This is a genomic window from Azospirillum sp. P4_B5 (genome assembly GCF_056402275.1).
In genome coordinates this window covers 55,933-111,997 of the sequence record NZ_JBFUHT010000038.1, presented here as the reverse complement: position 1 = coordinate 111,997, position 56,065 = coordinate 55,933, and the positions used below count along the sequence as shown (strand labels likewise).

Genomic DNA, 56,065 nt, shown 5'->3' with positions numbered 1-56,065 from the left:
GGCTGGCCGCCTCGTCGATCAGGTCGATCGCCTTGTCGGGCAGGAAGCGGTCGGTGATGTAGCGGTTCGACAGGGTCGCCGCCGACACGATGGCCGCGTCGGTGATGCGCACGCCGTGGTGAACCTCGTAGCGCTCCTTCAGGCCGCGCAGGATGGAGATGGTGTCCTCCACCGTCGGCTCGGGCACGAAGACGGGCTGGAAGCGCCGGGCCAGCGCCGCGTCCTTCTCGATGTGCTTGCGGTACTCGTCCAGCGTGGTCGCGCCGACGCAGTGCAGCTCGCCGCGCGCCAGCGCCGGCTTCAGCATGTTGGAGGCGTCCATGGCGCCGTCCGCCTTGCCGGCACCGACCAGCGTGTGCAGCTCGTCGATGAAGACGATGATCTCGCCCGCCGCCGCCTGGATCTCCTGGAGCACGGCCTTCAGCCGCTCCTCGAACTCGCCGCGGTATTTGGCGCCGGCCACCATACCGGCGAGGTCGAGCGACAGCAGCTTCTTGTTCTTCAGCCCTTCCGGCACGTCGCCCTTGACGATGCGCTGGGCGAGGCCCTCGACGATGGCGGTCTTGCCGACGCCGGGCTCGCCGATCAGGACGGGGTTGTTCTTGGTGCGCCGCGCCAGCACCTGGATGGTGCGGCGGATTTCCTCGTCGCGCCCGATGACCGGGTCGAGCTTGCCCTCGCGCGCCGACTCGGTCAGGTCGCGGGCGTATTTCTTCAGCGCGTCGTAGCCCTGCTCGGCGCTGGCGGTGTCGGCGGTGCGGCCCTTGCGCACCTCGTTGATCGCGGTGTTCAGCGCCTGTGGGGTGACGCCCGCGCGCTTCAGCACGGCGGCGGACGGCGTGCCGTCGGCCATGGCGAGCGCCAGCAGGATGCGCTCCGCCGTGACGTAGCTGTCGCCGGCCTTCTTGGCGACTGTCTCGGCCTGCTCGAACACGCGGGAGAGTTCCGGCGTCAGATACACCTGACCGGCGCCCGCGCCTTCCACCTTGGGCTGCTTGTCCAACTCGGCGTCCACACCCGACAGCGCCAGGGCGGGGTCGCCGCCGGCCGCCCGGATCAGGTTGGAGGCCAGGCCTTCCTTGTCGTCCAGAAGGGTCTTCAGCAGATGTTCCGGCGTCAGCCGCTGATGGCCGCGCCGCAGGGCCAGGGTCTGCGCCGCCTGCACAAAGCCACGGCTGCGCTCGGTGTATTTTTCGAAGTCCATGATGTGCTCCCTTCATCGCCGACCGTCCGCGAGGCAGCCCGGTCAGTCCGATCCACGTTACCAGTGCGATCCGCAAGGATGCATGCGTCGCCGTAGATGTGGGAGAGTCCCATGCGTATGCAAGACCCCCCGGCATGCGTGGTTATTGCTTTTGTCGGACCCGCGCCGAAAGGGTGGCTTTCCGCGGCCCGTGGGAAAAGGCTAGGGTTTTCGCCCAATGCCACGGACTCCCGCCTTCATGACGGCCACGCCCACCAGCACCCCGCGCGACCCTTCGCCCAAGGCCCTGCGACCCGGCCTGACCTCCCCCCTGCTGCGGCTGGCTTGGCACGGCCGCAACATGTGGCATTGGGTGGCGCGCCCGCTGACCATGGGGGTGCGGGGAATCATCCTGGACGACTCGGGCACCGGAGAGGGCGCCGGCGGCGGCACGGCCTCGGTCCTGCTGATCCGCCACAGCTATGTCGGCGGCTGGCATTTTCCGGGCGGCGGAGTCGGAAAAGGCGAGACGCTGGTCGAGGCCATGCGCCGCGAGGTGCGGGAGGAGGTCGGGTTGACCGTGGAGAGCGGCCCGCAGCCCTTCGGCGTCTACGCCCGCTTCCGGCACGGAGCGAGCGACCATGTGGCGGTCTTCGTCGCGCGCGGATGGTCGGGAACGCTCCAGGCCGACGGGGTGGAGATCCTTGAGGCACGCTTCTTCCCGTTGGACCGGCTGCCGGAGGACACCTCCCCCGCGACGCGGCGGCGAATCGCCGAGTTCCAGGGTCGGGAGCCTTTGGCCGAGCGCTGGTGACGGTTTTCGATTGCGACGGTTGACAGAAGCGAACCGGTCCCACCATTGTGCGATGCAATGCCCGCGACCGTCGCCACCATACGCCGCTACCCCGTGAAGGGGTTGAGCGGCCAGGATCTTCCCGCCGTTGACCTCGTCACCGGCCAACCCCTCCCCTTTGACCGGCGCTTCGGCCTGCTGCACGGCCCGGCGGCGCTGACCCCGGATGTCGAGGGCTGGCGCCCCAACGAGGATTTCTTCACGCTCGACCGGAACGAGAAGCTGGCGCTGCTCGACACCGAATTCGACGAGGCCACCCAGTCGCTGATCATCCGGCGCGGCGGCAAGCCGGTGTCGCGTGGGCGCCTGGACCAGCCGATGGGCCGGATGCTGGTGGAGCAGTTCTTCGCCGCCTATCTGGCGGGGGCGGCTCCCGGCCTGCCCAAGCTGGCCGAGGCCAGGAACCCGGCGCAGGGCGGTGGTTTTTCCTTCACCGACCGGGAAGAGGCCGCGGTCTCCATCCTCAATCTCGCCAGCGTGCGCGATCTGGAGGAGCGGGTGGCCAAACAGCCGGTCGATCCGCGGCGCTTCCGAGCCAACCTGATGATCGACGGGCTGGAGCCCTGGGTGGAACGCCAGTGGATCGGCGCGCTGTTGACCGTCGGCGACGTCACCCTGCGCATCTGCGACCACAAGGATTGCCGGCCCTCCAGCGAGGTCAACCCGGCGACCGGCGCGCGCGACCTCAACACGCTTCCCATTCTGGAGCGCGGTTACGACCACACGCAGTGCGGCGTCTATGCCCGGGTGGTGCATGGGGGGCGGATCGCGGTGGACGACCCGGTGGCGTTGGCCGAAGACCTGCCGTCCTGAAAATTCGCCGGGCCTGAAGCCGGCCAGCCCTGAAGCCGGCCAGCCCTGAAACCGGGAGTCGCCGGCCTCAGGACTGACGGGCATCGGACAGTCGTATCAGGCGCTCATCGGGGTCCGTTCGTCGGCGGCGGTGTCGGACTCGTCGCCCATCTCGCCGTCGTCCTCGTCCTCCGCCGAATTGCCCACGCTGGGCTGCGGGCCGAGGCCAGCGGCGCCGACGTTGCCGCGCTGGCGGTTTTCGGATTCCTGGATCTGGTTGATGATGCGGAAGTAATGCTCCGCATGCTGAAGGTAGTTTTCCGCCTGGACGCGGTCGCCGGACGAGGAGGCGTCGCGGGCCAGCGCCAGATACTTTTCATGGACCTGCCACGCGTTGCCGCGAATGCGCACGTCCGGACCATTGCTGTCGAAGGTCTGGTGACGCAGCGGAACGTTCTGCCGACGGCTGCCACCGCCGCCACCACCGCCGCCGCCACCTCCGCCACCACCGCCGCCGTTGCCACGACCGCGCGAGCGCCTGGAGTTCGGTCCTTGTCTCATTTGGCTCTTATGGCCCCATGTAAGAGAAGTGCAATCCCGCGAACGCCCTGGCTGACCATCCGGTCGCCGGGCCCGCCGCGGAACCAACCGCGGATGGGTCGCAGGGATCAAATCGACGCGCCCAACCGATCAACCGGTCTGCCTTCTCGGACGTCCGCCCAACCGCGCGGGGTTCCCGGAGGTCATGGGTACGCCCTGGGATGATCGTCCCTGGGCCATCGTCGTCCTTGCACCCTACTGGGGACCGCGCGTCAATCCAACCTTTTTTTGGGGGGATGGGGCGAAATCACGCGCTCTTCCACCCCAGGACGCAGCGGTCCACGCCGCCCAGATCCCGGAAGACGCCCGCCGGCTCCAGTCCCGCGGCGACCAGCAGCCCCGCCACGTCCGCCGCCTGCCCCTGCCCGACCTCCAACCCGGCCAGACCGCCCGGCTGGAGCAGGTCCGGCGTCTGAGCGGCGATGATCCGGTAGGCGTCCAGCCCATCGGCGCCGCCGTCCAGCGCGCGCAGCGGGTCGTGTTGCCGCACCTCCGGATCGAGCGCGGCGATGTCGGCGCTGGGGATGTAGGGCGGGTTGGAGACGACGACGGCGAACCGCTCGGCCAGCCCGGCGCCCCAGTTCCCGGTCTGGAAGCGCGCCCGCTCCGCCAGCCCGTTGCGCGCCGCGTTATCCGTGGCGGCGGCCACCGCGCCGGGACTGAGATCGACGCCGAGGCCGCTGGCGTTGGGCAGCTCCGCCAGCAGAGCCAGCAGGATGCAGCCGGTTCCGGTGCCGAGGTCGAGCAGCCGCAGGGGGGCGTTGCGGTCGGGCAGAGCCTTCAGCACGGCTTCGACCAGCGTCTCGGTGTCGGGCCGGGGTTCGAGGGTGTCGGGGTTGAGGGCGAGGTCGATCGTCCAGAACTCGCGATGGCCGAGGATGCGCCCCACCGGCTCCCGCGCCGCCCGCCGCTCGATCAGGGCGAGGAGACGCGCGGCGTCAGGTTCGGGGACGGGGTCGTTGGCCCGGGTGAACAGGTCGTGGCGGGTGAGGCCCAGCGCGTGTTCGACGAGCAGGCGCGCGTCTAGGTCTGGCGTGTCCACCCTGGCCTCGCGCAGGCGGGCCTCAGCGGTGCGGCGGAGTTGGTGAAGCGTGATGGTCATGGCTTGCCCCCACCCTCCCCATGCGCTGCATGGGTCCCCTCCCTCCCCCGCTGCGCAGGGGAGGGCGATCGATGCGACGTCCTGTTCCCTCCCCTGCGCAGCGGGGGAGGGTTAGGGTGGGGGCCTGTGTTGCCACACGAGCGCCTATGCGGAACTCCAAGCTGAAATACCGCGCTCGCGATCTGCGCACTCAGCCCACCGACGCCGAACGGGCGCTCTGGCGCCAACTGCGCAGCGAACAGCTCAGCGGATGGAAGTTTCGCCGTCAGCACCCCATTCCCCCCTACATCGCCGATTTCGCCTGCATCCAGGCCAAGCTGGTCATCGAAGTCGACGGCGGCCAGCACGCCGACTCCGCCTACGACTCCGCCCGGGACGAGCATTTGCGGCAACATGGCTGGCGAATCCTGCGCTTCTGGAACAACGACGTGCTGAACAACCCGGAGGGTGTGGCGGCGACGATCCTCGCCGCCATCGGCGGGCCGAAACTCCCGGAAGGCGGCTGACGAAACCCGCCCTACTGCAGTTCCGACAGCCGGGCGGCCTCGTCCTCGGCCGTCAGCGCGTCGATCAGCTCGTCCAGCGCCTCGCCGGCCATCACCTTCTCGATCTTGTAGAGCGTCAGGTTGATGCGGTGGTCGGTCACCCGGCCCTGCGGGAAGTTGTAGGTGCGGATCCGCTCGGACCGGTCGCCGGAGCCCACCTGGCTCTTGCGGTCGGCGGCGCGGGCCTTGTCCTTCTCGGCGCGCTCCCGCTCGTAGAGGCGGGCGCGCAGCACCTTCAGGGCCTTGGCCTTGTTCTTGTGCTGGCTCTTCTCGTCCTGCTGGCTGACGACGAGGCCGGTCGGCAGGTGGGTGATGCGCACCGCGCTGTCCGTCGTGTTCACCGACTGGCCGCCGGGACCGCTGGAGCGGAACACGTCGATGCGCAGGTCCTTCTCGTCGATGTGGATGTCCACCTCCTCCGCCTCGGGCAGCACCGCGACGGTGGCGGCGGAGGTGTGGATGCGCCCCTGCGTCTCGGTCGCCGGCACCCGCTGCACGCGGTGGACGCCCGATTCGAACTTCAGCCGGGCGAAGACGTTGCGGCCGGTGATGTTGGCGATGGCCTCCTTGTAGCCGCCGATGCCGGTCTCGCTGACCTCCATCGTCTCGAAGCGCCAGCCCTGGAGCCCGGCGTAGCGGCGGTACATCTCGAACAGCTCCGCGGCGAACAGGGCCGCCTCGTCGCCGCCGGTGCCGGCGCGCACCTCCAGGATGGCGTTCTTCTCGTCCGCCTCGTCCTTGGGCAGCAGGGAAATCTGCACGCGGCGCTCCAGGGCAGGGATGCGGCGGGTGAGATCGCCGAACTCCTCCTCGGCCAGCGCCTTCATGTCGGCGTCGCCCGCCGGGTCGGCGATCATGCCGGCGAGGTCGGCGGCCTCGGCCTTCGCCTTCTTCAGCTCTCCGATGGCCTCTGCCACCGGGGTCAGGTCGGCGTATTCCTTCGACAGCCGGGCGAAGTCCGCCGGGTCCACCGTCCCCGCCGCCATCGCGTCCCGCAGCTCGTCATGGCGGGCCACGACCCTATTGAACTTCTCGTCCAGGCTCACGTCGCTCGTCCTTATCCAAATCGCCTCCGGCGCTTGATCCGGTGCCGGCGGGCTCGTCCTCGGCCAGCCGGAACAGCCGGAACAGCAGCCGTTCCGCCGCCGCCCGCTCCGCCAGCCCGGCCCCGTCCGGGTCCGCCGCCATGGCGCGCAACGCCTCCGACGGGCCGTGCAGCAGCCGGTTGACCAGAAGCCGCGTCGCCGACGCCGCGTCCAGCCCCCGCTGTTCGTCCAGCAGGCGCCGCCGCTCCGTCTCGAAATGCGTCCGCAGCGCCGCCACGGCGGGCACCGCGGCACGCTCGGCCCGGTGGCGGGCGAAGGCCGCCAGGGCCTCGTCCACGATGCTCCAGGCCGCCTGGGTCGCCGCCTCGCGCCCCACCCGTCCCTGCAGCGCCACGCGCTCCAGGTCGGCGAGGTCGTAGACGAAGGCCTCGTCCAGCCCGGCGACGTCCGGATCGACGTCGGCGGGGATCGCGGCGTCCACCACGAACACCGGGCGCCGACGGCGGCGCTTCAACGCCGCCCCCAACTGCGGTGCGGAAAGGATATAGCGCCCCAGACCCGCCGCGGTCACCACGATATCCGCGCTGGTCAGCGCCGAATCGAGATCGGCCCAGGGCGTGAAGTGGCTGTCCAGCCGTCGCGCCGCCGCTTCGGCCCGGCGGTCCACCGGGGCGGCGACGGTCAGCCGGCCGAGTCCGGCCTCGCGCAGCCCCTCCAGCACCAGGGCGCCCATGTCGCCCAGCCCCATCAGCAGGCCGGTGCAGCGCTTCAGGTCGCCGTGCAGGTCGCGCGCCACCTGGACCGCCGCGGCGACCAGCGAGGTGGCGCCCTCGGCGATGGGCGTCTCGCGGCGCACCCGCTTGGCGGCGCCGTAGGCGGCCTGGAGAAGCCCTTCCAGCTCCGGCCCGGTCAGCCCGGCGGCGGCGGCGTGGCGGTGGGCGGCCTTGACCTGCCCCAGGATGTGCGGCTCACCAATGATCTGGCTGTCGAGCGAACAGGCGACGGCGAAAACATGGCGCACCGCCGCCGGCCCGGTCAGGGTGTAGAGCTGCCCGGCGAGGTCGGGCTCGCCCAGCCCCACCCGCTCCGCCATGATCCCGGCGATGGTCAGCGCCGCCTCGTTCGGGCGCTCGTGGACCGCCTGGACCTCGACCCGATCGCAGGTGCTGAGCCACATCGCCTGGGTGATGCCGGCGGCGTTCAGCCGCTCCAGCATCGCAGGCACCTCCGCCTCCTCCGTCGTCAGACGGTCGCGGATCGCGCCGGAGCAGGACCGGTGGCTGGCGCCGATGACGAAGTAGGAAGCGGTCACTCTGACTCTGGCCCAGGCCGCGGCACGGCCCACAAGGATGACAGGATTGCCGCGGATTTAAGCACGGATGGCACGGAGCGTCCTTAACTCAATTTCCGCCCGCGCCGCTTCCGTCACTCGGCGGCGTTTTCCGCCGCTTTCTCCGCCGCCTTGGCGGCCTCGATCTCGGCGGCCTTCTTCTCGACCAGCCCGACGAGATGGTCGACGATGTTCTGGTCCTTCAGCCGATGGTCGGTGACCCCGGACAGATAGACCTGATGGGTGTTGTTGCCGCCGCCGGTCAGGCCGATGTCGGTCTCGCGCGCCTCGCCGGGGCCGTTGACCACACAGCCGATGACCGACAGGGTCAGCGGCGTGGTGATGTGGGCCAGCCGCGCCTCCAGCGTCTCCACCGTCTTGATGACGTTGAAGTTCTGCCGCGCGCAGCTCGGGCAGGAGATGACCGTGACGCCGCGCCGCCGCAGGCCCAGCGACTTCAGCATCTCGTAGCCGACCTGGACCTCCTCCGCCGGCTCGGCCGACAGGGACACGCGGATGGTGTCGCCGATGCCCGACCACAGGAGCATGCCCAGCCCGATCGACGACTTCACCGTCCCGGCGCGCAGGCCGCCGGCCTCGGTGATGCCGATGTGCAGCGGATAGTCGCAGGCCTCGGCCAGCCCCTGGTAGGCGGCCACCGCCAGGAACACGTCGGACGCCTTCACCGAGATCTTGAACTCGGTGAAGTCATGGTCCTCCAGGATCTTGGCGTGGTTGAGCGCGCTCTCGACCAGCGCCTCCGGGCAGGGCTCGCCGTACTTCTCCAGCAGGTCCTGCTCCAGCGAGCCGGCGTTGACGCCGATGCGCATGGAACAGCCGTAGTCCTTGGCCGCCTTCACCACCTCGCGCACCCGCTCCGCCGAGCCGATGTTGCCGGGGTTGATGCGCAGGCAGGCCGCCCCGCTCTGCGCCGCCTCGATGGCGCGCTTGTAGTGGAAATGGATGTCCGCGACGATCGGCACCGACACCTGCGGCACGATCTGCTTCAGCGCCAGCGCCGATTCCTGGTCGGGGCAGGAGACGCGCACGATGTCGGCGCCCACCCGCTCCGCCGCCTGGATCTGCGCCACCGTCGCCGCGACGTCGGCGGTCGGCGTGTTGGTCATCGTCTGCACCGAGATCGGCGCGTCGCCGCCGACGAGCACGTTGCCCACCCGGATCTGGCGGGACTTGCGGCGAAGGATCTGGCGGTAGGCGCGCACGCTGCTCATGGGCTGTGGCCTCGGGGCATGAATCGGGTCCGGCGCGTCTTATAGCGCAGCCGGCGTCACGCCTGAAGTGCGGTCCGCCGCGCCGGATTCAAGGGAAAAAGCCGTCGGCAGGCCCGTCCTTAATGGGCGGGAGCGGCGCCGCGCAGGGTCGGGGCGTGCTGGTCCAGCGACACGTCGCGCAGCACCTGCCCGACCGCCCCCATCGGTGCGCCGTCCACCCCGTCGGTGACCACCACCAGCCCGCCGGCGTTGCCGGTGCGGACGCGGATGCCGGAGCGGTCGGGCACGCGGTAGACGTCGCCCGGCTTCAGCACGCGGGTGAAGATGATCTCGCCGCTGTTGTCGCGCACCTGGATCCAGCTGTCCTGCGTGGCGCGGAGCTGGATGCGCGAGGCCGCGTTCTGCGTGCCGTAGACCTTCGACGGCAGCGCCCCGTCCGCGGCGGGCGGAGGCGCCGCGGGGGCGGCGGGCGGCAGGCTGGCGATGGCCGGAGCGGCGGGGGTGAGCGGGGTCGGCTCCTGCGCGGCGCCTTCGGACTCGTCGTCCTCGGCCGGGGGCGGCGGGACGTTCACCATGGCCGACGGCGCGGCGGCCGGAGCGGGAGCCGGGGCCGCCGTGGGAGCGTTCGGCTTGGCGGGAGCGGCCGGCGCCGGCTGGGCGACCACCGCCGCAGGGGCCGGGGCGGGCTTTGCCGGAGCCGAAGAGGCGGGAGCCGGGGCGGTCGGGGCCGGAGCGGCGGGAGCCGGGGCTACCGGAGCAGGCACCGCCGTGGACGCTCCACCGGCCGCAGGCGGGGCGGCCACCGGAGGAGCGGACGGAGCCTCCGCCATCACGGTCGGGACGGACGCCGGAGCGGCGGGCGACTCGACCGGCACCGACGCGGTTTGCCCGCCGCCATTCTGGCTGGCGTTGAAGGGCAGCGTGTCGAGCAGCGAGACCAGCCGGTCGGGCAGGGTCGGGACCAGATCGACCATCGACCGGTCGGTCGCCGACAGATAGTACCAGCCGCCATAGACGATCCCCGCCAGCACCATCGTGCCGAGCAGGACCGTGCCGCCGGGAATGCGGCCTTCCGGCGCCGGGGTCGGAAAATAGAGTTGCTGGCTGCGCGTGCGGCCCGCCGCCTCGTCCTTGTAGCGGGTGAGGATGGTGTCCGGGTCGAGTCCCAGGCATTCCGCGTAGGAGCGCAGGAAGCCGGCGGCGTAGGTGGTGCCCGGCAGGTCCTCGAACCGGCCCGCCTCGATGGCCTGCAGGTAGGGATAGCGGATGCGCAGCATCGTCGCGACCTCGCGCAGGTCGTAGCCGAGGCTCTCGCGCGTCTCGCGCAGGGTGTCGGACACGCTGGGGCCGGTCTGCGCCGGGCCGTCCTGCGCGGGGTCGTAGGAACCGAAAACCTTGCGCTTGCCCATCATCTCAACCGTACCGTCGCCTCGGATGACTTATGGTCGCACCCCCGGCATGGGTACGCCAGCCGCGGGGTCGGCGCAACCGGGAACGACCGTGATCCTGCCATCTTGTATACGCCCTTCGTCCGGACCGCTGTAACAAAACGCCGATACCGGGGATGATTCCGGAACGGTCGGCGCGGCCTCAGATGATGACGCCGTGGTCCTTGGCGAAGCTGCGCAGCTTGTCGCGCAGACTGTGGTCACCGCGCAGATACAGCCCGTTCATGTACTGGCGCAGCGCCGCCACGTCGAGCGAGCGCAGCATCGTCTTCACCGGCCCGACCGAGGGCGGCGACATCGACAGGGTGCGGAAGCCGATGCCGATCAGCGCCATGGCGTCGAGCGGCCGGCCGGCCATCTCGCCGCAGATGCTGACCGGGACGCCGGCGTCGCCGCAGGCCTCGACCAGCCGCCGCAGCAGGCTGAGCATGGCCGGAGACAGCGGGTCGTAGCGGCCGGAGGTGCGCGGGTTGCCGCGGTCGCTGGCGAAGATGTACTGGGTCAGGTCGTTGGAGCCGACCGACAGGAAATCCACCCGCGGCAGCAGGGCCGGCAACTGCCAGAGCAGCGCCGGCACCTCGATCATCGTGCCGACGCGCACGCGGCTGGGCGGCTTGCCGCCCTGGCCCTCCAGCCGGTTGATCTCCAGGTCGAGCAGGCGGCGGGCGGCGTCGAACTCCGCCACCTCGGCGATCATCGGGAACATCACCGACAGCGGGCGCCCGGCGGACGCCCGCAGCAGGGCGCGCAGCTGCTGACGCAGCAGCGACGGGTGGTCCAGCCCGATGCGGATGGCCCGCCAGCCGAGCGCCGGATTCTCCTCCCCCTCGCTGGCCGCGATGTAGGGCAGCATCTTGTCGCCGCCGACGTCGAGCGTGCGGAAGACCACCGGCTTGTCGTCGGTCTGGTCGAGAATGCGGGAATAGAGGTCGGTCTGCGCGTGGACGTCCGGGTAGGTGGAGCGCACCATGAAGGGGATTTCGGTGCGGTAGAGCCCGATGCCCTCCGCCCCGCTGGCCTTCAGATGCGGCAGGTCGATCAGCAGGCCGCAGTTCAGCTGGATGGAGATCGGCACGCCGTCCCGGGTGACGGAGGGCTGCGCACGAATCTTCTCGTACATCTCCTCCTTGCGGGCGCGGAGCGCCACCGCCTCCACGAAGGCCATCTGGATGTCTTCCGCCGGGCGGACGAAGGCCTGCCCATGGTCGCCGTCGACGATCACCGGGTCCAGCGGCTCGATCCGGTTCAGCGCGTCCGGCGCCTGCACCACCGGGATGTTCAGCGCGCGGGCCACGATGCAGACGTGGCTGGACGGCGAGCCCTCCTCCAGGATCACGCCGCGCAGGCGGCGCTGGTCGTAGTCGAGCAGTTCCGCCGGCCCCATGGACCGCGCGACCAGGATGATGTCGTCCGGCAGGGTGCCGCCGTCCGCCGCCTCCGACCGGCGCCCGGCAAGGTGCTGGAGCAGCCGGTTGGTCAGGTCCTCCAGGTCGAGCAGCCGTTCGCGGATGTAGGGGTCGGTCAGGTGGCTCATGCGGGCGCGGGTGTCGTTCTGCACCTGCTGCACCGCGGCCTCCGCCGTCAGGCCCATGCGGATCGCCTCGCGGATGCGCGATAGCCACCCGCGGTCCTCCGCGAACATCCGGTAGGTTTCCAGGATGTCCTTGGGCTCGCTCAAGCCCGCCAACGCCGCCGCGTTCAGCAGGTCGTCGATGGCGCTGTGCATGGTGGCGATGGCGGTGTTCAGCCGCACCAGCTCGCTCTCGGCGTCCTCGGCGACCATCTGGCGGATGGTGAGCTGCGGGCGGTGGATCACCGCCAGCCCCGTCGCCAGGCCGCTGGCCAGCGCCGTGCCCGACAGGCGGGCCGGCAGGAGCGCCGGGTCGCCCGTCGAAGCGACCTCCTGGGGGTTGACCAGTTCGCCCTGGGCGACCAGTTCGGCCACCACCATGGCGATGGTCTGGAGCGTCTCGACCTCGACCTCGGTGTAGCGGCGGCGGTCCTTGTGCTGGATGACCAGGACGCCGCGGACCTTGCCGCCGCGCAGGATCGGCACGCCGGCCAGGGACAGGAACGGGTCCTCCCCCGTTTCGGGGCGATAGGCGAAGCTGGGGTGCGACGGCGCGTTGTCCAGCGCGATGGGCCGCGCGTGGCCGGCGATGTCGCCGACGATGCCCTCGCCCACGCGCAGCCGGGTGTTGTGCACGGCATCCTGGTTCAGGCCGACCGTGGAGAACAGCTCCAGCACCTCGCCCGCCCGCATGACGTAGCAGGAGCAGACATCCGCCCCCATCTCCATGCCGATCAGGGTGACGATCTTGTCCAGCCGCTCCTGGCCGGAGCCGGAGCCTGCCATGACGTCGCGCAGCCGCGCCAGCAGGCGGCGCGAGGCGGCGCCGTCGAAGCCCGGCGAACTGGCGGGGATGTCGCCCACGACGCCGTTCATCTCATGCCGCCCCCAGGATGGCCGATTGACTGGTGGCCGATTGACCGATGGCCGGTAAGTCGCCGGCTTCCGTCTGCGGGCAGCGGGCGGCCAGCGCCGATTCGGCCTGGGCGATCAGGTCGCCGATGATCTCGGCCACCGGCTGCTCGCGCGTGACCAGCCCGACGCTCTGCCCGGCCATCAGCGAGCCACTTTCCACGTCACCGTCGATCACCGCGCGGCGCAGCGCGCCGGCCCAGAAATGCTCGATCTCCAGGATGCCCTCGTCGCGCGTCGTCTCGCCGCGGTCCACCCGGGCGATGACCTCGCGCTGAAGCTCCATGAAGCGCTTGGACCCGGCGTTGGTCAGCGCCCGCACCGGAATCACCGGGAAGCGCGGGTCGATCTGCACGGACGCCTGGGCGTCGCGCGCCGAGGCCCTGATGAAGACCTGCTTGAAGCGCGGATGCGCGATGGATTCGGTGGCGCAGACGAAACGGGTGCCGATCTGCACGCCCGCCGCCCCCTGCTCCAGATAGGACAGGATGGCCTCGCCGCGCCCGATGCCGCCGGCCGCGAAGACCGGGACCTCGCGCAGGTCGGGCAGGATTTCCTGCGCCAGGACGGTGGTGGAGACGGGTCCGATGTGGCCGCCGGCCTCCGTGCCCTCGATCACCAGGGCGTCGATGCCGAGCTTGACCATCCGCCTGCCGCTGACCAGCGTCGGGGCGAAGGTCATGGCGCGGGCACCGCCGTCCTTGATGCGCTTGATGGTGGCGCCGCTGGGGAAGCCCCCGGCGATCACCACATGGCTCACCGCCAGCTCCCGGCAGACGTCGATCAGACGGTCGAGGTCCGGGTGCATGTTGATGAGGTTGACGCCGAAGGGCTTTGCGGTCAGCGCCCGCGTGGCGGCGATCTCCGCCGCCAGCAGGCCCGGCGGCATCGAGCCGCAGGCCAGCACGCCGAAGCCGCCGGCGTTGGAGATGGCGGAGACGAGGCGGCGTTCCGACACCCAGCTCATCGCGCCGCCCATGATGGCGGTGCGCGTGCCGAGGAAGGCGCAGCCACGCTTCCACAGCCGGTCGAGTCGGGCGCCTGCGACCACGTCGGACCTGGAGTCGGACCTGGCGTCGGTCATCGCCGCCCCTCCCCCTTCACCCGGCTCAGGCCGCGTCCAGCCCGTAGGCGGTGTGCAGCGCGCGCAGCGCCAGCTCCGCATACTCCTCGGCGATCAGGACGGAGATCTTGATCTCGGAGGTGGAGATGACCTGGATGTTGATGCCCTTGTCGGCCAGCGCCTTGAACATGCGCTGCGCGACGCCGGCGTGGCTGCGCATGCCGACGCCGATCACCGACACCTTCACCACGTTGGCGTCGGAGACGATGCGCTTGTAGTTCAGCTCGGCCTGGGCGTCCTCCAGCACCTTGACGGCGCGGGCGATGTCGGCCTTGCCGACCGTGAAGGTCATGTCGGTGGACTTGCCGTCTTCCGACACGTTCTGGACGATCATGTCGACATTGACGGCGGCGTCGGTCAGCGGACCGAAGATGCTGGCCGCCACGCCCGGACGGTCGGCGACGCCGATGAGGGTGATCTTCGCCTCGTCGCGGCTGTAGGCGATGCCGCTCACAACTTCCTTTTCCACGATCTCGTCCTCGTCAACAACAAGGGTACCGGGAAGCGCGCTGCCGGCGGCCTCCTCGAAGCTCGACAGAACCTGCACGCGCACGCGGTGGTTCATCGCCATCTCGACCGAGCGGGTCTGCAGGACCTTCGCCCCCTGCGACGCCAGCTCCAGCATCTCCTCATAGGTGATCTTGGAGAGCTTGCGCGCCTTGGTAACGATTCGCGGGTCGGTGGTGTAGACGCCGTCCACGTCGGTGTAGATGTCGCAGCGGTCGGCCTTCAGCGCCGCCGCCAGGGCGACCGCCGAGGTGTCGGAGCCGCCGCGGCCCAGCGTGGTGATGCGGCCGCTTTCGGTCACGCCCTGGAACCCGGCGACCACGGCGACCTCGCCGGTGTTCATCCGCTTGTCCAGCTCCGCCGTGTCGATGGACACGATGCGCGCCTTGCCGTGCGTCTCGTCGCTGTAGATCGGAATCTGCCAGCCGAGCCAGGACCGCGCCTGGATGCCGAGCGACTGCAGCGCGATGGCGAGGAGACCGGAGGTCACCTGCTCGCCCGAAGCGACGATGGCGTCGTACTCGCGCGCGTCGTGCAGCTTGTCGATGTCGTTGCAGTATTTCACGAGCTGGTTGGTCACGCCGGACATCGCCGACACGACGACGGCGACCTGATGCCCCGCCTTGACTTCCTGCTCGACCTTTCGGGCCACGTTCTTGATGCGGTCGATGTCGCCGACCGACGTGCCGCCGAACTTGAGGACGATCCGCGCCATACCTCACACCATGTCTGGGCCGGCACAAAAGCCGGCAGTCCGCGCCCCCGCTCTACCGTTGCCGGCGCGGGGCGGCGTATCCATACTCTGTCGATCACAGCGAGGCAAGTTCGCCCCGCAATTGTTCTCGCAATCCAAGCATACGGGATTTCCTTCATGACCGCGACCGCCGGAACCGCAGGCACCTCTGGCACTGTAGACCCCCAGGACATCGCCCGCTTTTCGGCCATCGCCGCGGAATGGTGGGACCCCGCGGGCAAGTTCCGGCCCTTGCACCGGCTGAACCCGCTGCGGCTGGCCTACATCCGCGACACGCTGTGCCGCCGCTTCGGCCGCGACCCGCTGGCAACGGAGCCGCTGAAGGGGCTGCGCATCGTCGACATCGGCTGCGGCGGCGGCCTGCTGTCGGAGCCAGTGGCCCGCATGGGCGCCACCGTGGTCGGCGTGGACGCGGCCGAGCGCAACATCCGCACCGCCGCCGCCCACGCCGCGGAGACCGGTACCCCCGTCGATTACCGCGCCACCACCGCCGAGGCCCTGGCGGCAACCGGCGAGCGCTTCGACGCCGTCCTGGCGATGGAGGTGATCGAGCATGTTGCCGACGTGCCGCTGTTCGTGAAGTCCTGCGCGGAACTGACCGCGCCGGGCGGCGCGCTGTTCCTGGCGACGCTGAACCGCACGCCGAAGTCCTTCGCGCTGGCCATCGTCGGGGCGGAGTACATCCTGCGCTGGCTGCCCCGCGGCACCCACAACTGACGGACGTACATACGTACGCCTCGCCGCCGCGGTCTGAAAAAACGGCGGCACCGGGGGCCGGAAAACGAAAACGGGAGAGCCGCCGGCTCTCCCGTTTTCATGTTCGCAAGGAAACGCGCCTTACGCCGCGTGGCTGGCTTCGTGCTGGGTCAGCAGCGCGTAGATCGCGTCCGCCGAGTCCGAACCGCGCAGCTTCTCGCACATGGACTGGTCGCGCAGCAGGCGTGACACGCGGGCCAGCGCCTTCAAATGGTCGGCGCCGGCATGATCCGGAGCCAACAGCAGGAAAATCAGATCGACCGGTTGCTCATCGATCGCATCGAAGTCGATGGGCCGCTCCAGCCGGGCAAAGACGCCATGGACGCGGTCGAGGTTGGGCAGCTTGCCGTGCGGGATGGCGATGCCATGACCCACGCCGGTGGTGCCCAACCGCTCGCGCTCCAGAAGGACGTCGAAGATCGCCCGTTCGTGCTGGCCGGTCAGCTCGGACGCCTTGCGCGCCAAGTCCTGCAGGGCCTGCTTTTTGCTGCCGGCCTTGAGGTTCGGGAGGATGGCGTGCGGCGTGATGAGATCGAGCATGACGCTATGATTGTGGTTGGAACGGAAACCGGACTCAGGCGCCGGCCTTCTCCGCCGGGTCCACCCAACCGATGTTGCCATCGGCGCGGCGGTAGACCAGGTTCAGGCGGCCATGGGCGCCGTTGCGGAACATCAGGGCCGGAGCGTCGGCGAGCTCCATGCGCATCACCGCCTCGCTGACCGCCAGGGTCGCGATGGTGGTTTCCATCTCGGCGATCACCATGGGCTGCGCCTCCTCGGCAGCGGCCTCTTCGCTCTCCACATGGGCCTCGTCCTTCTCCGCTTCCAGGATCTGGTAGCGGGCCGGGAAGGCTTCCTGCGCGGGGGCTTCGACGCTGTGGTGGTCGCGCAGGCGGCGCTTGTAGCGGCGCAGGCGCTTGGCCAACTTCTCGCACGCGGTGTCGAAGGCGGGGTACGGCTCGGTGGCGTCGGACGCGCTCTGAAGGACGATCCCACGACCGACATGGACCTGAATGTCGGCCTTGAACAGATGCGCTTCGCGCGTCAGGACGACGTTGGCCTCGATCGGCTTGTTGAAATACTTGCCGACGATGGTGTTCAGGCTGTCCGCGACGTGGGTGCGCAGAGCGTCGCCAACGTCAAGCTGCTTGCCTTTGACGGTCAGTTGCATTTTGGGATGTTTCCAATCTGGTCCGCGATAGACATAGGACGACGGAAGGCCGCCACGTGCGGACGGGGACCATAGTGACGGCGGTATGGGCTGTCAATCAAGGACGGCCCCCTCCCGGCCCGGTTACATGCGTGACATCTTGGCACGGCGTCGCTGCACCGATGACGGAATGCGCATCGCTTCACGATACTTCGCGACCGTCCGGCGCGCAATGTCGATCCCTTCACCACGAAGGATTTCGACGATTTTATCGTCCGACAACACGTCGTCCGGCTTCTCGGCGTCGATCATCGCCTTGATGCGGTAGCGCACGGCTTCCGCCGAGTGGGCCGCCTGCCCGTCGGCCCCCTGGATGGCGGAAGTGAAGAAATATTTCAACTCGAACACGCCGCGCGGCGTCGCCATGAACTTGTTGGTCGTGACGCGGCTGACCGTGCTCTCGTGCATGCCGATCGCCTCGGCGATGTCGCGCAGGATCAGCGGCTTCAGATGCGAGACGCCATGGATGAAGAAGGCGTCCTGCTGCCGGATGATCTCGCTGGCCACCTTCAAAATGGTGGTGGCGCGCTGGTGCAGCGACTTGACCAGCCAGTTGGCCGACTGGAAGCGTTCGGTGATGTATTCCTTGTCCGCCTTGTTGCGGGCGGTGCCGGAAATGCGCGCGAAATAACGGTGGTTGACCAGCACCCGCGGCAACGTGTCCGGGTTCAGGTCGATCAGCCAGCCGCCGCCCGGATTGGCACGCATCAAAATGTCGGGGGTGACGAGTTGGGCGGGCGTGTGGTCGAAGCTGAGCGCCGGCTTGGGGTTCAGCTTGCGGATTTCCGCCACCATGTCGGCGACGTCCTCGGCGTCCACGCCGCAGACCTTGATCAGCGCCGGCAGGTTGCGCGCCGCCAGCAGTTCCAGATGGTCGAGCAGGGCGGCCATGGCCGGGTCGAAGCGGTTCTTCTCGCGAAGCTGGATCGCCAGACATTCCTTCAGCGACCGCGCGAAGATGCCCGGCGGGTCGAAGCGCTGGCAGGCGGCGAGCACCCGCTCCACCCGCTCCGGCGCGCAGCCGAGCTGTCCCGCCAGGCTCTCGACCTCCAGCCCGGTGATCCAGCCGGCCTCGTCCAGCATGTCGATCAGCGCCAGTCCGATGAGCTGGTCGCCGAGATCCGGCAGGTCGATCTTCAGCTGCTCGGTCAGGTGGTCGCGCAGGCTCTTCTGGCCGGTCAGCGTGGCTTCCAGGTTGGACTCGTCGTCCTCGAAGCCGCCGCGCCCGCCGCGCTCCTGCCAGGAGCCGTAGACGTCGCTCGACCCGTCCGTCCCGTCGGAGAAGCGGTCGTCGGAATAGACATTCTCGAAATCGGTGTCGAGCGGCGCATCGGAGGCCGATCCCATCGTCTCCGACGACGTCATCTCCACCGTGTCGCGGGTGCGCCCGTCGGTCATCGGCGGCTGGCGCTCCTCCGGCGCCGCGAGGTCCACCGCACCGGGCTCGCCCCCGCCGTCACCGGCACCGTCGCCCCCGGCCTCGCCGCCACCCTCGCCGGGGCCGCCGTCGCGCTCCAGCAGGGGGTTCTGCTCGATCTCGCGATCCACGAAGTCCGACAGTTCGATGTTCGACAGCTGCAGCAGCTTGATGGCCTGCTGCAGCTGTGGAGTCATCACCAGGGACTGGGTCTGACGAAGATCGAGGCGTTGGCTGAGCGCCATGGGCAGGGAAACCGCACTAGAGGCTGAACCGGTCCCCGAGGTAGACCCGGCGCACATCCTCGTGCGCCACGATCTCGGCCGGCTCTCCCTCCATTAGTACCACACCATCGTGCAAGATGTATGCCCGATCGACGAGGTCGAGCGTTTCACGCACGTTGTGGTCGGTGATGAGCACGCCGATGCCGCGGTCGCGCAGATGGCTGACCAATTCGCGGATGTCGTTTACCGCGATCGGGTCGATGCCGGCCAGCGGCTCGTCGAGCAGAATGAAATGCGGCTGCGAGGCCAGGGCACGGGCGATCTCGACGCGCCGCCGCTCGCCACCCGACAATGCCAGCGCCGGGGCGCGGCGCAGGTGGGTGATCGAGAACTCCGCCAGCAGCTCGTCCAGCATCTGCTCGCGCGTGTCGCGGTTGGGCTCGACCACCTCCAGCACGGAGCGGATGTTGTTCTCCACCGACATGCCGCGGAAGATCGACGCCTCCTGCGGCAGATAGCCGATGCCCAGCCGCGCCCGGCGGTACATGGGCAGCGACGTGATGTCCTGCCCGTCGAGCAGGATGGTGCCGGAGTCGGCGGCGATCAGCCCGGTGATCATGTAGAAGCAGGTCGTCTTGCCCGCCCCGTTGGGGCCGAGCAGACCGACCGCCTCGCCGCGCTGGACCGTCACGGTCACGTCGCGGACGACCGGGCGCTTCTTGTAGGCCTTGCCCAGATGCAGGGCCACCAGCCCTTCGGTCGGACGCGCGTCGTTGGCGGGGTGGTCCGCCGGGAAACCCGACGGGTGGCCCGACTGGTTCGGGGCGGAAAGGGTCGGACCGCCGAGGTTCCGGTCTTCGATGTCCATGGTCATTGATTCGCTGCCGGGTCGGTCAGGGCTTCGCGGCGGGCATGCCGCCCGGCTGGGCGGTGGGCGTACCGCCCGATTGGCCGGTGGGCTTGCCACCCGCCTGCGCGGTGGGCCGGCCGGCCGGGGCGCCCGGCTCCTGGCCGGGGACCAGCAGGCCCATCACCCGCCCGCCGGTGGCGGGGCCGGCGATCACCCGGTTGACCTTGGTCTTCATGTTCATCTCGGCGGCGTCGCCGTTGAGCTGGTTGTCGCTGCGGGTGATCTTGACGTTGCCGAGCAGCACCGCGGTCTCGTCGGCCACCGAATAGACCAGCTTGTCCGACAGCGCCACGTCGGTCGCGGTGGTCACCACCACGCTGCCGGCGCCGTCGATGCGCTCCATCTGGGTCGAGCCGTCCGGCATCTTCTTGAGCTGGCCGATCAGGATGTCGGCGCGCAGCCGGTCGCCGTTGGCGATGCGCACGGCGACGGCGTCGCCACGGGCCACCGTCAGATTTTTGGCCTCGTAATATTCCAGCGTGTCGCGCGCCGTCACGATGTCGGTGCGGGTGACCAGCTTGAGGTTGCGCCCGGTGACCACCGCCACCTGCTTGTCCACGTCATAGACGCCGCGCTCGCCGAAAACCTCCTGGGTCGGGCTGACGATGCGCACGTTGCCCTCGGCGAGAAGCTGGAACACCTCGTTCCCCTTGCCGGGAACCTCGCGGTAGTAGGCGGTCAGCACGTCGGCGTAGACGGTGCTGTCGGTGCGCTTGGCCGAGGCGTTGCCGCGCGCCACATAGGCGCGCACGTCCTGATGCCATTCGATGGCCTGATCGGCGTTGACCTCGACCGGGTTGGGGCCGCCGCCGAGGCCGGGCAGCCCCTGGGCCGCCGCCGGGACGGAGGCCCCCGATAGCAGAAGGAACGCGGCCATTAACGGGGCCGCAAAGGTGGCTGCACTCAACGCGTCTTTCCTCCCGGGCTTTCGGCGGCCTGGACGTCGGCCTTGGACTGGTTCAGGAACACCATCGTCTTGCCGCGGTCGGACAGGCGGAAGCCCTCGGCGTTGATGACGCCCTGCGGCCCCTGGCCCACGACATGGACATCGCCCCAGGCGGTGCCCTTGCGGATGTCGGACTCCGCTTCCTCGGTGGTGAATTCGTTGCCGTCGTCGCGCATGACGCGGACATGGCCGCGCATCTTCAGGATGCCGGTGACCTGATTGTACCAGCCCTTGTCGGAGCGGATGGTCACCCAGGTGCCGTCGGTCTGGGTCATCTCCGCCTCCGGCTGGTCGAGCAGGACGATGTCCGGCTGGTCGGCGATGCGGTCGGCCTTGGCCGCCACCAGGGAGAAGGGCTGGTTGTCCTCGTCCACCGCGACGTAGCGCGGCTTGATCATCTCAAGCTGGCCCTTGTCGGCGGAAATGCGCAGGCTCGGCAGTTCGGTCAGCGAGGGCCAGACGGCGATCAGCGCCATCACCGCCAGCGCCAGCGCCGGAAGCACGAACTTCATGCCGGTAACGAAACGGCTGTAGACCCGGCTTACCGGACGAATTTCCCGGCGCCGGTGGACGCGCTTGGCCGCCTCCCCGTCCGGTGCCGCTCCTGGCATGGCCATAAGCTGCGCGGCAAGGGAAGGCGCATCGGCCCGCCGCTCCTGCGTGTTCACCGTCCGATCCTTCAGGTCGCTGTCCATGGCGTCAACCGTCCTCCGGCTGCCTGTCATGCCGCCCCGGCGCGCAGGCAATCGTGAATGTGCACAACACCGAGCGGCCGGTCCGCCTCCACCACGAACAGGCTGGTGATCTGCTTCGCGTTCATTTCCCGCAGCGCCTCCTCGACCAGCGCCTTGGGGCGGATCGTCTTGGGCCGCGGCGACATGATGCTGTCGGCGCGCTCCGCCCACAACTCCGGCGTCAGGTGGCGGCGGAGGTCGCCGTCGGTGATGACCCCGGCCAGCGCGCCCGCGGCGTCGACCACGCCGACGCAGCCCAGCCGCTTGGCCGTCATCTCGAATATGACGGTGGAAAGCGGCGTATCCAAGGCGCACAGGGGCATATCGTCGCCCTTGTGCATCACGTCGGTCACCTTCAGCAGCGCCCGGCCGAGCTGGCCGCCGGGGTGGAACTGCTTGAAATCCGCCGCCGTGAAGCCGCGCCGCTCCAGCAGCGCCACCGCCAGGGCGTCGCCCAGCGCCAGCATCATCGTGCTCGACGTGGTCGGGGCCAGACCCAGCGGGCAGGCCTCCGGGGCCGGCGGCAGCACCAGCGCCACGTCCGCCTGCTCGGCCAGGGAGGAGCCGGCGCGCCGGGTGATGCCGATCAGCGGAATGTCGAAGCGGCGGGTGTAGGCGACGATGTCCGACAGCTCGTGCGTCTCGCCGGAGTTGGACAGGGCGATGACCGCGTCCTGCCGGGCGATCATGCCGAGGTCGCCGTGGCTCGCCTCGCCCGGATGGACGAAGAAGGCCGGCGTGCCGGTGGAGGCCAGGGTCGCGGCGATCTTGCGCGCCACATGGCCGGATTTGCCCATGCCGGAGACGACGACGCGGCCCGCGATCCCGGCCAGCCGGTCCAGCGCACGCACGAAGGCGCCGTCCAGCCCGTCCGCCAGCGCGGTTAGGGCATCGGCCTCCATCCGCAGGACGCGCCGGGCGCTCGCGAGGTCGCGATCGGCCGCGGTGTCGGCCGCGGTGTCGGCCGGGCAATCGATCAGGCTGGATGCGGTCAGGCTCGTCAAGGCGGTGCTTGCCTCTTCTGGTTGGCCCATAAGGCCGAAAATGGGTACCCCCGCTGGCGACGCGCGTATCCGCGACAACGGGCCGGCCGCCGCGCGGGCAGTATGCCCACCCGCGCGCGTCCGGTCAAATCAACGTCCGGAGGTCCCGGCCTATTCCCCCGGCCCGTACGTCGGGACGACAGCCATCAATGCGACAGCCATCAATGCGACAGCCATCAATGCGACAGAATGTCCGGTTGTTCCCAACCGCCGAGGTCCAGTTCCCCGCGGGCCGGCAGGAAGTCGAAGCAGGCCTTGGCGAGATGGGTCCGCCCCTCGCGCGCCAGCATGACGTCCAGCTTCTCCTTGAGGTCGTGCAGGTGCAGCACGTCGGAGGCGGCGTATTTCATCTGTTCCGGCGTCAGCTCCGCCGCACCCCAGTCGGAGGACTGCTGCTGCTTGGACAGCTCCACCCCCAGCAGATCCTTCACCAGATCCTTCAGCCCGTGCTTGTCGGTGAAGGTGCGGACCAGCTTGGACGCGACCTTGGTGCAGTAGACCGGCTGGCAGGCGACGCCGAGATAGGCCCGCATCACCGCCACGTCGAAACGGGCGAAGTGGAACAGCTTGGTGACCTCGGGGTCGGTCAACAGGCGCTTCAGGTTCGGAGCGTCGTATTCGCCCTTGCGGAACTGGACCAGATGGACCGTGCCGTCGCCGGGGGAAAGCTGGACCAGACACAGCCGGTCGCGGTGGGGATTCAGCCCCATGGTCTCGGTGTCGATGGCGACGGCGCCGCCGCGGGCGAGGGACTTCAGGTCGAGACCGTCCGGCAGGTCGCCGTCATGGAGGTCGATGGGCATTGGGTGGCTTCCCGCTCAGGTGGACGGCCCCCGGCCACGGACCCCAGAAACGACGAACGCCGCTCTGCTACCTGCCCGTCCCGCTGGGGGAGGTCCGTAGCATGCGGCGCAGCCGGGTAGATATGGTGCCCAGGAGAAGACTCGAACTTCCACGACATTTCTGCCACAGGTACCTGAAACCTGCGCGTCTACCAATTCCGCCACCTGGGCTCGGTGTGGGCCGCTTATGTAGCCGTCCGGCGGAGGCCCGTCAACAGCTTTTTTCACTGTCGCGCCGCAGGCCCTGCCGAGCGCGAATTGGGCCGCGGGCGGCGCGTCAGGCCCTAGCCTCTTTAAGGAGGTTTCTATATAAGCAACCCCCGATCCGGTCGCCCTGCCCCGCTGGCGGGCGGCCCGGAGGGAAGAATTTGCGGGCCCAACGGCACGGGAGAAGGTCGATGTCCTATCGCTCTGAAGTGGTCACGGTGTTCGGCGGTTCGGGATTCGTCGGCCGCCACCTCATTCGCCGCCTCGCCAAGACCGGCGCCATCGTGCGCGTGGTGTCGCGCCATCCGAACAAGGCCAATTTCCTGAAGACCGCCGGCTCGGTCGGGCAGATCGTGCCGATGGCCGCCGACGTGAAGGACGACCAGTCCGTCGCGCGGGCCATCCAGGGCTCCGACACCGTCATCAACCTGATTGGCACGCTCTATGAGCGCGGGGCCTGGAATTTCCAGACCGTGCATGTCGACGCCCCGGCGCGCATCGCCCGCATCGCCAAGGCCAGCGGCGTGCACCGTCTCGTCCATGTCTCGGCCATCGGCGCCGACGCCAAGTCAGCCTCGGCCTACGCCAAGTCCAAGGCGGCGGGCGAGCAGGCGGTGGCGCAGGCCTTCCCCGGCGCCACCATCATCCGCCCGAGCATCGTCTTCGGACCGGAAGACGGCTTCTTCAACAAGTTCGCCGCCATGGCGCAGGTCTCCCCGGCGCTGCCGCTGATCGGCGGGGCGACGAAGTTCCAGCCGGTCTATGTCGGCGATCTGGCCGACGCCATCGCCGCCGCCGCGACGCTGGACTCGGCGGCCGGCCGGACCTTCGAGCTGGGCGGGCCGCGCGTCTACAGCTTCAAGGAGATGATGCAGCTCATGCTGCGGGAGATCCGCCGCAAGCGTTTCCTCGTCCCGATCCCCTGGAACATCGCGGAGACGCTGGGCGGCCTGCTGGAGAAGGTGCCGCCGATCGTCGCCCCGCCGCTGACCCGCGATCAGGTGGAGATGCTGAGGACCGACAACGTCGTCGCCGCCGGCGCGCCGGGCTTCAAGGAGCTGGGCATCACCAACCTGTCGAGCTGCGAGGTGGTCCTGCCGACCTACCTGTCGCGCTTCATCGTCGGCGGCCGCTCCAACACGATGCCGCGCGACGCCGGCAACCATTCCGGCGCGCACTGAGTCCTCGGTTCCGCAAGCTCGCAACGAAAGCCCCGGCCCGCCGCTGGGGCTTTCGCCGTTTTGGGTTCCCACCGCCACTCGCAATGGTGCCCTGCGGCGCGCGGCCTTGATTCCCGCGGCTTTCTGCCGCATCTGGCCCCTTCATCGGATCGACGGAAGGGGCGCCGGGAGTTATGCAGGCGGCAACGCAGGATTTCACCATACGGGAATTCGCCGACCGCGCCCCGGGCGCCCGGCTGGCCTCCCTGGCGGCCTTCTTCGTCAACGGGTCGGTCTTCGGCGTCTGGGCGACCCAAATCCCGGCGATCAAGGATCACCTGGACCTCAGCCCCGGCGTGCTCGGCGTCGCCCTGCTCTGCCTCGCCACCGGGGCGCTGACGGCCATGGTCGGCACGGGCCCGCTGCTCGGCCGCATTGGCAGCGCCCCGGTGATCCGGATCACCGCCCTGTTCTTCGCCCTGATCCTGCCGCTGCCGGCGCTGATGCCGGATCTGCTGTCACTGTGCGCGGTGCTGTTCCTGTTCGGGGCGGCGGGCGGCACCATGGACGTGGCGATGAACGCCCACGGCGCTTTGGTGGAGCGCCATCTCGGGCGGCCCATCATGTCGTCGCTGCACGGCATGTGGAGCCTGGGCGGCCTGTTCGGCGCCGGGGTCGGCGGTTTGCTGCTGCAAGTGCTGCCGCCGCCGGTCCAGGCCTCCATCCTCGCCGCTGCGCTGCTGCTCCTGTTCTTCGCGCTGCAGCGCCGCTTGCTGCCCGGCAGCGCCGACCGGCGGGCGGAGCCGACCGGACTCGCCCTGCCCGACCGCGGCACGCTGCTGCTGGGCGCGCTGACTTTCCTGGCCTTCATGAGCGAGGGCGCGATCCTGGACTGGAGCGCCGTCTATCTGCGCGAGGATCTGGGCGGTGCGGCGTCCATCGCGGCGCTGGGCTTCGCCGTCTTTTCCGGCGCCATGGCGGTGGGCCGCTTCTGCGGCGACCGGCTGCGCCAGCGCTTCGGCGGGCCGCTGCTGGTCCGGGCGGGCGCGGTCCTGGCCTTCGCCGGGCTGGCCGTCGCGCTGACCGGCGGCGGGCCGGTGGTGGCGGTCGCCGGGTTCGGGCTGACCGGGCTCGGCCTGTCGAACGTGGTGCCGGTGCTGTTCAGCGCCGCCGGCGCCAAGGCGGAGGGGGAGGCCGGCCAGGCCATCGCCGCGGTGGCGACCCTCGGCTACGCCGGGGTGCTGACCGGTCCGGCGCTTCTGGGCTTCGTGGCGGAGGCCAGCACGGTGGGCTTTTCCTTCGCCCTGGTCGCCGCGCTGGCGCTGGTCATCGCCGCGGCCTCCTCGCGCGCCGTCGCCCGACAGGGCTGAGGCGCGCGGGAAGCCGGCTCTTTACAGATAAAGGAACGCCAGCATCCCCGACCCGATGGCGATGCGGTACCAGGCGAAGGGCGCGAAGCCGTAGCGTCCGACGAAGTCCACCAGCACCTTGACCACCAGCGCCGCCGCGATGAAGGCGGTGACGAAGCCGACCCCGATCAGCAGCGCGGAGTCGACGCTCATCAGGCTCCAGTTCTTGTAGAGGTCGTAGACCGTGGCGCCGGCCATGGTCGGGATCGCCAGGAAGAAGGAGAATTCCGCGGCGGTCCGCCGGTCCACCCCCATCAGCAGCGAGCCGAGGATCGTGGCACCCGACCGCGACACGCCCGGCACCAGCGCCAAGCACTGGCACAGGCCGATCTTCAGCGCGAGCGGCGCCGGGAAGCGCTCGATCTGGTGGTAGCGCGGGACCGGCACCAGCCGCTCCGCCATCAGGATCGCCACGCCGCCCAGGATCAGCGCGATGCTGACCACCGTCGGGTTGAACAGCACCGCCTTGATCACGCCGTGCAGCGCCGCCCCCAGCACCATCGCCGGCAGGAAGGCCAGGATCACCGCCACGGCGAAGTGGCGGGCGCCCGGATCGTCCTTCAACCCGGTGACCACCTTCCACAGCCGGGCGAAATAGACCGTGCAGATCGCCAGGATCGCGCCGAGCTGGATCACCACCTCGAACACCTTGCCCGGCGGGCCTTCGAAGCCCAGCAGGGTGTCGAAAATGATCAGGTGGCCGGTGGACGAGACCGGCAGGAATTCGGTCAGCCCTTCGATCAGGCCGAGCAGAGCGGCGTCCAGATATTGGTCGATCAACATGCGGCGCAGGGCCTCTGACAAGATGGCGGGGGCAATGTCCGGCTTATAGCAGCGCAACATGGCGAAGGCGACGACCCATGGGGCGATACCCCGAATTGGGCGATGGTCCCGGATCGGTCCTAATTTTCTTGCTTGTTTTTCGGGCACTCCCGTCGTCTACGGAGGCCTCCGCGACATCGAGTCAAGGTTTGGTCAGCCATGCTGTCCTAACGGCGAAAATATGCTCGCGCGGCGCCTTCTCTTGCGGTATATGACGTTCAGACCGCGTGACCGCGGGCTTTCGTTTTCACTGCGGCCACGCCCCTCGCCATGCCCCACCGGCACGAAAAGGGCCGCCCGGCCGCCGGCGCCGTCCCCATGCACGGGACACGGGAAGAAGGAGCAGGCGTTATGGCGAACCAGAGGATGTTGGGCTTCGTGCACACCGCGCAGCGGATGCCCGACAAACGCCCGGCCGAGGAGCGCCGCCAGGATTTCGCCGAGATCTACGCCCGCTTCTCCGACGATCGCGCCAACGAGCAGGCCAACCGCTGCTCGCAGTGCGGCGTTCCCTTCTGCCAGGTGCACTGCCCGGTTTCCAACAACATCCCCGACTGGCTGAAGCTGACCTCCGAAGGCCGGCTGGAGGAGGCTTACGAGGTCTCCCAGGCGACCAACAACTTCCCGGAGATCTGCGGCCGCATCTGCCCGCAGGACCGCCTGTGCGAGGGCAACTGCGTCATCGAGCAGTCGACCCATGGCGCCGTCACCATCGGGTCGGTCGAGAAGTACATCAACGACACCGCCTGGGATCAGGGCTGGGTGAAGCCGCGCAAGCCGTCGCGTGAGCTTGGCCTGTCGGTCGGCATCATCGGTGCCGGCCCCGCCGGCCTCGCCGCCGCCGAGGAGTTGCGCGCCAAGGGCTACGAGGTGCACGTCTACGACCGCCACGACCGCATGGGCGGCCTGCTGGTCTACGGCATCCCCGGCTTCAAGCTGGAGAAGTCGGTGGTCGAGCGCCGCGTGCAGCTTCTGGCCGACGCCGGGGTGGTCTACCACCCGAACTTCGAGGTCGGCCGCGACGCCTCCCTGCCGGAGCTGCGCCGCAAGCACGTCGCCGTGCTGGTCGCCACCGGCGTCTACAAGGCGCGCGACATCAAGGCGCCGGGCTCGGGCCTGGGCAACATCGTGGCGGCGCTGGACTATCTGACCACCTCCAACAAGGTCAGCCTGGGCGACACGGTGGAGGCGTACGAGAACGGCTCCCTGAACGCCGCGGGCAAGCATGTCGTGGTTCTGGGCGGCGGCGACACCGCAATGGACTGCGTGCGCACGGCCATCCGCCAGGGCGCCACGTCGGTCAAGTGTCTGTACCGCCGCGACCGCAAGAACATGCCGGGCTCGCAGCGCGAAGTGGCGCACGCCGAGGAAGAGGGCGTGGAGTTCATCTGGCAGGCCGCCCCGGAAGGCTTCACCGGCGACAGCGTGGTGACCGGCGTGCGCGCCGTGCGCATCCACCTGGGCGTCGCCGACGCCACCGGCCGCCAGACCCCGCAGGTGATCGAGGGGTCGGAGTTCACGGTCCAGGCCGATCTGGTCATCAAGGCGCTCGGCTTCGAGCCCGAGGACCTGCCCGCCCTGTTCGGCGAGACGGAGCTGAAGGTCACCCGCTGGGGCACGCTGCTGGTCGACCACCGCAACAAGATGACCAACCTGGAGGGCGTCTTCGCCGCCGGCGACATCGTGCGCGGCGCCTCGCTGGTGGTGTGGGCCATCCGCGACGGCCGCGACGCGGCGGAGGGCATCCACGCCTACGCCAGGGCGAAGGCCGAGGCGCCGCTGGCTCAGGCCGCCGAGTAAGCCAAGCAATCCATAATTCCGCGGGTTCCAGGGGTCCATTTCAACCCCTGGCGGGGGTGAAGGGGCGAAGTCCCCCTTCCGAACAGACTGCCCCCGTCAAAACAGACTGACTGAAAGGGTCCACCGATGACCACCGAGTTGAACCAGGGTGAGCAGTTCGTCGCCGACTTCCGCGCCAACGCCGCGGCGCTGACCACTGCCAACGCCTACAACCCGGAGGATGAGCACGACGCCTGCGGCGTCGGCTTCATCGCCGCGATCGACGGCAAGCCCCGCCGCTCGGTGGTCGAGAAAGGCATCGAGGCGCTGAAGGCCGTCTGGCACCGCGGCGCGGTGGATGCCGACGGCAAGACGGGCGACGGCGCCGGCATCCACGTCGCCGTGCCGCAGAAGTTCTTCAAGGACCATGTGAAGGTCATCGGCCACCGCGCGCCGGACAACAAGCTGGCCGTCGGCCAGGTCTTCCTGCCGCGCATCAGCCTGGACGCGCAGGAAGCCTGCCGCTGCATCGTCGAGACCGAGATCCTCGCCTTCGGCTACTACATCTACGGCTGGCGCCAGGTGCCGATCAACGTCGACATCATCGGCGAGAAGGCCAACGCGACCCGTCCGGAGATCGAGCAGATCATCGTCGGCAACAACAAGGGCGTGTCCGACGAGCAGTTCGAGCTGGACCTCTACATCATCCGCCGCCGCATCGAGAAGGCGGTTAAGGGCGAGCAGATCAACGACTTCTACATCTGCTCGCTGTCCGCCCGCTCGATCATCTACAAAGGCATGTTCCTGGCGGAGCAGCTGACCACCTTCTACCCGGACCTGCTGGACGAGCGGTTCGAGTCCGACTTCGCCATCTACCACCAGCGCTACTCGACCAACACCTTCCCGACCTGGCCGCTGGCCCAGCCCTTCCGCATGCTCGCCCACAACGGCGAGATCAACACGGTCAAGGGCAACGTCAACTGGATGAAAGCGCACGAGACCCGGATGGAGCATCCGGCCTTCGGCAGCCACATGGCGGACCTGAAGCCGGTGATCGGCGTCGGCCTGTCGGACTCCGGTTCGCTCGACACCGTGTTCGAGGTGATGGTCCGCGCCGGCCGCACCGCGCCGATGGTCAAGATGATGCTGGTGCCGCAGGCGCTGACCAGCTCGCAGACCACGCCGGACAACCACAAGGCGCTGATCCAGTACTGCAACTCCGTCATGGAGCCGTGGGACGGCCCGGCCGCGCTGGCCATGACCGACGGCCGCTGGGTCGTCGGCGGCATGGACCGCAACGGCCTGCGCCCGATGCGCTACACGATCACCACCGACGGCCTGATCATCGGCGGGTCCGAGACGGGCATGGTGAAGATCGACGAGGCCCAGGTCATCGAGAAGGGCCGCCTCGGTCCGGGCGAGATGATCGCCGTCGACCTCCAGTCCGGCAAGCTGTACCGCGACCGCGAGCTGAAGGACCATCTCGCCACGCTGAAGCCGTGGGACAAGTGGGTGCAGAACACCACCCACCTGGACGAGCTGGTGAAGACCGCCTCGCTGAAGGGCGAGCCGTCGGACATGGACAAGGCCGGCCTGCGCCGCCGCCAGCAGGCCTTCGGCCTGACCATGGAAGACATGGAGCTGATCCTGCACCCGATGGTGGAGGACGGGAAGGAGGCCATCGGCTCGATGGGCGACGACAGCCCCATCGCCGTGCTGTCCGACAAGTACCGCGGCCTGCACCACTTCTTCCGCCAGAACTTCTCGCAGGTCACCAACCCGCCCATCGACTCGCTCCGTGAGCGCCGGGTGATGAGCCTGAAGACGCGGCTCGGCAACCTCGGCAACATCCTGGACGAGGACGAGACGCAGACCCGCCTGCTGCAGCTCGAATCGCCGGTCCTGACGACCGCCGAATTCCGCGCCATGCGCGACTACATGGGCGACACGGCGGCGGAGATCGACGCGACCTTCCCGGTGGATGGCGGCCCCGATGCGCTGCGCGACGCGCTCCGCCGCATCCGCCAGGAGGCGGAGGACGCCGTGCGCGGCGGCGCCACCCACGTCATCCTGACCGACGAGGCGATGGGCCCGGCGCGCGCCGCCATCCCGGCGATCCTCGCCACGGGTGCGGTGCACACGCACCTGATCCGCTCCAACCTGCGCACCTTCACTTCGCTGAACGTGCGCACGGCGGAGGGGCTGGACACCCACTACTTCGCCGTGCTGATCGGCGTCGGCGCCACCACGGTCAACGCCTATCTGGCGCAGGAAGCCATCGCCGAGCGCCACCGCCGCGGCCTGTTCGGTTCCATGCCGCTGGAAAAGGGCATGGCCAACTACAAGAAGGCCATCGACGACGGCCTGCTGAAGATCATGTCCAAGATGGGCATCTCGGTCATCAGCAGCTACCGCGGCGGCGGCAACTTCGAGGCCATCGGCCTGTCGCGCGCGCTGGTCGCCGAGCATTTCCCGGCGATGGTCAGCCGCATCTCCGGCATCGGCCTGAACGGCATCCAGAAGAAGGTGCTGGAGCAGCACGCCACCGCCTACAACGAGGAGGTCGTGGCCCTGCCGGTCGGCGGCTTCTACCGCTTCCGCAAGTCGGGCGACCGCCACGGCTGGGAAGGCGGCGTGATCCACACGCTGCAGCAGGCGGTGACCAACGACAGCTACACCACCTTCAAGAAGTACAGCGAGCAGGTGAACAAGCGCCCGCCGATGCAGCTCCGCGACCTGCTGGAGCTGCGCTCCACCAAGGCCCCGGTGCCGGTGGACGAGGTGGAGAGCATCACCGCGATCCGCAAGCGCTTCATCACGCCGGGCATGTCCATGGGCGCCCTGTCACCCGAGGCCCACGGCACGCTGAACGTCGCCATGAACCGCATCGGCGCCAAGTCCGACAGCGGCGAGGGCGGCGAGGACCCGGCGCGCTTCCGCCCGGACAAGAACGGCGACAACTGGAACAGCGCCATCAAGCAGGTGGCTTCGGGCCGCTTCGGCGTCACCGCCGAGTACCTGAACCAGTGCCGCGAGCTGGAGATCAAGGTCGCCCAGGGCGCCAAGCCTGGCGAGGGCGGCCAGCTCCCCGGCTTCAAGGTGACCGAGATGATCGCGCGGCTGCGTCACTCGACGCCGGGCGTGATGCTCATCAGCCCGCCGCCGCACCACGACATCTATTCGATCGAGGATCTCGCCCAGCTCATCTATGACCTGAAGCAGATCAATCCGGATGCGAAAGTGACGGTGAAGCTGGTCAGCCGTTCCGGCATCGGAACGATTGCCGCGGGCGTGGCGAAGGCCAACGCCGACATCATCCTGATCTCAGGCAACAGCGGCGGCACGGGTGCTTCCCCGCAGACCTCGATCAAGTTCGCCGGCCTGCCCTGGGAGATGGGCCTGTCGGAGGTGCATCAGGTCCTGACGCTGAACCGCCTGCGCCACCGCGTGCGGCTGCGCACCGACGGCGGCCTGAAGACCGGCCGCGACATCGTGATCGCCGCCATGCTGGGTGCGGAGGAGTTCGGCATCGGCACGGCCAGCCTGATCGCCATGGGCTGCATCATGGTCCGCCAGTGCCACAGCAACACCTGCCCGGTCGGCGTCTGCGTGCAGGACGACAAGCTGCGCCAGAAGTTCGTCGGCACGCCGGAGAAGGTCGTCAACCTCTTCACCTTCCTCGCTGAGGAAGTGCGTGAGATCCTGGCCGGCCTCGGCTTCCGCTCGCTGAACGAGGTGATCGGCCGCACCGACCTGCTCCATCAGGTCAGCCGCGGTGCCGAGCATCTCGACGACCTCGACCTGAACCCGCTGCTGGCCCAGGTCGATCCCGGCGAGAACGCCCGCTACTGCACGCTGCAGGGCCGCAACGAGGTGCCGGACACGCTGGACGCCCGCATCGTCGCCGACGCCCGCCCGCTGTTCGAGGAGGGCGAGAAGATGCAGCTCGCCTACAACGCCCGCAACACGCAGCGCGCCATCGGCACGCGGCTGTCCTCGATGGTGACGCGCAAGTTCGGGATGTTCGGGCTGCAGCCCGGCCACATCACCATCCGCCTGCGCGGCACCGCCGGCCAGTCGCTGGGCGCCTTCGCGGTGCAGGGCATCAAGCTGGAGGTGATGGGCGACGCCAACGACTATGTCGGCAAGGGCTTGTCGGGCGGCACCATCGTCGTCCGTCCGACGACCTCCAGCCCGCTGGAGACCAACAAGAACACGATCATCGGCAACACGGTCCTATACGGTGCGACGGCGGGCAAGCTGTTCGCCGCGGGCCAAGCCGGCGAGCGGTTCGCCGTGCGCAACTCCGGCGCCACCGTGGTGGTCGAGGGCTGCGGCTCCAACGGCTGCGAGTACATGACGGGCGGCACGGCGGTCATCCTCGGCCGCGTCGGCGACAACTTCGCCGCCGGCATGACGGGCGGCATGGCCTATGTCTACGACCTGGACGACAGCCTGCCGCTCTACATCAACGACGAGAGCGTGATCTTCCAGCGCATCGAGGTCGGCCATTACGAAAGCCAGCTCAAGCACCTGATCGAGGAGCATGTGACGGAGACGCAGAGCCGCTTCGCCGCCGAGATCCTCAACGATTGGGCGCGTGAGGTGACCAAGTTCTGGCAGGTGGTTCCGAAGGAAATGCTGAACCGCCTGGACGTGCCGGTCCATCTGCCGAAGGCCATCTCGGCGGAGTAAGCCCCAAGCAATAAGTCTCAAGTGAATTGTGCATACGCGAACGGCGGTCCGGGGCAACCGGGCCGCCGTTTTTCACGCCGGCCGTTGCAAGGGCGTCCTTTTCAGGGCGCCGCTTCTTGGAATAATCTGGTGCGGAATGGGTTGTTAGGACCGCCTGGGGGCATCCGCAACCACACGGGAGGGCGTCATGCCGGCAGAGGACGGCTTGCGCATCAACATTCGCTTCGCCACGACGGCCGACGGCCCGCGCTGCGCTGACATCTTCCTGCACGGGCGCCGCAACGCCTTTTCCTGGCAACCCCAGGACCGCTTCGGCCTGGACGACTATTACGACTGCGTGGACGGGGAAGAGGTACTGGTGGCGGAAGCCGGCGGCGGCGTGGTCGGCTTCGTCTCCGTCGATGCCGGCGAGCGCTTCATCCACACCCTGTTCATCGACCCGCTGTGGCGCGGGCGGGGCATCGGCAGCGCGCTGCTGCGCGAGGCGCTGACCCTGCTGCGCGGTTCCGCGGAACTGGCCTGCGCCTCGCGCAACGCGGCGGCCCGCGCCTTCTACGAGCACAATGGCTGGACCCCGGTTCCCGACGCCGGTCCGGAGGGCGACGCCGCCCCCCTGGTGGTCTACCGCAAATCCGCCCTTTGACACCCTCTCGGCACGGTTAATCCATAAGCCGAAGGAGCGGCGTCACAGGCCAAAGCGCAGACTGTTTTCCACGCTCCCCATACGCTACAGTCCGGCCCGGCATGCGGACACTCCATCACCACCCCCTCCATCCCTTGTCCCGCGTCGCGCGGGTGATGCTGGCCGAGAAGGGTCTTCCCTTCGACTCGGTCATCGAGAAGCCGTGGGAACGGCGCGAGGATTTCCTGATGCTGAACCCCGCCGGCGAGCCGCCGGTGCTGGTGGAGGAGGACGGAACCGTCGTGGCCGGCGGGCTGCCCGTTCTGGAGTATCTGGAGGAGGCCTATCCCGACGTGGCCCTGATGCCGCGGGAGGTGGCGGCCCGCGCCGAGGTGCGCCGGATCGTCGATTGGTTCACCCGGACCTTCGACCGCGAGGTGACCGAGAATCTGGTCGGCGAAAAGCTGATCAAGCGGCTGTCCGGCCAGGGCCATCCCTACGCTCCGGCGATCCGCGCCGGGCTGGCGAACATCCAATACCACATGGAATACATCGCCTTCCTGTCGGAACGCCGCCCCTGGCTGGCCGGCTCCAGCTTCACGGTGGCCGACATCGCGGCGGCGGCGGCGCTGTCCTGCGTCGATTACGTGGACAACGTGCCGTGGGACAAGGTGCCGGAGGCCAAGGACTGGTACGCTCGCATCAAGTCGCGCCCCAGCTTCCGCGGCCTGCTGTCCGACAGCATCCCCGGCTGCCCGCCCCCCCGCCATTACGCCGACCTGGATTTCTGACCCGATCTGTCCGACCGGGATAGGCCCCGCCGAAGGTGGAACCCCCACCCGTACCGGTCTGTTTCGCTTTGGTTGCAGAACGGCTGAGGAGGATTGGGGGCATGGCCCAACACGACTACGTGCGTCACACGCTCGATTGCCTGGAGGAGGCGCAAGCGGCCCTGCGGCTTGCCCAACGCAAGGGCCAGATCGCGCCGGAGGACGAGGACCAACTGTCCCGCCGCCTCGACCGCATCACCGAACGCATCACCCAGGTTCAGGAGATGCATTGAGCCGGGCCCGGGCCGCGCCGTTCCCGGCGCGGCCTGCGGCGACAGGCTGCCGCTTGTGCCCGGACACATTCGGAAGGGGCCGCACAGGCTTGGCGGATCGGCTGACCGTGGGTGGTTCTGGGTTTCCTTGTTGAGCCGCCGATACGGTGAATCTCCGGCCAGTGTCCAGTCACGAGCCGCGCGGCTTCCGGCTGCTCCCCTGTCGATTTCATGGGCCGATGGTCCCGCCACCCGCCCTTGAGTTCTCTGCCGCGCCATGAAGCGCAGATCATTTACCCATGACGATTGGAATGCAGATCACGGATCGCCACCGTTGGAAATTCGCTTTGCGAATAAGCGAATTCGTCACCCCGCATAATAGTTCGTGAACTAACGATTGTTTACTGAATGGCCTCCTCCTTTTTTGTAGACCAATATCAATAATTATGCATCCTATGGATGCGTGTGATGACGTTTAATATATTTACAGTCGGGAAAGTGGGGCAACGGCACCTTCGATAATAGCATTGTCATCCGCGGCATGCTGATGAATCAGGGCCACCCAGGAGTGGGTGCGATCGAGTATGCCGCACTCAACGGCGGTCAGCTTATCACCTGGGACGCCACAATATTCAAAAGATGAGATGTGCCCCGGCCGGACACGGCGAAGGAGAATGCAAAGATGAACGTGCTGGGAACATCAAATTTGACGAACGGCTCGGTACAGAGCCTCGACTCCGTCTCCCAAGCGACATCTGCATCATCAAAGATGGCTGCTGGAACTCCGGCGCCGACAGACCGGGTGTCATTCAGTCCATTGGCTTCGGCCCTTCGTGATGACTCTCTCTCCGCCTTCAATGCATTGTCGGCTGAGACACGCTCACAGCTTTCGTCTCTCGTCGACAGCGGCGCACTCTCTGGCGAGGACGTGCACAACGCTTTGAAGCAACGAACCAAGGAGGCGCGTCTCGGCGCTTATACGGCAACCTTCCGCATGGCCCACAATGATAACGCTGATCTGTTCTCCAGCGGTTCCGCGACGACTTCCGATTTCCGGGAGGCGTTGCGCGCGGCTTCGGAAAAGCGGGCGGGAATGATGGAGAAACTGTCCGCGTTGCTGCAGAGCGGGAAGGATGGCTCCGACGATTACACCGCTCTGTCTGATCAACTCAAGGCATTGACACCAAACGCTCGGTTTCTGGGTGGCGGGAGCAGCTTCGCCGATCCGTTCCAACCGATTGAGCCGGGAGAATCCCGCCTGATGTCGACGCGCAGCGAAACCGACGCCGTTTACAAGCTGAAAGCCGCAGGCGTCGATTTGTCGGCCATCGACAAGGCCTTGCGCCCGATGGGTGAACGTGACGCCGCGTCGCTTGTGGCCGAGCGGACTGGTCTGCCGCAGACGACGCATACGGTCTCGAAGGACCGTGAGTTCTCATTGAATCAGGCGCTCATTCAGCCGATAACCGCGCCACCGTCGGCGGCGGGGGCTGTTTCCGGTGCCGATGCACGCTTCATCGATGCCGATTTCCTGGCCAACCTCGGGTCCTCCATCGGACCGTTGAAGGGAAATGCCTTCGGTGAGGAAGCGGATGCCTCTCGCCAGTATTGGCGCGGCCTGCGAGCCAGTTACTGATCACCTATAAAGCTTATGGCCCCTGAAAGGTTCAGCGGCAACGCTACGCCACCCCCGCCATGCGCAGCGCCACGCCGGCCAGCGCGCAGGCGCCCAGGGTGGGCAGCATCCCCGCCTTGAAGCGGAACACCGCCAGCACCGCCGCCACGGTCAGCGCCAGGGCGGGCAGGTTGACGCTGCCAAGAACGGGCAGGTCCAGCCTCATCCCGGCGACCGACACCGGCTCCAGCCGGGCGAACAGCGTGTGCAGGGCGAACCACAGCGCCAGATTCAGGATCACCCCGACCACCGCCGCGGTGATCGCCGACAGGGCGGCGCCGAGCATCCGGTTGCCGCGCAGCGCCTCCACATAGGGCGCGCCGAGGAAGATCCACAGGAAGCAGGGCACGAAGGTCACCCAGGTGGTCAGCAGCCCGCCCAGCACCCCGGCCAGCAGCGGCGGCAGCGCCCCCGGATCGCGCAGCGCGCCGAGGAAGCCGACGAACTGCACCACCATGATCAGCGGCCCCGGCGTCGTCTCCGCCATGCCCAACCCGTCCAGCATCTCGCCGGGATACAGCCAGCCGTAGGTCTCCACCGCCTGCTGCGCCACATAGGCCAGCACGGCGTAGGCGCCGCCGAAGGTCACCACCGCCATCTTGGAGAAGAAGACGGCGATGCCGGTGAACGTGTTGTCCGGCCCCAGTGTCACCAGCAGCGCCAGCACCGGCCCCAGCCACAAAGCGAGGCACACCGCCCCGACCCGCAGCGACCAGGCGGTGGAGGGGCGCGCATGATCCGGCGTCCCCTCGCCCAGCAGGCTGCTCCCGTGCGTGGACGGGTGCGGCCCGTGCCGCACCGGCCGGAAGGCGGAAACGCCCAGCCGCGCCCCGGCCAACCCGATCAGCGCGGCGGTCAGGATGATCAGGGGGAACGGAACATTGAAGGCGAAGATCGCCAGGAAGGCGGCCGCCGACAGGGCGACCATCGCCCCGTTCTTCAGCGTGCGCCGCCCGACGCGGACCACCGCCTCCAGCACGACGGCGAGCACCGCCGCCTTCAGCCCGAAGAACAGCCCTTGCACCGCCCCGGTGTGGCCCAGCGTCGCGTAGAGCAGGCTGAGCGCCATGATGGCCAGCGCGCCGGGCAGGATGAACAGGACGCCGGCGATCAGCCCGCCCACCGTCCGGTGCATCAGCCAGCCGATGTAAACGGCCAGCTGCTGCGCCTCCGGCCCCGGCAGCAGCATGCAGTAGTTCAGGGCGTGGAGGAACCGCTCCTCCCCGATCCACTTCTTCTCGTCCACCACGACGCGGTGCATCATGGCGATCTGGCCGGCCGGCCCGCCGAAGCTCAGCGCCGCGATCCGCGCCCAGACCCGCGTGGCCTCGCCGAGGCTCACCCCGTGGCCGGCGGTGTCCACACCGGGTGCGTTGGCGCTGTCCGCCTGGGTCATGCGTCGTCTCCGGAGCACGCGAAGGGGCGCCATTCAGACCACAAGGGACGGTCGGCCGCCAGCGCGGAGATGTGACGGTAATGTTGCGCCGGTCAGGAGGGCGCCGCCGCGGGCAGCACCAGCTCCACCCGCAGGCCGCCGAGCGGCGAATCGCCCAGCCGCAGGTCGCCGCCGTAGAGCCGCGCCACGTCGCGCACGACGGCGAGGCCGAGGCCGCTGCCCGGCGTGCTTTCGTCCAGCCGCACGCCGGGGGCCAGCACGGCGTCCCGCCGGTCGGCGGGCAGGCCCGGGCCGTCGTCCTCGACCACCACCGCCAGCATCCCGCCCGCCTCCAGCCGCGACGCGACCTCCACCCGCGACCCCGCCCACGTCATGGCGTTGTCCAGCAGGTTGCCCAGCATCTCGTCGAGATCCTCGCGCTCCCCGGCGAAGACATGCTCGCGCGGGACGCGGACGGCGACCGTCACCCGTCCTCCGCCCCGGCCGCCGCCCTGGAGCTTTTCCATCACCCGCGCCAGCGCCCCGGCGCTGTCGGCGACGGGGGTGGCGACGCCGGGCAGGCCGCGGGCGGCGGCGGCGCGGGCGCGGGCCATGTGGTGGTCGATGTGGCGGCGCATCTCCGCCACCCGCCGGGCGGCCGCCTCCCCCTCCGCCTCGTTCGCCAGCACGGCGAGGTTCGTCTTCAGCGCGTGGGCGAGATTCCCGGCCTGGAGCCGCGCCCGAACCACCACCTCCTCAGAATGGTCCAGCAGGGCGTTCAAGTCGTCGAGCAGCGGCTGCACCTCGCGCGGGGAATCGCCGCCGAAGCGCTTCCTGCGTCCGGCCCGCACCGCGGCCAGCTCGGCGCGCAGCCGGACCAGCGGGCGCAGCCCCACCGACACCTGGACCACCGCCGCGGCGATCAGCGCCAACGCCAACGCCCCCAGCGACAGCCAGAGCACCCGGTTGAAGTCGGCCACCACCGCCCGCAGCTCCGACTCGTCCTGCGCCACCGCCATGCGCAGAGGCGCCGTCCCGTTGGGGAGGGTCACCGCACGCTCCAGCACCGACAGGTGGCGCCCGGCGGGGCCGACGACGCTGTGGCGGTGAATCTCGCCGTCGGCGACCTCGTCCGGCGGCAGGGCCAGCGCCTCGTCCCACAGGGAGCGGGAGCGCAGGGCGGGCGCCTCCCCCGGCCCGACCTGCCAGTACAGCCCTGACAGGGGCCGGCGGAAGCGCGGGTCGCTGAGCGGCTGGCGCAGCAGCGGCGCGCCGTCCGCCCCCAGCTCAGTCAGCGCGGCGAGCTGGTCGAGATGGTTCGTCAGCTCCGCCTCGAAACGGCGGGCCACATGGTCGCGGAACAGGCCGGACAGCACCAGCCCGGCCAGCGCCAGGGCCAGCGCGATCCACACCGCCGCCCCGGCCAGCAGGCGGAAGCGCAGCGACCCGGTCAGCCGCCGCCCGCTCCCGCTCACGGCGCCTCCAGCTTGTAGCCGAGCCCGCGCACGGTCTTGATCAGGTCGGCGCCCAGCTTGCGGCGCAGGCGGCCGACGAAGACCTCGATGGTGTTGGAATCGCGGTCGAAATCCTGGGCGTAGATGTGCTCGGTCAGCTCCGTGCGCGAGACGATCTGGCCCTTGCGGTGCATCAGGTAATCGAGCACGCGGAACTCGTGCCCGGTCAAATCCACCGGCTGCCCGTCCAGCGTGACCCGGCCCGAGCGGGTGTCCAGCACCACCCCGCCGCAGGCGATCTCCGCCGAGGCGTGACCCTTGGAGCGGCGGATCAGCGCGCGGATGCGGGCCAGCAGCTCCTCCATGCTGAAGGGCTTCGCCAGATAGTCGTCGGCCCCGGCGTCGATGCCCTGGACCTTCTCCGTCCAGGCGCCGCGGGCGGTCAGGATGATGACCGGTGCCGTGATCCCCTGCGCGCGCCAGGAGCGCAGCACCGTCAGCCCGTCCACCCGCGGCAGGCCGAGGTCGAGCACGATGGCGTCGTAGGGCTCGGTCTCGCCGAGGAACTGCCCCTCCTCCCCGTCGGCGGCGCGGTCCACGGCGTAGCCCTCGCCCTCCAGCCGTTCGGCGAGCTGGCGGGCGAGCGCCGTATCATCCTCGACGACGAGCAGGCGCATGGCACTCACCTCTTCCCATGATGGCCGCCCTCGCCTTTCCCGTTGCGCCCGCGCACCCGCAGCAGGTCGCCGGTGGCGGCGTCGTATTTCAGCTTCAGGACGCGGCCTTCGGCGGTGATGGTCTTGATTTCGTATACGATCCGACCGTCCTCATCCTCGAACTCGACGTCCAGGATGTCACCGGGAAAATCGGCCTGCGCGCGGGCCACGATGGCCTCCAGCGGCAGCGCCCGGCCCGAGCGGAACGCCTCCCGCGCCCGCTCATGGTCGCGGTCGTCATCGGCCGCCGCCGGCAGGGCCGCGGTGAGGAGGACCAGGGACAACAGGACGGCGCGGGCGGCGTTCATGGTCGGAACCGGCGGGCAAAAGGACGTTCCCAGTTAGCACAAAGCCGGCTGAACGGCACCTGAATGGGCCGCAGGGGGCGAGAGGGATATGGGACAAAGCGTTGCCGCGACGGTTGTTCTCGAGAACGATTAGAGAGGGAGGAGCATCATGAACCACGACACCTTCAACATGGGCATCCGGAAATACCTGAAGGTCGTCGGCGTCACCTCGCAGCGCGAGATCGAGCGCGCCGTGAGCGAAGCGATCGAGGCCGGAAAGCTGAAGGGCAACGAGACGCTCCAGGCCCGCGTCGTGCTGACCGTCGAGGGCATCGGGCTGGAGCATGAGATCAAGGGGGAGATCGCGTTGGAGTAGGGGGAGCGGTTGTCACGGGCCCCCCTCCCAACCTCCCCCCGCTTCGCAGGGGGAGGAGAAAAGCCCTCCCCTGCGAGAGCGGGGGAGGGTTGGGTGGGGGCAACCACGCCAGCGCTCACCCCATCACCAACCCGCCATCCACATACAGCACCTGCCCGGTCATGAAGCGGCTCCAGCCTGACGCCAGGAACAGCACCGGACCGGTCACGTCCTCCGGCGTGGCGATGCGGCGCAGCGGGGTCTGGGCGACGATGGCGTCCTTCACGTCCTCCTTCGTCGCCCGGCTGGCGTCGGTGGGGTAGACCAGCCCCGGCGCCACGCAGTTCACGCGAATGCCCAGCGGCCCCAGCTCCGCCGCCAGATTGCGGCTGAAGCCGACCAGCGCCGCCTTGGCCGTCGTGTAGTCGTGATAGGGCACGGTGGGCCGGGCGACGAGGTCGGTCGCCATGTTCACGATGCTGCCGCCGGGCCGCCGCCGCATCACCGGCAACACCGCCCGGCAGACGTTGTAGGTGCCGAGCAGCGCCCCATCCACCTGCCCCCGGTAATCCGCCCACTCGGTGTCCCAGAACAGCTTGCGCTTCTCCGGGTCGAAGGCGTAGGGGCGGAAGGCGTTGTTGACCACCACGTCGATCTTACCGAACTCCCCCGTCGTGCGCTCCACCATGCGCGCCACCGCGTCGGCGTCGGTCACGTCGGCCTGAACCGCCCAGGCGTCGCCGCCGGCTTCCCGGCAGGCCGCCGCTACCGCCTCGGCCGCCTCCGCATTTTGGAGATAGTTGACGGCGACCGCCGCCCCCTCCGCCGCAAAGGCTTTGGCGATGGCGGCGCCGATGCCGCGGCTGGCGCCGGTGACGAGGACGGTCTTGTCGCGGAAATCCATGGCGGGCCAAGCCTTCCTTACTCGGGGATCAGGTCGGACCGGACCAGCGTGCCCATGTCGAGGTCCTTCCCGATCAGGCCCAGCTGCTTGAAGGTGTCCGCCCCCTTCTGCATCAGCGCCGGATCGAAGTGGCCGAGGCCCTTCGCCCTGGTCGTCTCCGACACGCTGGAGGCGTTGCGCAGCTTGATGATGGCGAGGTTGGTGGCCTCGTCGCGGCCGTTGATGGCGCGGGTCACGGCGAGGCGGGCGGCCTCCTCCGGCTCGGCGATCATCCAGGCGGCGCTGTCGCGGTAGGCGGCGAGGAAACGCTTCAGAACGTCCTTCTTCGTGCGGTAGGTTTCCTCCGTCACCACGAAGATGTCGCTGGGCAGGTTCAGCGTGTCCTTGACCTCGATGACGTTGATGTCCTTCAGCCCCTTCTGCATCCCGACATGCAGGCCGGTGTCGGTCGCCGCGGTGGCGTCCACCTGACCCTGGATGACAGGGGCGAAGTTCAAGAGGCCGGTCACCTCGATGGTCACGTCCTTCTCGCTCAGCCCCACCTGATGCAGCAGCACCTGGAGGTTCTGGCGCGTGCCGCTGGACAGGCTGTAGACGCCGATGCGCTTGCCCTTGAGGTCTTCGGGCTTGGTGATGTTGCGCTCCTTCGGCGACACCACGTTGAAGACGTTCTGCGGGTAGATGTTGTAGATGGCGATCAGCTTCTCGCCCTTGTCGAGCGCCAGATAGAAGGAGGCCGGGTCGGTGAAGGCCACGTCGGCCTGACCGGTCAGCATGTTCTGGATGGCCGAGCCGCCGCCGGTCCCCGGCACATAGCCGAGATCGATCCCCTTGGCCTTGAAGAAGCCCTTGTCCGGCTCGGCCAGCAGGTTGGTGATCTCGCTGATCGGTTGGCTCCAGCCCGCCACGGTCACCTTGTCGAGCGCCAGCGCGGGGGAAGACAGGAGCAGGGCGGAAACGGCGACGGCACCCAAAGTGCGCAGGAACCCGAACATCGTGTGATTATCCTTTCCACGGACGGCGCAGCAGCCACCGTTCGAGCCCGGCGGCGGCCTGATAAACGATCATGCCCAGCACCGTGATGACGATGAACAGGGCGAACATCATGGTCGAATCCATCATCCCCTGCGCCGCGATGATCGAGGCGCCCAGCCCCTGCCGGCCCCCGATGAACTCGCCGACGACGGCGCCGACCAGCGCCAGCACCACGGCGACGCGCAGCCCCGCCAGGATCACCGGCAGGCCGGAAGGGATCTTCAGCCGCAGCAGGGTTTGCAGGCGCGTCGCCCGCAGCATCCGGAACAGCTCCCGCTTGTTGGGATCGACCTGCTGAAGGCCGGTCATGGTGTTTTCCAGCAGCGGGAAGAAGCAGATCAGCGCCGTGATGACGACGGTGGAGGTCATGCCGAAGCCGAACCAGACGATGAACAGCGGCCCCAGGGCCAGTTTCGGCACCACCTGGCTGGCCAGGATGTAGGGGTAGAACAGGCGGCGCAGCACCGGCACCTCGGCCAGCAGCACCCCGGCGAGGAAGCCGATGGTGCAGCCGGCGGCGAGGCCCATCGCCATCTCCGCCGTGGTGACCCAGAGATGCGGCAGCAGATAACCGCCGGCCAGCCCGTCCCACAGCGTGCGCAGCACCGCCGACGGCAGCGGCACGACCAGCGCGGATACCCCCGCCACCCGGCAATAGGTCTCCCACCCCACCAGCAGCAGGACGAGCAGCAGGGCGGAGGCGAGGCGGACCATCACGACGCGCGCTCCAGCACCGCTCGGTCGGGTTTGCCGTCCATGGCCCCATCCATAGCGTGGCGCAGCTCCAGGCACAGGGCGTTGAAGCGCGGGCTGTAGCGGACATCGCGCCCGCGCGGGCGGGCCAGCGGCACCGGCAGGGCGTGGCGCAGATGCCCGCCCTCCATCACCGCCACCCGGTCGGCCAGATAGACCGCCTCCGCGATGTCGTGGGTGACGAACAGCACGGTGGTGCGGTGCCGGGCGCAGAGCGTCAGCAGGTCGTCCTGCAACTCCTCCCGCGTGATGGCGTCGAGCGCGGCGAAGGGTTCGTCGAGCAGGAGCAGCGGCGGCTCGGTGACCAGCGCGCGGGCCAGCGCGACGCGGCTCTGCTGCCCGCCGGACAGTTGGCTGGGGTAGCGCCCTTCGAGTCCGGTCAGGCCGACGAGGTCCAGCAACTCCTCCGCCTTGCGGCGGTCCGCCGGCTGCGGGCGGCGCTTCAGCGAGACGGGAAGCAGCAGGTTGTCGAGCACCGTGCGCCAGTCCAGCAGCGTCGGCGCCTGGAAGACGAAACCGACCTGGGCGCCCGGCCCCCGCACCGGCTCCCCCTGGATGCGCACGGTTCCGGTCAAGGGGGCCAGCAGCCCGGCGACCAGCTTCAGCAGGGTCGTCTTGCCGCAGCCGCTGCGCCCGACCAGGGCGTGGAACTCGCCCTCCCCGATGGTCCAGTCGATGCGGTCCAGGATGGTGCCGCCGCTCGGGACGCCGTAGCCGGCCTGTTCGATGCTGACGAAGGGCATGGCCGGGCGCCTCAATCCGTGTAGGGGGCGAACGCGTCCGCCGCCCGTTCCGCCGAGCCTTCGATCTCGGTCATGGTGACGAGGTCCAGCAGGTTGAACCGGCCGTCATGGTGCCAGCCCGCCTCCGGCGCGGTCATGCGGCCGAGCGCGCAGAGGCGCGTCACCCCGACCGCCCCCAGCGTTCCGGCGAGCGCGAACAGCTCCTCCGGTGCGGCGGCGATGCCCACGGTCTGGAGGAAGGCGCGGTAGGGCGCCAGCCCCGGCACCGCCTCGGCCAGCCGGTCCACCGCCACCACCGTCACCGTGCGGTTCAGCCCGCAAGGGCTCAGACCGTCCGCGGCGTCGGTGTAGGCGACCGCCCAGCTTCCCGCCGGATCGCCGAACAGGGCGCGGCTGGCGTCGGCAAAGCCCTTCGTCTCCTCCGCGTTGCGCCAGGACGCGACGCTGCCCGCCTCGCCCATCGACAGGGGGCGGCGCGGGAATTTGCTGCCCAGCGCGTCCAGCTCGTGCGCCAGATAGCCGGCGAACTCCTGCGGCGACACCCGCCCGCCGCGCTCTACGAAAAAGGACTGGGGCGAGTAGCAGCCCTGCTGGTCGTAGCGCGCCACGTCGTAGGCCGCCTGCCGCGCCACCGCCCCCGCCTTCCCGGCGTCGAGCGCGGAGCGGGCGACCATGCCGAAGCTGATCTTGTGTCCGTAGGGCAGGAAACGCGTCGTGATCGGCACCCGCGCCCGGATGGCCTCCAGCGCGTCGTTGCCGCCATAGGCGACCACCGTGTCGGCGCGGGTCAGCCACGCGCGCTCCGCCGCTTCGTCGCCGCCCTTCCACCAGACGATGGCGATGCAGTCGGCCAGCTCCGGGTCGATCTCCGCCAGGATTTGCGCGAACCAGCCGGCGAACAGCGGCTCGGCGCTCGGCAGCTTGCCGACCGTGCCGGCCTTCACCAGCAGGCCGGAGATCAGGCTCCACAGCGGCAGGCCCGGCACGTTGCCCGCCCAGACGTGCAGCAGCAGCTCCGGCCCGAAGGCGCGGGCGAAGCCGCCCTTGGGCATCGGCTGGAAATCGTCGAGCACCGCCGGGTTGGCGAAATCCTCGGCGATGAACTTCCGCAGCTCCGGCCCGCGGAAGGTCTTCAGATAGCCGGTCAGCCCCAGCCGGACCATCTCCGCGTCGTAGCCGGTGACCAGCGGCAGCAGCCGTTCCGCCTTTTGCCTCCACGGGTCGTCGCGGTCGAGCAGCCGGGCGATGGCACGGTCGATGGCGGCGGCGATCTCCGCGACGGTGCGGCTTTTTAGGTAGGCCCGCGCGTTGGCGCGCACTCGCGTTGCCAATTCAGCGATCTGCGCCTCGCTCAGCACCGGCACCGCCACGTCGAGCGTCTCGGCGCCGCGCCGGAAGGTCAGCGTCCGCCAGTCCACCGCGTCGGCGGACAGCCCCGGCAGATGCCCGGCGCGCTCCATCAGGGCGCCCGCGCCGCTTTGAGGAAGTCCTCGACCGCCACGGAGCAGCCCTTGGCGTCCGCCCCGTCGGCCCGGCCGAGAAGCTGGAAGCCGCCGTCCACCTCCACCCCCGCATCCTCGGTCAGGATGGCGGAAGCGCAGTTGAAATGGGCCAGATCGTGATGGACCAGCACGCCGACGCTGCCGCGCGGCACCTCCTGGCCGGTCAGCGGGTTGATGACCCGGCTGCGGATCCAGTGCGGACCGGACTTCACCGACGGGCAGGTCTCGTTGCCGTCGTCGTAGAACTGGGTGCTCAGCTCCGTCATGCCGTACATGTTGATGCACAGCCGGCGCGGCACGCCGAAGGTGGCGGAGAGGCGGCTGTAGAACTCCTCCGCCGCCATCTCGCGCGACTGGCCCTTGAAGCCGCCGGTGTCAAGGATGCGGCTGCCCGCCGGCAGGGCGAAGCTCCGCCCCCGCTCGGCCAGCGCGTCCATCAGATGCACGACGCTGAAGCTCGCCCCCAGCAGGGCGTAGGGTTCGCCGGTTTCCTCGGCGCGGGACAGCGCCTCGATCGCCCCGTCCACGTCCAGCCCGGCGTCGGATATGAGGTAGCGGCTCTCCGCCGTCCCGAACTCGTTCTTGGCCAGCGCCAGATAATGGGCAAGCGAGGAGTTGGGCATCGCCTGCTCGGTCGGGAACAGGATGCCCATGCGCAGCCGCTCCCATTCCCCCATGAAGCGGCGGCGGAAATTGACGGTCATGGAGCGGTCGTAGACCGCCAGCGTCGGATGGTGGCTCTTGCCGCGCACGCCTTTGGTGGTGCCGCTGGTCATGAAGACGTGCGGGCATTCCTCCGGCGGGCGTCCGCTCAGCGTCAGGTCCTTGAAGGCGCTGATCGGCACGGCGGGCACGTCGCGCCAGCTCTTCACCGTGCGCAGGGTGCGCGCCCGCTGGGTGGCGAAGCGGCGGTAGGGGGCGTTGGTCTCGAACTGATGGGCGAAGACGGCCAGCGCCATGCGGTTGAACGCCTCCTCGTCCGCCTCTCCGGCGGCGATGAAGGCCAGCAGCTCTTCGACAAGTCGGGCTTCGGTCACGTCCGCACACACCTTTTGCAACGCCAACAAACTGTTGCCGGGACAAGCGGTGTCTGGATGGAATGGGGGTACGCCGTGCCGCCCTTCAGTCCCGTCCCTACGCCGGTATGACCCGGATCAGGTTCGATGGGTCACCGCGTTGTCCGGATGAAAGCGCCGGACCGGCGGAGTCTCAGCCTCCTAGCGAGGCCCCCCAGGGAACATTCGCAAGCTAAGGGACCGGCCCCCGCCCGTCAAGCCGGTCGGGTTCGAGGAGGTCGGGTTCAGGCGGCGTCCTTCACCACCTCCAGGACCATGGCAATCTCGTCGATGACGTTGTTCTGGCTTTCCATCGCCTCCATCACCTCCTGGTTCGTGACCTCCCCAGACGCCAGCTTGTGGTGCCAGCGCGGGGTCGGGGCATAGACGATCGACAGCATGCGGAAATCGACGTTCAGATGCATGGCCAGCCGCGTGTTGGGCCAGCCGCGCTCGATGAACTTCCGGTTCTCCTCCATCGAGAACAGGCTCAGCACGTTGGGCGTGATCGGGCGGACGTGGGTCGGGTCGCCGAGATAGCCGTCGCTGCGCGGGTGCGGCACCTTGATGGTGATCCGCGCGCCGTGCCGGCAGACGCGGTACAGCTCCCTCATGATGTTCAGGAAGCTCTCGGTCGTCTGGCCCATATGCTCCAGCGCGTGGATGAGCTGGACGTCGGCGACGCTGCTCTCCTCGAACGGCCAGGGCACGACCTCCAGGTCGGCGACGATGTCCGGCCCGAAGGTGCCGTACTTGTCCACGTTGACGTAGCCGGCAAGCCGCGTGTCGCCGCAGCCGAGGTTGAGCTTGAGGTCCGACATCGCGCGCGTGTCCAGCCAGCCGTTGTTGCCACGAGCGCGACCTTACACCTCCCGCCGCAACAGCGACAGGGCGGCCATCGCCATCACCTGTGCGGCATGGACCATGTCGTCGATGCCCACATACTCGTCCGGCTGGTGGGCGAGGTCGAGGATGCCGGGGCCGTAGGCGATGCAGTCCTTGAGATGCCCGACCCGCGCGATGTGCTTCTGGTCGTAGGTGCCGGGGGACACCACCCGCGCCGCCGGGCGACCCAGCACCGTCTCGATGGCCGCCCCCACCGCCCGCACCACCGGAGCGTCGGTGTCGGTCAGGGTGGGCAGGAAGGCCAGCACCTCGCGCAGCTCGTAATCGAAACCGGGGCGCTCGCGGCGCAGGTCCTCCAGGATGCCGACGATCTCCGCCCGCACCTCCTCCGGGTCCTCCTCGATCAGATAGCGGCGGTCGATGACCATGCGGCAGCGGTCGGGCACCATCGGGCTGGGCAGGCCGCCGTGATCCTCCGCCTGCCCGCCATGGATGGCGTTGATGTTCAGGGTGGACTGCCGCGCCCCCTCCGGCACCACCGGCATGGCGGTGCGCTTGGCGGCCAGCCGGGGGATCAGCTCCGTCTCGATCCGGTGCAGCACGGCGCCCATGTGGCGCACCGCGCAGTTGCCGAGGAAGGGCATGGAGCCGTGGGCGACGCGGCCCTTGGTCTCGATCTCCGCCCACCAGACGCCGCGGTGGCCGATGCACACCCGGTCCACGTTCAGCGGTTCCGGGATGATGACGTGGTCGACCCGCGGGCGGGAGAAGTAGCCGAGCGTCGCCAGATGCCCGACCCCGCCGTAGCCGCCGGACTCCTCGTCCACCGTGCCGGAGATTTCCAGCGCGCCGGGGAAGGGGATACCCTCCTCCAGGATCGCTTCCACGGCGATAATCGACGCGGCGATGCCGCCCTTCATGTCGCAGGCGCCGCGGCCGTAGACGCGCCCGTCCTTCACCACGCCTTCGAAGGGATCGACCGTCCAGCCCTGGCCGGCGGGCACCACGTCGATGTGGCCGTTGAAGTGCACGCAGGGGCCGGGCTCGCGCCCTTCGATCCGCGCGACGACGTTGGTGCGCGGGTAGCGGTCGCTGTCGCCCGGCGCGCCGTCGGCCCGCACATATTCCACGGCGAAGCCGCGCCCGGCCAGCCGCCGCCCGAGGAATTCCGCGCAGTCGGTGTAGACGTCGCCAGGCGGGTTGACGGTGGGGATGCGGATCAGGTCGCGGGTCAGCGCGACGAGGTCGTCGCGCCGCTCCGCGATGCGGCGGAACAGCGACTCCCGGTGGTCGAGCGGCATGAATCCTCCCCACGCACAATTCGTTGCGCGGAAGGATCGGCCATGCCGGCCCGCCTGTCGAGAGATGTTCCGCGCCTCACTCCGCCGCTCGATGCCGCAGCCGTTCGTCCTCATTGGCCCGGCCGTTGCGGAGTTGCTCCTCGTACCAGCGGCGGTGATGGTCCTTGGCCCAGTTCTCGTCGACCACGCCGCTGCCCATGGCGTCGAAAGCGCCCTCCATGCCGATGGTGCCGATGTAGATGTGCCCGATGATCAGCGCGATCATCAGGGCTGCCACCACCCCGTGCGCGACGTGCAGGATCTGCATGCCGCCGATCCCGGTGACGGCGAAGGGCATCATCAGCAGGAAACCGGTGAGCGACAGCGCAAAGCCACCGAACACCACCGCCCAGAAGACGCCCTTCTGACCGGCGTTGAAGCGCCCGGCCTCCGGATGCTCGCCGGACTTGCTCAGCACGCCGCCGAGCGTCTTCAGCCAGACGAGATCAGCCTTCTCCGGGATGTTGTCGCGCACCCACAGCACGAAGATCATCAGCAGCCCGAGGACGAAGGGCACGCTGAAAAAGTTGTGCATGTACTTGCTGGCTTCGGCCAACATCGTGAAGTTCGGGTGGCCGATCAGCGGGATCAGCAGCATGCGCCCGAAGGTCAGGATCAGCCCGGTCAGCGCCATCAGGAGGAAGCTGACCGCCGTCGTCCAGTGGGCGAAGCGGTCCATGCCGCTGAAGCGCGGCACCGGGCGCCCCGACCGGCCGCCCTGGATGCGGATGGTACCGCGGATCAGATAGAAGATCGCCAACACCGCGATCGGCCCCAGGATCAGCGCCCCCGCGATGATCTTCAGCCAGACCATGCGGAACTCGCGCCACTCCCGCCCCTCCGGCTGAACCAGGACGCCCAGCTTCGCGTCGGGGATGCTGACCCGCCCGGACAGCTTGCCGTCCGGCGTCTGGTAGAGCTGCACCTCGTCCTTCGAGGTCGGCGAGGTCGGCCCCGGCGTCTGGTAGAACTGCGCCTGCACCGCCGGGGCGGCGAGCAGCAGAACGAACAGGACCAACAGGGGGCGCAGGAGCTTCGTCATGTCGCGTCCTTCCCTAGAAAATATGCGCTTTGCGGGGTGCTGCGTCGGGACAGCCTTGCCCCCACCCCGGCCCTCCCCCGCTGTCGCAGGGGAGGGAGAATTGTCCCCTCCCCTGCGAAGCGGGAGAGGGTTAGGGTGGGGGCATCACTTCCCCACCCGCTCAGCTCCCGCCCGTGCCCTCGCGGCCCGGGCTGAAGGCGTCGCCGCGGTCGTTCTGGCCATAGGCGGTGGACCAGCCCCAGGCGCCGGAGCCATAGCCGCGGCGCACCGTCCGCTCCTTGTAGATGTCGGCCAGAACATCGCCATCACCGGCCATCAGCGCGCGGGTGGAGCACATCTCCGCGCAGAGCGGCAGCTTGCCCTCGGCCAGCCGGTTGGTGCCGTATTTCTGGTACTCCTCCATCGTGTTGTCCGCTTCCGGACCGCCGGTGCAGAAGGTGCATTTGTCCATCTTGCCGCGCCCGCCGAAGTTGGTCGCCTGCGGGTACTGCGGCGCGCCGAAGGGGCAGGCGTAGAAGCAGTAGCCGCAGCCGATGCACAGGTCCTTGGAGTGCAGCACCACCCCGTCCGCCGTCTGGTAGAAGCAGTCCACCGGGCAGACCGCGGCGCAGGGCGGATCGTTGCAATGCATGCAGGCCATGGAAATCGACCGCTCGCCGGGCACGCCGTCCTTCAGCGTGATGACGCGGCGGCGGTTGATGCCCCAGGGGATGTCGTGCTCGTTCTTGCAGGCGGTGACGCAGGCGTTGCATTCGATGCAGCGTTCCGCGTCGCACAGGAATTTCATGCGGGCCATGAATGTCTATCCTTCCTTGCGGCGCGTCAGGCCGGTTCGACGCGGCACAGCGTCACCTTGGTTTCCTGCATGAAGGTCATCGGGTCATAGCCGTAGGTCGTCACCCCGTTGGCCGGCTCGCCCAGGACGATGGGGTCGGTGCCGGGCGGGTAGTTCTCCCGCAGGCTGTTGCCCTGCCAGTAGCCGGAGAAATGGAAGGGCATGAAGACCGTGCCGGTGCCGATGCGTTCGGTCACCAGCGCGCGCATCCGCGCCTTCGCGTTGTCTTCCGGCCCGTAGACCCAGACCATGCCGCCGTCGCGGATGCCCAGGCGCTCGGCGTCCTTGGGGTTGATTTCCACGAACATCGTCTGTTGCAGTTCGGCCAGCCAGGGGTTGGAGCGGGTCTCCTCGCCGCCGCCCTCATACTCGACCAGCCGTCCGGAGGTCAGGATGAAGGGGAAGCGCTGGCGGATGTCGCTGTCCGCGATCTTGAACTGGAGCGAGCGGGCGAGCTGCGGCAGACGGAAGTCGCGCCGGTCCTCGATCGCCGGATACTCTTTCACCAGCTCCGGCCGCGGGGAATAGATCGGCTCGCGGTGCAGCGGCACCGGGTCAGGCAGGTTCCAGGCGACGGCGCGGGCCTTGGCGTTGCCGTGCGGCGAACATCCATGCTTCAGCGCGACGCGGATGATGCCCATCGACAGGTCGGTCTGCCAGCTCACCTCGTCGGTCTTGTCGCCGCCGATGGCCTGGATGACGCGCATCTCCTCCGCCGTCAGGTCCTTGTCCCAGCCCAGCTTGCGCAGCATCGCCATGGTGAATTCGGGATAGCCGTCCTCGATCTCCGACCCCTTGGAATAGGAGCCGTCGGCGAGCAGGCTGACGCCGTTGCGCTCCACCCCGAAGCGGGCGCGGAAGACGCCGCCGCCCTCCATCACATGCTTGGAGGTGTCGTAGAGCACGGCGCAGCCGGGGTGGCGAAGCTCCGGATGGCCCCAGCAGGGCCAGGGCAGGCCGTAATACTCGCCCTTCAGCGGGCCGCTGGTCGCCTGCATGGTGATCTTGTCGAAGTCGGCCTGATGCTTCATGTGCATCTTCAGCCGTTCCGGCGACTGGCCGGTGTAGCCGGTGGACAGGCAGCCGCGGTTGATCTCGCGCAGGATGTCCTCCGGCACCGGGCGGGTCTCCTCCACCGTGATGTGCTTGAACATCTCGTCGGCGAAGCCGAACTTGCGGGCCAGCAGATAGATGATCGTGTAGTCGTCCTTGGACTCGAAGATCGGCTCCACGACCTTCTCGCCCCACTGCATCGACCGGTTGGAGCAGGTGCGCGAGCCGTCCGTCTCGAACTGGGTGCAGGCCGGCAGGATGTAGGTGCCGTTCCGGCGCTCCTTGAAGGCGGCGAAGGTGGTCGGGTGCGGGTCGGCGATGACCAGCAGGGACAGCTGCTCCAGCCCCTTCAGCATCTCCGGCATGCGGGTGACGGTGTTGCCGCCATGGCCGAAGACGACCATCGCCTTCAGCGGCGACGGCTGCTGGATCTCCTCCGGCTTGTAGGTGACGCCGTCGAACCAGCGGGTGGTCGGGATGCCCTTGGCCTCCATCAGCTCCTTGGAACCGAATCTGGCCTTCATCCAGTCGTAATCGACGTCCCAGACGCGGCAGAAATGCTTCCACGCCCCCTCGGCCAGCCCGTAGTAGGAGGGCAGCGTGGAGACGTCGAGCCCGAAGTCGGTGGCGCCCTGCACGTTGCAGTGGCCGCGGTAGATGTTGGCCCCGCCGCCGGCCACCCCGATGTTGCCGAGCGCCAGCTGCAGGATCGACAGGGCGCGGACGTTGGCGGTGCCGGTGGTCTTCTGGGTGATGCCCATGCACCAGATGACGGTGGACGGCCGGTTCTTCGCCAGCGCCTCGGCCACGCGGTGGAGCTGCTCGCCGGGCACGCCGCTGACCCGCTCCACCGTGGCGGGGTCCCACTTCTTCACCTCGGCGCGGATCTCATCCATGCCGTAGACGCGCTGGCGGATGTATTCCTTGTCCTCCCAGCCGTTCTCGAAGATGTGCCAGAGGATGCCCCAGGTGACCGGGATGTCGGTGCCGGGGCGGATGCGCACATAGTCGGTGGCGTGGGCGGCGGTGCGGGTGAAGCGCGGGTCGATGACGATGAAGGGCGCGCGGTTGTGCTCCTTGCCGCGCAGCATGTGCGGCAGCGAGACGGGGTGGGCCTCCGCCGGGTTGCCGCCGATGATCAGCAGCGCCTTGGAATTCTGGATGTCGTTGTAGCTGTTGGTCATGGCGCCGTAGCCCCAGGTGTTCGCCACCCCGGCGACCGTGGTGCTGTGGCAGATGCGCGCCTGATGATCGACGTTGTTGGTTCCCCAGAAGGCCGCCAGCTTGCGGAACAGATAGGCGCCCTCGTTGGAGAATTTGGCGGAGCCCAGCCAGAAGGTGGCGTCCGGTCCGGACTGCTCACGGATCTCCAGCAGCTTGGTCCCGATCTCCTCGATGGCCTGGTCCCAGGAGATGCGCTGCCACTGGCCGTCGACCAGCTTCATCGGGTATTTCACCCGCCGCTCGCCCTTGGTCAGCTCGCGCACCGAGGCGCCCTTGGCGCAATGCGCGCCTTGGCTGATCGGGCTTTCCCAGCCCGGCTCCTGCCCGGTCCAGACGCCGTTCTGCACCTCCGCGATCACCGTGCAGCCGACGGAGCAGTGGGTGCAGACATTCTTGCGGGTGACGATCTCGACGTTGGGCAGGGTCGGCCCGGCCTCGGCCTTCTGGATCATCGCGGCGGGCAGCGCGCCCAGCGCCGCCATGCCCCCGGCGGCGAGGCCGGAGGTCTTCAGGAAGCCGCGGCGGTCGACGGTTTCTCCCAGCCCGGCGGTGCCCGCCGACCGTCCATTGGCCGACAGTCCGTTCAGGCGGCGGGCGAGGGAGGCGCGGGTGGCGGCGGTTCCGGCGTTGCGCTTGACGAGCATGGGGCGGCCCTCTGGATCAAAGTCGCGGTCAGAGTCGGTTCAGCGCGTAGAAACGCTTCACATGGTCGGTTTCGCGGTAGCGGGACTTCACCTGCTCCTGCCGCGATTCCATCGCTTCCGCCGGGGCGGCGCGCAGGGTCGCGGCCGCGGCGGCGGCCCCCGCCGCACCCAGCCCCAGGCCTTTCAGCAGGCTGCGGCGTTCCAGTCCGGTTTTCTTCTGACTCTCGTCACGGTGCATGGATCGTGCCCTCCCGCTGGTCGGCCCCGCGAGCCGCACCCGAAGGGGCGGGCGCGATCATCGCGAAGGCGTTGGTCTCGATGTCCAGGAACAGCCGCCCGAAGGTGCCCAGGGGCCGGTAGAGATGCGCCGCCGACGCCTCTTCCAGATCCTGGAAGAAGCGGCCCGCCCAGGGGGCGAGGTGGCGCTCGAAGAAGCGCTTCTGGCGCGGCAGGTCCGGCTCGCCGTCCACCGTGCCGACGGTACCGGCGGCCAGCGCGCCCATGATCTCGGCGATGGCGGCGATGTGGTCCTCCGGCTCGCTGACGCCGGTGGCGCGCTCGATGCCCAGGGTCTGCATGTCTTCGCGCAGGCGGGCCAGCGGGCGGTCGATCAGGAAGCCGGTGCGGTAGTAGGAGGCGAAGGGGACCAGCTCGCCGCGCGTCACCCCAAGGAACAGCTCGTGGTATTCGCGCTCGGCCCGCCGTTCTCCGTCCGGGTCCTCGGCGAGCGTACGCGCACGCACGGCCAGATCGCTGATGGCCCGCCCCAGCGGCGAGCCGTCCCCGGACAGAGCGCCGACCGTGCCCAGCAAGTCGCGCGACGGCGGACGCGCCAAGAGATGGGCCAGCAGGCCGTACGCCTGCGCCCGCAGCCGATCCGCGTCGTCGATGATGGCCGTTTCCGCCATGCCCTTGCCCCGCTTCGCCTTTCCCGTGGCCGGTTAAGGTCCGGCTCATCAAGGACAACAGCGGGACTGCTCAAAGGTTGCGCAGTCCAGGACAGGCGATGGTCTTGCCCCGACCCTGAGCGTTGCCCCCTCCCTAACCCWCCCCCGCTTTCGCAGGGGAGGGAACGGACGCCGCTTCGCAGGATTCTCCCTCCCCTGCGCAGCGGGGGAGGGCCGGGGTGGGGGCAAGACCCTCACTTTCCTCAAACTCATCCACCCCAGCGACCACCTCCTCCTGCGGCTTCTCCTCCTCCGGCGGCTTCTCGTCGGTGGCGATGCGGTCCAGCAGGTCGGCGATGCGGTCGGTGTCGAGCAGCTTGCCGTAGCCGGGGGCGTTGCAGTCCCAGTCATATTCGGCGAAGCCGCGGAAGCCCGCGATCACCGGGTCGCTGGTCCAGGCCTTGCGCAGGGCCAGCCGTTTCAGTTCCTGCGGGACGTTGCTCGCGAGAAAGCCGGTGTAGTCGCTGTCCGCGCCCAGGCTCTCCACCGGCGGCAGGCTCTCCGGATCGAAGGGTTCCGGCGGCGGAGCGGCGATGGCCTGCGGTTCCTCCGCCGTGTCCCGCTCCTCCGGCGGTTCGGGGGCCTCGACGGGCGCCGTGCGCGCCTCCTGCTTGCGCCGCGACCAGCGGGACAGGAAACCTTCGGACCCGTCATCCATGGCGCTGATCCTTTCCAGGATGAGCAACCGGAGCGCGGCGGGCCAACGCCTCCGGGTCGGCGCGGTCGCGCTGGCGCTTGTAGAAGGGCCGTTCGGTGTGGTGGCGGGCCACGAAATCGCGCATCCACGCCGCGAGGTCGGGCGGCAGCGGGATCGCTTCGATCAGGTCGTCGCCCGCGTCGGAATGGGCGTCGACCTCGCCGGGATCGACGGTGACGGCGAGCAGCCGCAGCCCCGGCTCCTCCGCGCAGCGGCGCAGGATGACGTAGAGCATCGGGTGGCCGCCCTTCAGATTCTCGACGTAATTCTCCGTCTCGCCGGGATGGAGCACGATCTCCGCAGCGCCCGCGTAATAGCCGGTGCGCTCGCCATCCTGCGCCAGCACGGTCCAGGGCGCGCGGTCGGGCAGCGCCGGCAGGGCGCCGGTCACCCGCCAGCGGGCGTCCACCCAGGGGTTGTCGATGCGCTGGCGCTCCACCGTGATCCCGATGCCGCGCCGTTCGGCCTGTCCGGTCATGACCGCGTCTCCTGTGCCGTGGGGATCAGCCGCTGTTCCCAGACCCGCCGCACCGGCTCGAAGCCCGCATCCATCCAACGGTCGATCCAGGTCAGGAAATGCCGGGTGAAGCTCTCCAGCACCGCCACGGCGTCGGTGTCGCCGAAGCCTTCCTCGCGCAGCGCCGTGCGGTCGGGGTGGCGGCCCGGGTCGGGGTCGTCGGGGTCGCCGAGAACCTCCAGCTCCGCGCCGACCACGGCCCAAGCGGGCAGCCCGTCCTCGGCGCCGGGGCCGAGCGCGACGGTCACCCC

The 56,065-nt window shown here is 69.0% G+C and carries 52 protein-coding genes, 1 tRNA gene and 1 riboswitch (2 of these 54 running past the window's edge); of the genes, 13 read left to right on the top strand and 40 right to left on the bottom strand.

The annotated features are described in order from the left end of the window. Positions 1-1,204: the 5' end (the start) of an ATP-dependent chaperone ClpB gene (gene clpB / locus AC1DVI_RS24705; protein ID WP_476960217.1), read on the bottom strand. 1,427 nt of this gene lie to the left of the window's left edge; only the first 1,204 of its 2,631 coding nucleotides appear in the window; it begins with the start codon at positions 1,202-1,204; its stop codon lies off the left edge, out of view. Between the two features lie 238 nt (positions 1,205-1,442). Between clpB and AC1DVI_RS24700 the strand changes: the two genes are divergently transcribed. Together AC1DVI_RS24700 and AC1DVI_RS24695 are read left to right on the top strand one after the other, a co-directional pair. After that, a complete protein-coding gene (locus AC1DVI_RS24700; RefSeq protein ID WP_476960216.1) occupies positions 1,443-1,997 on the top strand; it encodes an NUDIX domain-containing protein in 555 nt (184 codons plus the stop codon). Between the two features lie 57 nt (positions 1,998-2,054). After that, on the top strand, positions 2,055-2,849 hold the full coding sequence (locus AC1DVI_RS24695; RefSeq protein WP_476960215.1) for an MOSC domain-containing protein: 795 nt from the start codon (positions 2,055-2,057) through the stop codon (positions 2,847-2,849). Between the two features lie 96 nt (positions 2,850-2,945). Here the strand turns inward: AC1DVI_RS24695 and AC1DVI_RS24690 are convergent, their stop codons facing one another. Beyond that, on the bottom strand, positions 2,946-3,389 hold the full coding sequence (locus AC1DVI_RS24690) for a DUF4167 domain-containing protein (protein WP_476960214.1): 444 nt from the start codon (positions 3,387-3,389) through the stop codon (positions 2,946-2,948). Between the two features lie 286 nt (positions 3,390-3,675). Next, complete coding sequence (gene prmC / locus AC1DVI_RS24685; RefSeq protein ID WP_476960213.1) at positions 3,676-4,530, bottom strand: peptide chain release factor N(5)-glutamine methyltransferase; 855 nt, start codon at positions 4,528-4,530, stop codon at positions 3,676-3,678. A gap of 146 nt (positions 4,531-4,676) precedes the next feature. Between prmC and AC1DVI_RS24680 the strand changes: the two genes are divergently transcribed. After that, positions 4,677-5,036 (top strand): endonuclease domain-containing protein, encoded by a 360-nt coding sequence (locus AC1DVI_RS24680; protein WP_476960212.1) that lies wholly within the window; start codon positions 4,677-4,679, stop codon positions 5,034-5,036. An 11-nt stretch (positions 5,037-5,047) separates the two neighbouring features. On the opposite strand, the gene prfA is transcribed toward AC1DVI_RS24680, so the two are convergent. From prfA to AC1DVI_RS24645, 7 genes are all read right to left on the bottom strand, one after another. Beyond that, complete coding sequence (prfA, locus tag AC1DVI_RS24675) at positions 5,048-6,121, bottom strand: peptide chain release factor 1 (RefSeq protein ID WP_145627908.1); 1,074 nt, start codon at positions 6,119-6,121, stop codon at positions 5,048-5,050. Further along, positions 6,096-7,433, bottom strand: coding sequence for a glutamyl-tRNA reductase (hemA, locus tag AC1DVI_RS24670; protein WP_476960211.1), 1,338 nt, complete (start codon positions 7,431-7,433; stop codon positions 6,096-6,098). Before hemA ends, prfA begins: the two co-directional genes overlap by 26 nt. Before the next feature lie 113 nt (positions 7,434-7,546). Then, positions 7,547-8,683, bottom strand: coding sequence for a flavodoxin-dependent (E)-4-hydroxy-3-methylbut-2-enyl-diphosphate synthase (gene ispG / locus AC1DVI_RS24665; RefSeq protein ID WP_014198060.1), 1,137 nt, complete (start codon positions 8,681-8,683; stop codon positions 7,547-7,549). 119 nt (positions 8,684-8,802) lie between these two features. Then, positions 8,803-10,092, bottom strand: coding sequence for a helix-turn-helix domain-containing protein (locus AC1DVI_RS24660; RefSeq protein WP_476960210.1), 1,290 nt, complete (start codon positions 10,090-10,092; stop codon positions 8,803-8,805). A gap of 181 nt (positions 10,093-10,273) precedes the next feature. Continuing rightward, positions 10,274-12,577 carry a phosphoenolpyruvate--protein phosphotransferase gene (ptsP, locus tag AC1DVI_RS24655; protein WP_476960209.1) on the bottom strand — a complete coding sequence of 768 codons (2,304 nt, stop codon included), beginning with the start codon at positions 12,575-12,577 and terminating at the stop codon, positions 10,274-10,276. A 1-nt stretch (position 12,578) separates the two neighbouring features. Then, positions 12,579-13,697, bottom strand: a complete 1,119-nt coding sequence (locus AC1DVI_RS24650; protein WP_476960208.1) for an NAD(P)H-dependent flavin oxidoreductase — start codon at positions 13,695-13,697, stop codon at positions 12,579-12,581. Positions 13,698-13,722: 25 nt separating this feature from the next. Further along, positions 13,723-14,958, bottom strand: a complete 1,236-nt coding sequence (locus AC1DVI_RS24645) for an aspartate kinase (protein ID WP_040133868.1) — start codon at positions 14,956-14,958, stop codon at positions 13,723-13,725. A gap of 156 nt (positions 14,959-15,114) precedes the next feature. Between AC1DVI_RS24645 and ubiG the strand changes: the two genes are divergently transcribed. Further along, complete coding sequence (ubiG, locus tag AC1DVI_RS24640) at positions 15,115-15,714, top strand: bifunctional 2-polyprenyl-6-hydroxyphenol methylase/3-demethylubiquinol 3-O-methyltransferase UbiG (RefSeq protein ID WP_476960207.1); 600 nt, start codon at positions 15,115-15,117, stop codon at positions 15,712-15,714. A gap of 120 nt (positions 15,715-15,834) precedes the next feature. Here ubiG and ptsN read toward each other — a convergent pair whose 3' ends face one another. The 9 genes from ptsN to AC1DVI_RS24595 all read right to left on the bottom strand — a co-directional run bounded on the left by ptsN (position 15,835) and on the right by AC1DVI_RS24595 (position 23,250). Next, entirely contained in the window at positions 15,835-16,293 is a 459-nt protein-coding gene (ptsN, locus tag AC1DVI_RS24635; RefSeq protein WP_014198055.1) for a PTS IIA-like nitrogen regulatory protein PtsN, read from the bottom strand. Between the two features lie 34 nt (positions 16,294-16,327). Next, complete coding sequence (gene hpf, locus AC1DVI_RS24630) at positions 16,328-16,924, bottom strand: ribosome hibernation-promoting factor, HPF/YfiA family (RefSeq protein ID WP_149166565.1); 597 nt, start codon at positions 16,922-16,924, stop codon at positions 16,328-16,330. A 123-nt stretch (positions 16,925-17,047) separates the two neighbouring features. After that, positions 17,048-18,625: an RNA polymerase factor sigma-54 gene (gene rpoN / locus AC1DVI_RS24625; protein ID WP_476960206.1), complete on the bottom strand. Its 1,578-nt coding sequence runs from the start codon at positions 18,623-18,625 to the stop codon at positions 17,048-17,050. A gap of 16 nt (positions 18,626-18,641) precedes the next feature. Next, a complete protein-coding gene (gene lptB, locus AC1DVI_RS24620) occupies positions 18,642-19,478 on the bottom strand; it encodes an LPS export ABC transporter ATP-binding protein (RefSeq protein ID WP_476960205.1) in 837 nt (278 codons plus the stop codon). Between the two features lie 19 nt (positions 19,479-19,497). Beyond that, positions 19,498-20,391 carry an LptA/OstA family protein gene (locus AC1DVI_RS24615; RefSeq protein WP_476960204.1) on the bottom strand — a complete coding sequence of 298 codons (894 nt, stop codon included), beginning with the start codon at positions 20,389-20,391 and terminating at the stop codon, positions 19,498-19,500. Between the two features lie 26 nt (positions 20,392-20,417). Continuing rightward, entirely contained in the window at positions 20,418-21,155 is a 738-nt protein-coding gene (gene lptC / locus AC1DVI_RS24610) for an LPS export ABC transporter periplasmic protein LptC (protein WP_476960203.1), read from the bottom strand. Positions 21,156-21,181: 26 nt separating this feature from the next. Continuing rightward, complete coding sequence (locus tag AC1DVI_RS24605) at positions 21,182-22,198, bottom strand: KpsF/GutQ family sugar-phosphate isomerase (RefSeq protein ID WP_476960202.1); 1,017 nt, start codon at positions 22,196-22,198, stop codon at positions 21,182-21,184. Positions 22,199-22,413: 215 nt separating this feature from the next. Next, the gene (locus AC1DVI_RS24600; protein WP_040133875.1) at positions 22,414-23,040 is read right to left on the bottom strand and encodes a ribonuclease D; all 627 of its coding nucleotides are present in this window, start codon (positions 23,038-23,040) and stop codon (positions 22,414-22,416) included. A gap of 123 nt (positions 23,041-23,163) precedes the next feature. Beyond that, positions 23,164-23,250 (bottom strand) — tRNA-Leu (locus AC1DVI_RS24595). Between the two features lie 227 nt (positions 23,251-23,477). Here AC1DVI_RS24595 and AC1DVI_RS24590 point away from each other — a divergent pair. Together AC1DVI_RS24590 and AC1DVI_RS24585 are read left to right on the top strand one after the other, a co-directional pair. Continuing rightward, on the top strand, positions 23,478-24,467 hold the full coding sequence (locus AC1DVI_RS24590) for a complex I NDUFA9 subunit family protein (protein WP_476960201.1): 990 nt from the start codon (positions 23,478-23,480) through the stop codon (positions 24,465-24,467). 173 nt (positions 24,468-24,640) lie between these two features. Next, positions 24,641-25,816, top strand: coding sequence for an MFS transporter (locus tag AC1DVI_RS24585; protein WP_476960200.1), 1,176 nt, complete (start codon positions 24,641-24,643; stop codon positions 25,814-25,816). Positions 25,817-25,837: 21 nt separating this feature from the next. On the opposite strand, the gene AC1DVI_RS24580 is transcribed toward AC1DVI_RS24585, so the two are convergent. After that, positions 25,838-26,638, bottom strand: a complete 801-nt coding sequence (locus AC1DVI_RS24580) for an undecaprenyl-diphosphate phosphatase (RefSeq protein WP_145627937.1) — start codon at positions 26,636-26,638, stop codon at positions 25,838-25,840. 390 nt (positions 26,639-27,028) lie between these two features. On the opposite strand from AC1DVI_RS24580, the gene AC1DVI_RS24575 reads away from it, so the two are divergent. From AC1DVI_RS24575 to AC1DVI_RS24550, 6 genes are all read left to right on the top strand, one after another. Then, on the top strand, positions 27,029-28,477 hold the full coding sequence (locus tag AC1DVI_RS24575) for an NAD(P)-dependent oxidoreductase (RefSeq protein ID WP_476960199.1): 1,449 nt from the start codon (positions 27,029-27,031) through the stop codon (positions 28,475-28,477). A 126-nt stretch (positions 28,478-28,603) separates the two neighbouring features. Further along, positions 28,604-33,151: a glutamate synthase large subunit gene (gltB, locus tag AC1DVI_RS24570; protein WP_476960198.1), complete on the top strand. Its 4,548-nt coding sequence runs from the start codon at positions 28,604-28,606 to the stop codon at positions 33,149-33,151. A gap of 187 nt (positions 33,152-33,338) precedes the next feature. Further along, positions 33,339-33,794, top strand: coding sequence for a GNAT family N-acetyltransferase (locus AC1DVI_RS24565; protein WP_476960197.1), 456 nt, complete (start codon positions 33,339-33,341; stop codon positions 33,792-33,794). Between the two features lie 101 nt (positions 33,795-33,895). After that, the gene (locus AC1DVI_RS24560; RefSeq protein WP_137141581.1) at positions 33,896-34,564 is read left to right on the top strand and encodes a glutathione S-transferase family protein; all 669 of its coding nucleotides are present in this window, start codon (positions 33,896-33,898) and stop codon (positions 34,562-34,564) included. 101 nt (positions 34,565-34,665) lie between these two features. Continuing rightward, positions 34,666-34,836, top strand: coding sequence for a hypothetical protein (locus AC1DVI_RS24555; RefSeq protein ID WP_476960196.1), 171 nt, complete (start codon positions 34,666-34,668; stop codon positions 34,834-34,836). A gap of 661 nt (positions 34,837-35,497) precedes the next feature. Next, positions 35,498-36,451 (top strand): hypothetical protein, encoded by a 954-nt coding sequence (locus AC1DVI_RS24550; protein WP_476960195.1) that lies wholly within the window; start codon positions 35,498-35,500, stop codon positions 36,449-36,451. Between the two features lie 43 nt (positions 36,452-36,494). Here AC1DVI_RS24550 and chrA read toward each other — a convergent pair whose 3' ends face one another. The 4 genes from chrA to AC1DVI_RS24530 form a co-directional block, all read right to left on the bottom strand. Then, on the bottom strand, positions 36,495-37,886 hold the full coding sequence (gene chrA, locus AC1DVI_RS24545) for a chromate efflux transporter (protein ID WP_476960194.1): 1,392 nt from the start codon (positions 37,884-37,886) through the stop codon (positions 36,495-36,497). A 92-nt stretch (positions 37,887-37,978) separates the two neighbouring features. Beyond that, positions 37,979-39,340 carry an ATP-binding protein gene (locus AC1DVI_RS24540; RefSeq protein WP_476960193.1) on the bottom strand — a complete coding sequence of 454 codons (1,362 nt, stop codon included), beginning with the start codon at positions 39,338-39,340 and terminating at the stop codon, positions 37,979-37,981. Further along, positions 39,337-39,996 carry a response regulator gene (locus tag AC1DVI_RS24535; RefSeq protein ID WP_476960192.1) on the bottom strand — a complete coding sequence of 220 codons (660 nt, stop codon included), beginning with the start codon at positions 39,994-39,996 and terminating at the stop codon, positions 39,337-39,339. Before AC1DVI_RS24535 ends, AC1DVI_RS24540 begins: the two co-directional genes overlap by 4 nt. Before the next feature lie 5 nt (positions 39,997-40,001). Continuing rightward, positions 40,002-40,343, bottom strand: coding sequence for a PepSY domain-containing protein (locus AC1DVI_RS24530; protein ID WP_476960191.1), 342 nt, complete (start codon positions 40,341-40,343; stop codon positions 40,002-40,004). A 148-nt stretch (positions 40,344-40,491) separates the two neighbouring features. Here AC1DVI_RS24530 and AC1DVI_RS24525 point away from each other — a divergent pair, with 148 nt between their 5' ends. After that, the gene (locus AC1DVI_RS24525; RefSeq protein ID WP_476960190.1) at positions 40,492-40,698 is read left to right on the top strand and encodes a DUF6494 family protein; all 207 of its coding nucleotides are present in this window, start codon (positions 40,492-40,494) and stop codon (positions 40,696-40,698) included. Positions 40,699-40,813: 115 nt separating this feature from the next. On the opposite strand, the gene AC1DVI_RS24520 is transcribed toward AC1DVI_RS24525, so the two are convergent. The 16 genes from AC1DVI_RS24520 to AC1DVI_RS24445 all read right to left on the bottom strand — a co-directional run. Then, positions 40,814-41,581, bottom strand: a complete 768-nt coding sequence (locus AC1DVI_RS24520; RefSeq protein ID WP_476960189.1) for a 3-oxoacyl-ACP reductase — start codon at positions 41,579-41,581, stop codon at positions 40,814-40,816. 17 nt (positions 41,582-41,598) lie between these two features. Beyond that, the gene (locus AC1DVI_RS24515) at positions 41,599-42,576 is read right to left on the bottom strand and encodes an ABC transporter substrate-binding protein (protein ID WP_476960188.1); all 978 of its coding nucleotides are present in this window, start codon (positions 42,574-42,576) and stop codon (positions 41,599-41,601) included. A 7-nt stretch (positions 42,577-42,583) separates the two neighbouring features. Continuing rightward, entirely contained in the window at positions 42,584-43,330 is a 747-nt protein-coding gene (locus AC1DVI_RS24510) for an ABC transporter permease (protein ID WP_476960222.1), read from the bottom strand. Continuing rightward, a complete protein-coding gene (locus AC1DVI_RS24505) occupies positions 43,330-44,112 on the bottom strand; it encodes an ABC transporter ATP-binding protein (protein ID WP_476960187.1) in 783 nt (260 codons plus the stop codon). The genes AC1DVI_RS24510 and AC1DVI_RS24505 overlap by 1 nt, the downstream gene beginning before the upstream one ends. Before the next feature lie 11 nt (positions 44,113-44,123). Beyond that, complete coding sequence (locus AC1DVI_RS24500; protein ID WP_476960186.1) at positions 44,124-45,572, bottom strand: acyl-CoA reductase; 1,449 nt, start codon at positions 45,570-45,572, stop codon at positions 44,124-44,126. After that, the gene (locus AC1DVI_RS24495; protein ID WP_476960185.1) at positions 45,572-46,651 is read right to left on the bottom strand and encodes a LuxE/PaaK family acyltransferase; all 1,080 of its coding nucleotides are present in this window, start codon (positions 46,649-46,651) and stop codon (positions 45,572-45,574) included. Before AC1DVI_RS24495 ends, AC1DVI_RS24500 begins: the two co-directional genes overlap by 1 nt. A gap of 76 nt (positions 46,652-46,727) precedes the next feature. Then, positions 46,728-46,857: riboswitch (TPP riboswitch) on the bottom strand. Positions 46,858-46,914: 57 nt separating this feature from the next. Beyond that, positions 46,915-47,490: a class I SAM-dependent methyltransferase gene (locus tag AC1DVI_RS24490; RefSeq protein ID WP_476960184.1), complete on the bottom strand. Its 576-nt coding sequence runs from the start codon at positions 47,488-47,490 to the stop codon at positions 46,915-46,917. Between the two features lie 42 nt (positions 47,491-47,532). Next, positions 47,533-48,816, bottom strand: a complete 1,284-nt coding sequence (locus AC1DVI_RS24485) for an acetylornithine deacetylase/succinyl-diaminopimelate desuccinylase family protein (RefSeq protein WP_476960183.1) — start codon at positions 48,814-48,816, stop codon at positions 47,533-47,535. A 76-nt stretch (positions 48,817-48,892) separates the two neighbouring features. Then, positions 48,893-49,897 (bottom strand): formate dehydrogenase subunit gamma, encoded by a 1,005-nt coding sequence (locus AC1DVI_RS24480; RefSeq protein ID WP_476960182.1) that lies wholly within the window; start codon positions 49,895-49,897, stop codon positions 48,893-48,895. Between the two features lie 160 nt (positions 49,898-50,057). Further along, on the bottom strand, positions 50,058-50,693 hold the full coding sequence (gene fdh3B / locus AC1DVI_RS24475; protein ID WP_014198023.1) for a formate dehydrogenase FDH3 subunit beta: 636 nt from the start codon (positions 50,691-50,693) through the stop codon (positions 50,058-50,060). Between the two features lie 26 nt (positions 50,694-50,719). Then, positions 50,720-53,653: a formate dehydrogenase subunit alpha gene (locus AC1DVI_RS24470; RefSeq protein ID WP_476960181.1), complete on the bottom strand. Its 2,934-nt coding sequence runs from the start codon at positions 53,651-53,653 to the stop codon at positions 50,720-50,722. 28 nt (positions 53,654-53,681) lie between these two features. Continuing rightward, entirely contained in the window at positions 53,682-53,891 is a 210-nt protein-coding gene (locus AC1DVI_RS24465; protein WP_476960180.1) for a twin-arginine translocation signal domain-containing protein, read from the bottom strand. After that, positions 53,881-54,561 carry a TorD/DmsD family molecular chaperone gene (locus AC1DVI_RS24460; RefSeq protein WP_476960179.1) on the bottom strand — a complete coding sequence of 227 codons (681 nt, stop codon included), beginning with the start codon at positions 54,559-54,561 and terminating at the stop codon, positions 53,881-53,883. Before AC1DVI_RS24460 ends, AC1DVI_RS24465 begins: the two co-directional genes overlap by 11 nt. Positions 54,562-54,694: 133 nt before the next feature. After that, entirely contained in the window at positions 54,695-55,258 is a 564-nt protein-coding gene (locus AC1DVI_RS24455; protein ID WP_476960178.1) for a DUF3306 domain-containing protein, read from the bottom strand. Beyond that, entirely contained in the window at positions 55,251-55,775 is a 525-nt protein-coding gene (locus AC1DVI_RS24450; protein ID WP_476960177.1) for a DUF3305 domain-containing protein, read from the bottom strand. Before AC1DVI_RS24450 ends, AC1DVI_RS24455 begins: the two co-directional genes overlap by 8 nt. Next, on the bottom strand, positions 55,772-56,065 hold the final stretch of the coding sequence (locus tag AC1DVI_RS24445; RefSeq protein ID WP_476960176.1) for a biotin/lipoate--protein ligase family protein. Its footprint extends 312 nt past the window's final position; only the last 294 of its 606 coding nucleotides appear in the window; its start codon lies off the right edge, out of view — the gene reads right to left on this strand; the stop codon is at positions 55,772-55,774. Before AC1DVI_RS24445 ends, AC1DVI_RS24450 begins: the two co-directional genes overlap by 4 nt.

Excerpts from the sequence above, each read along its gene's own strand:
- ispG (WP_014198060.1), bottom strand. The coding sequence starts at position 8,683 with ATGAGCAGCGTGCGCGCCTACCGCCAGATCCTTCGCCGCAAGTCCCGC.
- AC1DVI_RS24550 (WP_476960195.1), top strand. The coding sequence starts at position 35,498 with ATGAACGTGCTGGGAACATCAAATTTGACGAACGGCTCGGTACAGAGC.
- AC1DVI_RS24695 (WP_476960215.1), top strand. The coding sequence starts at position 2,055 with ATGCCCGCGACCGTCGCCACCATACGCCGCTACCCCGTGAAGGGGTTG.
- fdh3B (WP_014198023.1), bottom strand. The coding sequence starts at position 50,693 with ATGGCCCGCATGAAATTCCTGTGCGACGCGGAACGCTGCATCGAATGC.
- AC1DVI_RS24700 (WP_476960216.1), top strand. The coding sequence starts at position 1,443 with ATGACGGCCACGCCCACCAGCACCCCGCGCGACCCTTCGCCCAAGGCC.
- prmC (WP_476960213.1), bottom strand. The coding sequence starts at position 4,530 with ATGACCATCACGCTTCACCAACTCCGCCGCACCGCTGAGGCCCGCCTG.
- hpf (WP_149166565.1), bottom strand. The coding sequence starts at position 16,924 with ATGCAACTGACCGTCAAAGGCAAGCAGCTTGACGTTGGCGACGCTCTG.
- ubiG (WP_476960207.1), top strand. The coding sequence starts at position 15,115 with ATGACCGCGACCGCCGGAACCGCAGGCACCTCTGGCACTGTAGACCCC.
- ptsN (WP_014198055.1), bottom strand. The coding sequence starts at position 16,293 with ATGCTCGATCTCATCACGCCGCACGCCATCCTCCCGAACCTCAAGGCC.
- ptsP (WP_476960209.1), bottom strand. The coding sequence starts at position 12,577 with ATGAACGGCGTCGTGGGCGACATCCCCGCCAGTTCGCCGGGCTTCGAC.
- AC1DVI_RS24470 (WP_476960181.1), bottom strand. The coding sequence starts at position 53,653 with ATGCTCGTCAAGCGCAACGCCGGAACCGCCGCCACCCGCGCCTCCCTC.
- AC1DVI_RS24465 (WP_476960180.1), bottom strand. The coding sequence starts at position 53,891 with ATGCACCGTGACGAGAGTCAGAAGAAAACCGGACTGGAACGCCGCAGC.
- AC1DVI_RS24580 (WP_145627937.1), bottom strand. The coding sequence starts at position 26,638 with ATGTTGATCGACCAATATCTGGACGCCGCTCTGCTCGGCCTGATCGAA.
- AC1DVI_RS24590 (WP_476960201.1), top strand. The coding sequence starts at position 23,478 with ATGTCCTATCGCTCTGAAGTGGTCACGGTGTTCGGCGGTTCGGGATTC.
- AC1DVI_RS24480 (WP_476960182.1), bottom strand. The coding sequence starts at position 49,897 with ATGACGAAGCTCCTGCGCCCCCTGTTGGTCCTGTTCGTTCTGCTGCTC.
- AC1DVI_RS24560 (WP_137141581.1), top strand. The coding sequence starts at position 33,896 with ATGCGGACACTCCATCACCACCCCCTCCATCCCTTGTCCCGCGTCGCG.
- AC1DVI_RS24585 (WP_476960200.1), top strand. The coding sequence starts at position 24,641 with ATGCAGGCGGCAACGCAGGATTTCACCATACGGGAATTCGCCGACCGC.
- AC1DVI_RS24690 (WP_476960214.1), bottom strand. The coding sequence starts at position 3,389 with ATGAGACAAGGACCGAACTCCAGGCGCTCGCGCGGTCGTGGCAACGGC.
- AC1DVI_RS24530 (WP_476960191.1), bottom strand. The coding sequence starts at position 40,343 with ATGAACGCCGCCCGCGCCGTCCTGTTGTCCCTGGTCCTCCTCACCGCG.
- AC1DVI_RS24490 (WP_476960184.1), bottom strand. The coding sequence starts at position 47,490 with ATGTCGGACCTCAAGCTCAACCTCGGCTGCGGCGACACGCGGCTTGCC.
- AC1DVI_RS24565 (WP_476960197.1), top strand. The coding sequence starts at position 33,339 with ATGCCGGCAGAGGACGGCTTGCGCATCAACATTCGCTTCGCCACGACG.
- lptC (WP_476960203.1), bottom strand. The coding sequence starts at position 21,155 with ATGGACAGCGACCTGAAGGATCGGACGGTGAACACGCAGGAGCGGCGG.
- AC1DVI_RS24555 (WP_476960196.1), top strand. The coding sequence starts at position 34,666 with ATGGCCCAACACGACTACGTGCGTCACACGCTCGATTGCCTGGAGGAG.
- AC1DVI_RS24460 (WP_476960179.1), bottom strand. The coding sequence starts at position 54,561 with ATGGCGGAAACGGCCATCATCGACGACGCGGATCGGCTGCGGGCGCAG.
- AC1DVI_RS24650 (WP_476960208.1), bottom strand. The coding sequence starts at position 13,697 with ATGACCGACGCCAGGTCCGACTCCAGGTCCGACGTGGTCGCAGGCGCC.
- AC1DVI_RS24515 (WP_476960188.1), bottom strand. The coding sequence starts at position 42,576 with ATGTTCGGGTTCCTGCGCACTTTGGGTGCCGTCGCCGTTTCCGCCCTG.
- AC1DVI_RS24575 (WP_476960199.1), top strand. The coding sequence starts at position 27,029 with ATGGCGAACCAGAGGATGTTGGGCTTCGTGCACACCGCGCAGCGGATG.
- AC1DVI_RS24645 (WP_040133868.1), bottom strand. The coding sequence starts at position 14,958 with ATGGCGCGGATCGTCCTCAAGTTCGGCGGCACGTCGGTCGGCGACATC.
- AC1DVI_RS24485 (WP_476960183.1), bottom strand. The coding sequence starts at position 48,816 with ATGCCGCTCGACCACCGGGAGTCGCTGTTCCGCCGCATCGCGGAGCGG.
- AC1DVI_RS24600 (WP_040133875.1), bottom strand. The coding sequence starts at position 23,040 with ATGCCCATCGACCTCCATGACGGCGACCTGCCGGACGGTCTCGACCTG.
- AC1DVI_RS24525 (WP_476960190.1), top strand. The coding sequence starts at position 40,492 with ATGAACCACGACACCTTCAACATGGGCATCCGGAAATACCTGAAGGTC.
- AC1DVI_RS24450 (WP_476960177.1), bottom strand. The coding sequence starts at position 55,775 with ATGACCGGACAGGCCGAACGGCGCGGCATCGGGATCACGGTGGAGCGC.
- gltB (WP_476960198.1), top strand. The coding sequence starts at position 28,604 with ATGACCACCGAGTTGAACCAGGGTGAGCAGTTCGTCGCCGACTTCCGC.
- lptB (WP_476960205.1), bottom strand. The coding sequence starts at position 19,478 with ATGACCATGGACATCGAAGACCGGAACCTCGGCGGTCCGACCCTTTCC.
- AC1DVI_RS24680 (WP_476960212.1), top strand. The coding sequence starts at position 4,677 with ATGCGGAACTCCAAGCTGAAATACCGCGCTCGCGATCTGCGCACTCAG.
- AC1DVI_RS24510 (WP_476960222.1), bottom strand. The coding sequence starts at position 43,330 with ATGGTCCGCCTCGCCTCCGCCCTGCTGCTCGTCCTGCTGCTGGTGGGG.
- AC1DVI_RS24505 (WP_476960187.1), bottom strand. The coding sequence starts at position 44,112 with ATGCCCTTCGTCAGCATCGAACAGGCCGGCTACGGCGTCCCGAGCGGC.
- chrA (WP_476960194.1), bottom strand. The coding sequence starts at position 37,886 with ATGACCCAGGCGGACAGCGCCAACGCACCCGGTGTGGACACCGCCGGC.
- AC1DVI_RS24615 (WP_476960204.1), bottom strand. The coding sequence starts at position 20,391 with ATGGCCGCGTTCCTTCTGCTATCGGGGGCCTCCGTCCCGGCGGCGGCC.
- AC1DVI_RS24500 (WP_476960186.1), bottom strand. The coding sequence starts at position 45,572 with ATGGAGCGCGCCGGGCATCTGCCGGGGCTGTCCGCCGACGCGGTGGAC.
- AC1DVI_RS24520 (WP_476960189.1), bottom strand. The coding sequence starts at position 41,581 with ATGGATTTCCGCGACAAGACCGTCCTCGTCACCGGCGCCAGCCGCGGC.
- AC1DVI_RS24535 (WP_476960192.1), bottom strand. The coding sequence starts at position 39,996 with ATGCGCCTGCTCGTCGTCGAGGATGATACGGCGCTCGCCCGCCAGCTC.
- AC1DVI_RS24660 (WP_476960210.1), bottom strand. The coding sequence starts at position 10,092 with ATGGGCAAGCGCAAGGTTTTCGGTTCCTACGACCCCGCGCAGGACGGC.
- rpoN (WP_476960206.1), bottom strand. The coding sequence starts at position 18,625 with ATGGCGCTCAGCCAACGCCTCGATCTTCGTCAGACCCAGTCCCTGGTG.